Below are 56,382 nucleotides of genomic sequence, written 5' to 3' on the forward strand. Positions count from 1 at the left end.
TGAAAGTGGAAGAAAATGAACAGCAGTTGTTGAAGCTCATTAACTCGATGCCCGACTTTGTTTGTTTTAAAGACAGCGAAGGGCGGTGGCTGCGCGTCAATGATTTCGGTCGGCGGCTTTACCATCTCGAGCATATTGATTATGTCGGAAAAACGGATCGCGAGCTTGGCGAACTCGTACCCTTTTTCAAAGATGCGTTTGAGCAGTGTATCGAATCGGATCGCGAGGCGTGGGAAATCGGGGCGTTGACGCGCCGCGAGGAGTCGCTCGAGACGCCGGATGGGGAACTGAAGACATTTGATGTCATTAAAGTGCCGCTGTTTGAAGAAAACGGTGCGCGAAAAGGATTGTTAACGATCGGGCGCGACATTACCCAACAAAAGCGCACCGAGGAGTTGCTGCTGAAAAAAGAGAAGCTGTCGGTGCTCGGAGAGCTAGCAGCTGGCATTGCTCATGAAATTCGCAATCCGCTTACCTCACTGAAAGGCTTTATGCAAGTGATGCAAGAAACGCGTGAAGTGAATGATGACCACGTGCGCATTATGCTGAGTGAACTTGGCCGCGTCAACCAAATCGTCAGCGAGCTGCTTGTGCTGGCTAAGCCGCAAAGTCCTGATTACCGGCCGTTTTTGTTGGAAGAGGCCATTTCGTATGTTATTAACCTCATCGGTCATGAGGCGACATTAAATAACGTTTCCATTTCCGTTCGTAACAACGCGCCAAAAGCTTGCGTGTATGGCGACCAAAACCAAATTGTTCAAGTGCTTTTAAACGTTATGAAAAACGCTATTGAAGCAATGCCGAATGGAGGAAACTTGCATGTCCATGTTTCTGAAGCTGAAAGTCTGATCCGTTTGGACATTGCTGACACTGGCATCGGTATTTCGAAAGAGCGGTTGCAAAAAATCGGTGAGCCATTTTTTACTTTGAAAGAAAAAGGAATGGGGCTTGGACTGACAACAAGCATGAAAATTGTCCAAGAACATAAAGGGACAATGCAGATTGAAAGTGAAGTTGGAAAAGGAACGGTCGTCCACTTGACGTTTCCGTCCGGGTATGTGTTTGTAGACGCGAATGACTAGCAGAAGATGACATCCTAGAAACAGGCGTTCCCAAATGGTGTGGGAACGCCTGCTTTGCTATTGCTCCACCCACGTCGACAAGGTCTCGATGGGCAACCGGATTGAATGGTGGGCAGGGGCAGCCGCCTTGCCGATCGTGATAAGCAACGTCGGCACATAGCGGTTTGAAATGTGAAACTCCTCTTTGAGCCGTTCGGGGTTAAATCCGCCGATCGGACATGTCGCCCAGCCTTTCGCCGTTGCCGCCAGCATGAGCTGCATTGCGGCGAAGGCGGTGTTTTGAAACGCAGCGTCACGGGCGTATTGCTCGTTGGCATACGCTGTCTCAATTTGCTTAGCGAGCTGCTGCTTTACCTCTTCGGTCATCGTCCCTTCGCGAACGAGTGGGTCATAAACGGCATCTGTATTCTGGTTCGCCTCCAAATCACCAAGCACAACGATCACAGCAGAGGCATCAACGATTTGTTGTTGGCCATAAGCGATCGGTTGCAACCGTCGTTGTGCCTCTTTGCCGTGGATGACGAGAAAGTGCCATGGCTGCAAATTCCAAGCAGACGGTGCTTTCGCGGCAGCCGTGAGAATGGCACGCAGCTCATCTTTGCTGATCGTCGCGTTGGCGTCATATTGACGGACGGATTTTCGTTCCTCAATGACAGCAAACAAGTCTTTCATGATTGGCGTCATACCAACTGTCATGATCATTCCCCCTTTTTGTGAGGTATGCAAGGGTGTCCCGCTGTTTTTCGGCCATCTCGCTGTCGTTACGAGCGGTTTTTCTTTGCTTGCTTCGCCGTATCGATGCTGTCTTTTGCCATTTCTGCTTCCGCCTTCGAGACAGTCGGATTGGCTACTTCTTGGCTTACTTTATTTTGTCTTCCTTTTTTGGACATGCATGTTCCTCCTTTCGTTCAAGTGATTTCCGCCGACTGTACACCCGTAAGATGTTGTTTAATTCACAGCTATGTTTGGTCGGGATTTGATGGCGGGCCCGATCGATGAACACGACGTCAGCATGCGGTACATAACGGCGGAACATGGCGATATAGGGATGGATGTAATAGTCGCGTGCGCCATAAATAAGCAACAAGGGGGCTTGAAGGGAAGACAGCTGCTTCGTGCAACAGTAGACAAGTCCGGCACGGTATGCGGTGTCTAAATCCCGTTTGTTAGCCCGCCGAACGTACTGCTTGAGCAGCTTCCGTTCGTGTCGGCTTGTTGCATGTCCGATGGCGAGTACCGAGGAGATTAAAGATAAGGCACCTAGTTTGGCGGCTGAAATGCCAAGCAAAAACTCGCCGTACAAAAGTGGAGTGCACACTTCAGGAAACCCACCGATTAAAATGACCTGTTCGACGTACTGTGGATAGCGAAGCGCGAAATCAAGTGCGATTGATCCGCCATTCGAATAGCCGCAAATGATGGCACGCTCGATGCCAAGGAAGCGGAGCAATACGGAGACGTCGTCTGCAAGCAGCGGGACGGTAATCGGCACGTCTGATGGGCTGCTTCTCCCATTCCCGCGCATATCGCACAAAATAAGGCGAAAATGGCGGGCAAGCGGCTCCTGTTGGCGAAAAATGACGTGTCCCAGCCCCGGAGGGTGGATAAATAAAAGCGGCGGTCCTTCCCCTTTTTCCTCATAATAAAGGCGGACGCGCTCATTAATGGAAACGTATGGCATATCAATCCCCCTCTCTTGGCACTCTATAGTATGGAAAGAAGGGCGTCGTCCCATCCAAAAAAACGCCATCTTTTTTTCGTTGAGCGGCGGGGTGTTTCCGGTTTATAATTAGTCGCGTAATGAATAACGGGCCATTGCCGCGGAAAGGAGGGAGCTTGATGGAACAGTCGTTTCGTGTAGAAAAAGCGCTCAATAACAATGTGTTAATCGCTTCCCATCCAGCGTATGGCGAAGTCGTCTTGCTTGGTAAAGGGATCGGCTTCGGCAAAAAAAAGGGGGACGAAATTGCTGAGAGCACTGTAGAAAAATGCTTTGTTCTCAAAAATGAACGTGAACAAGAGCAATACAAAAAACTGCTCCCTGAACTGAGCGAAGAGTTTATCGCCCTCATGAATGAGGTGATTCAACATATTAAGCAGCGTGTCGGCGTGCCATTAAACGAGCACATTCACGTTGCACTGACCGATCATATCGCGTTTACACTAAAGCGACTTGAACAAGGATTAGACGTCAAAAATCCGTTTTTGGTCGAGACGAAAAGTTTGTATCCGCTTGAGTACGAAATCGCGGCTGAAGTCGCCGAGCTGATTGGGGATAAGCTCGGGGTCGCACTGCCGGAAGGAGAAGTGGGCTTCATCACCCTCCATATTCATAGCGCTATTTCAAAACAAAGCTTGGCAGAAGCTAATCAATATTCCCAGCTCATCGCTAAGCTTGTCGAGATTGTCGAACAGCAGCTTGGCGTCGACATCGATCGTGAGAGTATCCACTATTTGCGTTTCGTTCGTCATTTGCGCTACGCGATCGATCGGCTGAAAAAAGGAGAAAAAGTCGAAGAACCAAAAAATTTGTCGAAAATCTTGAAAGAGGCTTACCCGCTATGCTATAATCTAGCATGGAAGTTAGTTAAAGTCATGCAGCAAACGCTTCAACTGCCGGCTGACGACGCCGAGGCAGTCTATTTGACGCTGCATTTGCAGCGGCTGGCGGAAAAAAAGAGTGGCACAACAATATAACATTGTCTCGCTTTACGTGTTACTGATTCGATCAGGCATGAGTAAAGAGAGCGAAACAGGACGGCAACGACCGGAATTTTGTATTCAGGTTGTTGTAAGCGTTCTTTTTGTCTCTCTTTATTCATGCCTTTTTTATTGCCACTGGTTGTCCGAAAAATGATCGCCCGTCTATTTTTCAGTACATGAATCTGCCGTTTGCTGCAAAACTTAAGAAAAGGAAGTTGAAGGAGGTCGTAAGGATGAAACAAGCGTTTGGCACGCTGCAAAGGGTCGGGAAAGCGCTTATGCTCCCGGTGGCGATCCTGCCGGCAGCAGGGATTTTGTTAGCCATCGGTAACGCTTTGAAAAACCCAGCGCTCACCGACAAAATTCCGGCGTTAAAAGCCGACTGGGTTGTGTTAATCTCAAACGTTATGGAACAGGCGGGCGGCATTGTTTTCTCTAACTTGTCGCTCTTGTTTGCCGTCGGTGTAGCGATCGGTCTCGCCGGCGGGGAAGGGGTCGCCGGATTAGCGGCGATCATCGGCTACTTAATTATGAACGTCACAATGAGCGTTGTTTTAAATGTGAACGCCGATATGGTTGGTAACGACCCATCATTTGCCAACATTCTCGGCATTCCGACGCTGCAAACGGGCGTCTTCGGCGGGATTATCGTCGGGATTTTGGCCGCTTATATGTACAATAAATACTTTAACATCGAACTGCCGCAATATCTCGGCTTTTTCGCCGGCAAACGATTCGTGCCGATTGTGACAGCGGCTTCTGCCGTCGTGCTTGGCATTATCATGACGTTTATCTGGCCGCCGATTCAGCACGGATTAAATGCGTTCTCGCACAATATGATTGATACAAACAAAACGGTTGCCGCGTTTATTTTCGGTGTTATCGAACGTGCGTTGATCCCGTTTGGACTCCACCATATTTTTTATTCGCCGTTTTGGTTTGAGTTTGGCGAATATGTAAATAAGGCTGGTCAAATTATACGCGGCGACCAAAAAATCTTTTTCGAGCAGCTGAAAGACGGAGTGGAGCTGACGGCTGGCACGTTTATGACCGGGAAGTTTCCATTCATGATGTTTGGCCTTCCGGCTGCAGCCCTCGCTATTTATCATGAAGCGCGCCCGGAAAACAAAAAAATCGTCGCTGGTATCATGGGCTCAGCAGCGCTGACATCGTTTTTAACTGGGATTACTGAACCGATCGAGTTTTCGTTTTTGTTCGTCGCTCCGGCGCTGTTTGCCATCCATTGCGTTTTTGCCGGGCTATCGTTTATGATCATGCACTTGTTGAACATCAAAATCGGGATGACGTTCTCTGGTGGGGTCATCGACTTCCTGCTGTTCGGTGTTCTGCCGAATCGGACGGCGTGGTGGCTCGTCATTCCGATTGGATTAGCGTTTGCAGTCATTTATTACTTCGGGTTCCGTTTTGCCATTCGCAAATGGAACTTGGCGACGCCAGGACGTGAAAAAACGGGCGATGAAACGCCAAAAGCTGAAGCGGCCACTGGTGATTTGCCGTATGAAGTGCTTGCGGCTCTTGGCGGAAAGGAAAACATCGAACATTTGGATGCATGTATTACGCGCTTACGCGTATCGGTCCGTGACATCGGCCAAGTCAATAAAGACCGGCTGAAAGAGCTCGGCGCTGCTGGTGTGCTCGAAGTCGGCAACAACGTGCAAGCGATCTTCGGCCCGAAATCGGATATCTTAAAAGGACAAATTCATGATATTATGCAAGGAAAAGTGCCGACAAAAGTGAAAGAAGAGCCGAAGGAAGAGACGCCAGCTACGACTCAGGCGGAAGCGGTCGCTTCGCCGCTCGCTGGGGAAATCGTCCCGCTTGCTGATGTACCTGACCAAGTATTTTCGCAAAAAATGATGGGCGATGGTTTCGCCGTCATGCCAACGGATGGCACAGTCGTCTCCCCTGTCGATGGGAACATCATCAACGTGTTTCCGACGAAGCACGCCATTGGCATCAAGTCGGCTGGAGGACATGAAATTTTAATTCACTTCGGCATCGATACGGTGAAACTGAATGGTGAAGGATTTGAAGCGCTCGTCAAAGAAGGCGATGAAGTGAAAAAAGGACAGCCGATTTTGCGTGTTGATCTCGATTATGTGAAAAATAACGCACCATCCATCGTTACACCGGTGATTTTCACGAACTTGCAAGCTGGTCAGGCGGTGCACATCAAAAAGCAAGGCGCAGTCTCCCAAGGTGAAGACGGCGTCGTTGAAATCGGCTAAACCGCTTGTTAATCGTTGGTGCGGGGGGACAAGCATTTTCCGTTGCCTCCCCGCCCGTGTATTTGATATGATGACAAAGAAAAAAATAGTGAAGAAGGGGATTGATGAACGATGGAAAAAACGTTTAAAGTCACTTCAGACTCTGGCATCCATGCCCGCCCGGCGACCATTTTAGTGCAAACAGCCAGCAAATTTAACAGCGAAATTCAACTGGAGTACAACGGAAAAACGGTCAACTTGAAATCGATCATGGGCGTTATGTCGTTAGGCATTCCGAAAGGGGCAACGATTAAAATTACGGCAGAAGGGGCCGATGCAGCAGAGGCGATGGCAGCGTTAACGGATACGTTGGCGAAAGAAGGCCTTGCTCAGTAATGGAAAAAACCATCCATGGAATTGCTGCATCGAGCGGTATCGCCATTGCCAAGGCATACCGCTTAGAAACCCCTCATTTGGCGGCTGAAAAACGGCCGATCACTGACGCTGAGGCGGAAGTGGCGCGGCTCGAGGCGGCGGTCGCCAAGGCGAAAGAAGAGCTTGAGATGATTAAACAGCACGCCTTAGAGAAACTCGGTGAAGACAAAGCCGCCATTTTTGCTGCCCATTTGCTTGTGCTTGATGATCCGGAACTGTTAAACCCGATTAAAGAAAAAATTAAAACGGAACAAGTGAATGCCGAGTATGCGCTTGACGAGACCGCATCGTTTTTCATTTCCATGTTTGAAGGCATGGACAATGAATATATGAAAGAGAGAGCTGCTGACATCCGCGATGTAACGAAGCGAGTTCTCGCCCATTTGCTCGGCGTTGCCATCTCCAACCCAAGCCTGATTTCCGAAGAGGTCGTCATCATTGCTGAAGATTTGACACCATCCGATACGGCGCAGCTGAATCGACAGTATGTCAAAGGATTTGCGACCGACATCGGTGGACGGACATCGCACTCGGCCATTATGGCCCGCTCGCTCGAAATTCCGGCTGTCGTCGGCACGAAGACGGTAACAGCGGAAGTGAAAAACGGCGACATTGTCGTCATCGACGGGCTTGATGGACAAGTCGTTGTCAATCCGTCGCCGGAGCTGCTCGCTCATTATGAAGAAAAGCAAGCCCGCTATGAAGCGCAAAAAGCGGAATGGGCAAAACTCGTTCATGAGCCGACAGTGACGGCTGACGGTGTACATGTCGAGCTGGCAGCCAACATTGGCACACCGGACGATGTAAAAGGGGTGCTTGCTAACGGGGCGGAAGGCATCGGTTTGTACCGGACGGAGTTTTTATATATGGGCCGCCCGGAACTGCCGACAGAGGAAGAGCAGTTCGTCGCCTACAAAACGGTGCTTGAGCAAATGAAGGGCAAGCCGGTCGTCGTCCGCACGCTTGACATCGGCGGTGATAAAGAGCTACCATATTTAAACTTGCCGAAAGAAATGAACCCGTTTTTAGGGTTCCGTGCGATCCGTCTTTGCTTGGAAATGCAGGAGATGTTCCGCACTCAGCTGCGTGCCCTGCTGCGGGCGAGCGTGCATGGCAATTTGAAAATTATGTTTCCGATGATTGCCACGCTCGACGAATTCCGTCAGGCGAAAGCGATTTTGCTCGAAGAAAAAGAGGCGCTCCTGCGTCAAGGCACGCCAGTCGCCGATGACATTGAAGTCGGCATGATGGTCGAGATTCCGGCTGCTGCCGTTATGGCGGATCAGTTTGCAAAAGAAGTGGATTTCTTCAGCATTGGCACGAACGACTTAATCCAATATACGATGGCCGCCGACCGAATGAATGAGCGTGTCTCGTATTTGTATCAACCGTACAATCCGGCCATTTTGCGGCTTATCAGCCATGTGATTGATGCTGCCCACCGCGAAGGAAAATGGGTCGGTATGTGCGGGGAAATGGCTGGCGACCCGATTGCAATTCCGATTTTGCTTGCCCTCGGACTTGACGAGTTCAGCATGAGCGCCACCTCGATTTTACCGGCGCGCGCTCAGCTGAAACAGCTGTCAAAAGAAGAGGCAACTCGCATCAAAGAGAAGGTTCTGTCGCTCGGAACAGCCGAGGACGTTGTGGCCTTTGTCAAACAAACATTTTCTCTTGCTTAAATGAAGGCGTGGCAACGTTTGTGTTGCCGCGCTTTTTCGTGTTGCTTTATGCCAACAACGGGGCAGATGTTTCGTAGCCATAGCGTTGCCTGATGGTGAGGGAAAGGCCGATGGCGATGACTTTCGCCATTTGATAAACAATGTGTAAATTCGTATACGGAAGTGCGCTCACATCAGCCGTGTCCTCTATCATGACCCCCATGATGCTGATGTCGCCGATACGCGGCAGCGATTTACCAAGCGCCGTTCCGGGAGCGAGCGCGCCGGGGAGAATGGCGATCGTATGTACAAACGGACGTGGGCCAACAATGCTGTCAATGGCCAATATGTAGGAATCATCTTTGTTTTGCAACTGTTGGTGCACCTGACGGATGTTCGTCGCATCGACTGGCTGCTGCAGTGTACCGATCACTGTCAAATGATCCGGATAAGCATTTTCAAGCAGCGTGCCAACAAACGGACCTAAACTGTCCCCGTTAATGCGGTTGCTGCCGATGCAAACAACGGTCAGATGGCGGACATGCGCCGGTAGCAGAGAAAAGAGCTCATTGCGAATAAGTAAAGGAGCGAGCGGATCGTTGTAGAAAATCGGTTTCATCGATGACGATTCCTTTCTATCTATGTTCTCCTTTTCTTATTCGCGGCCGCTGCCAGTGACTCCTTTCTTTTCATAATTGTAAATTTTTTACAATTTTACTTAAATGGGTGTTCTATTTCATGAACATCGCATGATTGAGGGGGTTTTTCATCTTCTAAATCATTGCAAACCATTGCAAGCGGTGTACGTCCGCAGCAAAGCAAAAACGTAATGGATTGAATCTTTTAGCTTACTGACGATTCCTTTGTTCCTCCATTCTTCTAGGAGCAGTTCGTTTATATGGTTGATGTAATCAGGCATCCATCTGCCTCCAAGGCGAATGACAACTTCATCCATCGATTGCATGAGCCACTTAACGCGGGCCCAGCTTCCAGTACGGTAGGGAAATCCAATGTCAATGACAGAAAACGTATTGCCGTTAGGATGATGGTCGTGAATATCACCTCCGTCGGTCATTTCTTACCATAAATCATTAGCATGGCTAGGATCGAAGTCGAGGATGGGTCCGGTCATCGCTCCGATAAAACGGTTCTTGTATATACCGCTCCTCCTTGCTTTCGTTATGCCCCATCATAATCTGAACGCTAGAAAAAACGCCAAGAAAAGAAAACAGCCGCTGTTAGCGGCTGTGGGCATGTTGTTCAACGTATTTGCTGACCAACGCTTCGATTTGTTGTTCATCCGGCTTTTCGCCGTGAAATGGAAACACAATTTCCTCAATAAATTCACCGTCACGGTAAACATGAAGCGCTCCTTTTTGCAACAGGACACTATATTCAATTTCGAATACATAGCCTTCATGTTCGATTGCCCCCATCGCTGTTCACCTGCCTATTTTTATTGTTCCGCCTGCCGCCTCTTGCTATGTATGAATTAAGAAGCTAATCCTATGGACGGAGGACTATCGTCCTTTTATAATGGAATGTAGTTCAATAAAATGTAGTTCGATGAAACCAGGGGACAGAGGGGAGAAGTAGGGAGTGTTTCGAACATTACGCAGCAAGTTAATTGTTTTGATGGCGCTATTATTGATTCTTTCGTTGGCGGCCACGCAGTTCGTCGGCATGATGCAAATGAGGAAACTCGTTGACGCTGATGTCAAGCAACGAGCACAGTCGGCACTCGACGGGTTGCTCGGCGATATTCGTACGAGCTTTCAAAGCGAGGAGAACAGCTTAGTACAGTTTAGTGAATCGCCGTCAGCTATGCAAATGATTCAAGATGAAAAAGCATGGTTGCAGCTTGAAAAGCAGTTCCGTACGTTTTTGCGCATTCATAAAAATGTGCAGTACATCTATATCGGCACGGAGCAGAAGAAAATGTACATTACGCCGACGGCGGAGTTTCCGGACGGATACGATCCGACAAGCCGCCCGTGGTATAAAGAAGCGATGGAACGCCCGGACCAAGTCGTGTGGACAGAGCCGTACGTCGATGCCATTACAGGTAAACATGTCGTGACATTGGCTAAGGCAGTGAGTGAAAATGGCCGCGTTTCTGCTGTCATCGGTATTGATATGTCGCTCGATACGGTGACGAGAATGGTCAACGCGAGCGATGTCGGTTATCACGGCTACCCGGTGTTGTTTGATTCAAAAGGAATGGCGATCGTCCATCCAGAGCATAAAGGGAAAAATATGGCGAAAAACGCGACTGTTCGCTATATGCTTGAACGTGAAAAAGGAATGTGGCAATACGAGGAAGATGGCGAACAACGGGTCATATATTTCACAACGATTCCAGAGCTTGGATGGAAAGTCGGCGCTGTTTATAAGAAAGCGGACTTATCAGCGATGAGCCGTTCAGTTGGGATGAACATGCTCGTCATTACAGTGATCGCGCTGATTGTAGCATTTGTCGCTGTTTACTTTTTAGCGCGTTCGATTACGAAACCGATTGTCGTCTTGCAAGAGCAGGTCGAAAAGGCGGCGTCTGGTGATTTGACGGTGCAGGCGCGTGTGACAGCAAAAGATGAGATTGGTCGCCTCGCTCGCCATTTCAACGACATGATCGAGCATATGCGCGTGCTGATCGGTGAAGTGAACCGATCGGTAAATGAATTAGCGGCTTCAGCTGACCATTTAAGCGCCGTCTCCGAAGAAACGATGGCAACGAGCGAACAAGTGGCGAAAGCGATCGGTGAGATTGCGAAAGGGACGACCGATCAAGCTGGAAGCCTTGATACGATCAATGAGCAGACGTCAGCGTTGTCACAGCAAATTGAATCGGTCACAAGTGCGACAGTTGGCATGGAATCATTGTCGGATGACACGAAAACGGCCAGTTATGATGGGTTGGAGCATTTAAATATCTTGCAGCTGAAATCGGAGGAAGCGAAACAAGAGCTGTCCGCAGTAGAAAACGTCATTAACGATCTAGTGAAAAAAATGGATGAAATTGATGGGGTTATCCAAACAATTACCGCCATTTCCGGACAGACGAACTTGCTTGCGTTAAACGCCAGCATTGAGGCGGCGCGCGCCGGCGAGCATGGCAAAGGATTTGCCGTTGTCGCTGACGAGGTGCGCAAACTGGCGGAACAATCAGCAAAAGCGACAGAAATGATCCATGCGACCATTGCGGCCATTCAGCAGCAAGCGGCATTGGCGATCGAGGCCGTCGGCCGTTCCAAACAGGCGTACAACAAACAGCGGGAAGCGGTGCATACGACCGGTGATTTGTTCGTAAAAATCACTAGCATGATGGAACAATTGACAGACGCGCTCGCTGCTGTGATGGAAGAAGCAAAGCGGATGAACAGAAGCAAAGATGACGTGGTCGGCGCGATGCAAAACATTGCCGCCATCGCCCAACAGTCAGCGGCAGCGGCAGAAGAAGTGGCTGCTTCGGCCGATGACCAGTTGCAGGCGCTGGCGACGGTGACCGAATCGGCAGGATCGTTAAACGAGATGAGCCAGCAATTGAAGCAGCTCGTGGAAAAATTCAAGCTCTCGTAAGAAAGCGCAGCTTTTGTTCGGCTGCGCTTTTCCATTGGTGCCGACGGGCTGTAGCTGGTAGTTGGACCGCCTCTCAAGCAGCAGGAGGCGGCGTTGCCTGTAGGTCATAGCCATGTTCCCATCAATTTGTTAACAATATATTTTCTATTCATACTATTCATATAATGATAATGAGTGGAATTTTTTTAAGTTTCTGCGTCGATTTTAGTGAATAATAGTGCTAAAATAAACAGTGAAAACGTTTATATAGTTATTTTGTTGTCCATTCGGGAATAATGGTAGCCAATGGGGACGCGGCGTCTTGATAACCGCTGTCCGCTTGACCCGAGGGACACGAAAATTAGTTGGAGGTTTTTTCACGATGGCAAAACAGACGAACTACGCTCAACCGTGGAGCCAGTTTTACGGGCCGAACCTCGGCTATGTCATCGAAATGTATGAGCAGTACCTCGATGACCCAGACAGCGTCGACCCGGAACTAAAACAACTGTTTGAACAGTGGGGAGCGCCGGTCGTCGAGGAACCGGTTTCTCCTGCGGATCCCGAAGCGACGCAGACGCATCAAACGTTCCGGCTGCCTGAGACACCAACTGTATTTAGCAAACTTGTCGCCGCCGTCAAACTGGCGGACAGCATTCGCCATTATGGCCATCTGGCCGCCGATACGAACCCAATCGTTAAAAAGGAGAAAAAGTTGCGCCGTCTCGAACTAGATGAGTATGATTTGACAGAAGAAGATTTAAAGCGCATTCCGGTCGCATTTCTTTGTCCACATGCGCCGGCGCACGTTAAAAACGGTTGGGATGCCATTTTGCACTTGCGTAAAATCTATACAGATAAAATCGCCTTTGAATTCTCGCAAGTACATAATTTAGAGGAAAGGAACTGGCTCATCCAGCAAATCGAGTCTGGAGCGTACTATCCGAGCTTGGCGAACAAAGAGCGGGTCGCTTTGCTGCGTCGCCTGACGGAAGTAGAGGGGTTTGAAAAGTTCATTCATCGGACATATGTCGGGCAAAAGCGGTTTTCGATTGAGGGTCTTGACTCCATGGTACCGCTTCTCGATGAACTTGTCCGTCAAGCGATTGAGCATGAGATTGATGCTGTCAACATCGGCATGGCGCACCGCGGCCGGCTAAACGTGCTCGCCCATGTGCTCGGTAAGCCGTATGAAATGATTTTCGCTGAGTTTCAGCATGCAGAAAGCAAAAACTTTATTCCGTCCGAAGGGGCGGTGGCCATCACCTACGGCTGGACGGGTGACGTGAAATACCATTTGGGAGCGGCGCGCCGTCTGCGCAATAAAAGCGCGCATACGATGCGAATTACGCTCGCCAACAACCCGAGCCATCTTGAAGTTGTGAATCCGGTCGTGCTCGGCTACACGCGCGCTGCACAAGAAGACCGGACGAAGCCAGGCGTGCCGGAGCAAAAGGTAGACGCCTCGTTTGCTATTTTAATTCATGGCGATGCTGCCTTCCCGGGGCAAGGTGTTGTGGCTGAGACGCTCAACTTAAGCCAGTTGCGCGGCTATACGACCGGCGGGGCAATTCATATTATCGCCAACAACATGATCGGCTTTACGACGGAAAGTTACGATTCCCGTTCGACAACGTATGCTTCCGATATGGCGAAAGGGTTTGAGGTGCCGATTGTGCACGTCAACGCCGATGATCCGGAGGCTTGTTTAGCAGCGGCAAGCTTGGCGTTTGCATATCGCCAGCGATTTAAAAAAGATTTTGTTATCGACTTGATCGGTTATCGCCGCTTCGGCCATAACGAGATGGATGAGCCGATGGCGACGAATCCGCTCATGTATAGCATCATTCACCAGCATCCGACCGTGCGGCAGCTGTATGCGCAAAAATTGATTGATAAGGGCATCATCGCTGAGCGGGAAGTCGAAGAAATGGAGCAGGAAGTGGCCGAACGGTTGAAAATTGCCTATGAGCGGGTGCCGAAAAACGAAGAGGAACTCGATTTCATTATGGATCCACCGAAACCGGTCGTCGACCGGCTGCCGGAAGTAAAAACAGGTGTGGCAAAAGACGTGCTTCACCGCATCAATGAGGAGCTACTCGAGTTCCCGGCTGACTTCCATGTCTTTAACAAGCTTGAGCGCATCTTAAAACGACGCAGCAATGTATTTGCGCAAAACGGCAAAATCGACTGGGCGCATGCGGAAACGTTGGCGTTTGCCACGATTTTGCAAGACGGCGTGCCGATCCGCCTCACCGGCCAAGATTCGCAGCGCGGCACGTTTGCCCAACGCCATTTAGTGCTGCACGACGTGAAAACTGGAAAAGAGTATGTTCCGCTTCATCATATCAGCGGTGCAAAAGCTTCGTTTGTCGTTTACAACAGCCCATTGACTGAAGCGGCCGTGCTCGGTTATGAATACGGATACAACGTGTACGCACCGGAAACACTTGTGCTTTGGGAAGCGCAGTTCGGCGATTTTGCGAATATGGCGCAAGTGATGTTTGACCAGTTTATCTCGTCCGGCCGGGCGAAATGGGGACAAAAATCTGGGCTCGTTATGCTCTTGCCGCACGGTTATGAAGGGCAAGGGCCGGAACATTCCAGCGGCCGTATCGAGCGGTTTTTACAGTTGGCGGCAGAAAACAACTGGACGGTCGCCAACTTATCGACGGCGGCGCAGTATTTCCATATTTTGCGCCGGCAAGCGGCGTTGCTGAAAAAAGAAGAAGTGCGCCCGCTCGTCCTAATGACACCGAAAAGCTTGCTCCGTCATCCGCTTGCATCATCCGAAGCTGAAGCGCTTGTTCAAGGTGCATTCTCACCGGTGCTCGAACAGCCAGGATTGGGCGCTGACGCCAGCAAGGTCGAGCGGATCGTGTTTGGTACTGGCAAATTGATGATTGATTTAGCGGAACAAATCGGCAAAATGGATGGGCTTGATTGGCTGCACGTCGTCCGTGTCGAAGAGCTGTATCCGTTTCCAGAAGAAGCCGTGCAAGCTATTATCGCCCGCTATCCGAATGTAAAAGAGCTTGTTTGGGTACAAGAGGAACCGAAAAACATGGGCGCTTGGATGTATATGGAACCGCGCCTGCGAGCCATCGCTCCAGAGGGCGTCGATGTCAGCTATATCGGGCGACGTCGGCGAGCGAGCCCGGCAGAGGGCGATCCGGTCGTCCATCGGAAAGAACAGGAGCGCATTATCCGCTGTGCATTAACGAAACATGAATGATGACTAACGGAATATTTGAGGAGGGCATCAACGTGGCTGAGATCAAAGTCCCAGAACTAGCAGAGTCCATCACCGAAGGTACGATCGCTCAATGGCTGAAAAAGCCGGGCGACTATGTGGAAAAAGGTGAATCGGTTTGTGAGTTAGAAACAGATAAAGTGAACGTCGAAATTATGGCCGAAGAGTCGGGAGTTTTGCAGCAATTGTTGGCGAACGAAGGTGACACGGTCGCTGTCGGCCAAGCGATCGCCATTATCGGCGAGGGGGCGGCTTCGGCACCGACTGCTGCTCCGCAGGCTGCGCAGCCAACTGACGAAACACCAACCGTGCCGGCTGACCGCGCCGAGCAACAAGCACCGCAACCGGTCGCTGTCGCCCAAGCACCGGGCCAACGTCCAGTCGCTTCGCCGGCCGCTCGAAAAATGGCGCGTGAGAAAGGGATTGATTTGACGCAAGTGCCGACCGTTGATCCGCTTGGACGCGTCCGCAAGCAAGACGTGGCTTCATTTGCCGCTCAACCAGCAGCTGGTTCACAAGCAGCGCCGCAACCGGCTCCAACGGCTGCGCCGGTTTCTGCGCCAACACAGGCTTCTGCGCCGTCAGCGGAAAGCGGCAAGCTGGTCATCCGTGAAAAAATGTCGCGCCGCCGGCAAACGATCGCCAAGCGATTGCTTGAAGTTTCGCAATCGACTGCGATGTTGACGACGTTCAATGAAATCGACATGTCAGCCGTTATGGAATTGCGCAAGCGGAAAAAAGACAAGTTTTTAGAAGAGCATGACGTCCGCCTTGGCTTTATGTCGTTTTTCGTCAAAGCGACGGTGGCAGCGCTGAAAAAATATCCATACGTCAACGCGGAAATTCAAGGCGATGAAATTTTGCTGAAAAAATATTACGACATCGGCGTGGCTGTTTCGACCGATGAAGGGCTTGTTGTCCCGGTTGTGCGTGACTGTGACCGGAAAAACTTCGCTGAAATTGAGCGAGACATCGCTGAATTAGCGGCGAAAGCGCGCAGCAACAAACTGTCGCTTGCCGATTTGCAAGGCGGTACGTTTACAATCACCAACGGCGGTGTATTCGGCTCGCTTCTTTCGACTCCGCTCTTGAACGGGCCGCAAGTTGGTATTTTAGGGATGCATTCGATCAAACTGCGTCCGGTAGCTATTGATGAGGAGCGGATTGAAAACCGGCCGATGATGTATGTCGCTCTGTCGTACGATCACCGCATCATTGATGGCAAAGAAGCAGTTGGGTTCTTAAAAACAGTGAAAGACTTGATCGAAAATCCAGAAGATTTATTGCTTGAAAGTTAATGCGGAAAAAGGAGCCTGCAGCATGCAGGCTCCACGTTTTTTATCGTCTAAATGGCACGTTGTACCGAATGAACTTTCCTGTTTTACGGAAAACTACCGTCAAAAAGGAGAGAAGCATATGCCAGAGCGTGGACGAAACGACCACCCGCATGAGTTTCACCAAGATGGTGCCCGCGAAAGCATCATCAATGATGCGACTGCCTATGGTGCCAAGGCAATCGGGGTGCGAAGTGATGCAGACCCTCTGCGGGAGGCCAACCCTGGTCCGTTCCATGTTGACCACCTTGAAGTGGAAGAAGGAATGAAGCGATTTCGGGCGTTAATGGAAGGGAAAAAAGTGATTCGCTAGGCGAATCGCTTTTTTCATGAATCAGTCAAGAAGGAAAATGGCGAACAAACGCGAATACTGTTATTTGTTATGACTATTTTTCCGGGGGGATTATATAATGGAGTTCGGATTGGCGGGAAAAACGGCGCTTGTCGCTGCATCGAGCCAAGGGCTTGGCAAAGCGATTGCCCGAGCGCTTGTGCTGGAAGGAGCAAACGTGATGATTACAAGCCGAAATGAGGAAAAGCTGCAGGAAGTCGCCGAGGAGCTTAACAGTTTACATAAGGGACGCGTTGCTTATACGCGCACCGATGTGACGAAAGCGGATGACATCCGCCAACTGGTCGCCAAAACGGTGGAGACGTTTGGAACGATCGATTTACTTGTTAACAACGCCGGCGGCCCTCCGGCGGGAACGTTCGAAACAATCAGCGACAAAGACTGGCAATATGCGTTCGAGCTCAATTTACTGAGCTATATTCGGTTGATTCGCGAAGCGTTGCCTTATCTAAAGAAAAAAGGCGGTAAAATTGTCAATATCGCCTCGTCGTCCATCAAAGAGCCTATTCCGGGGCTCATCCTGTCCAATACGTTCCGTACTGGGATCATCGGGTTGACGAAAACGCTTGCAACGGAGTTCGCGCCTGATAATATTTTGATCAACACAGTCGCACCTGGACGGATTGCTACGGAACGGGTAGCTTTCTTAGACAAGGTGAACGCTGAAAAGCTCGGCATTACGAAAGAAGAAATGGAAGCGCGCATGAGAAGCGCCATTCCGCTCGGCCGTTACGGAACCCCTGAGGAGTTTGCCAACGTTGTCGTCTTTTTGCTGTCAGATGCAAATACGTACGTCACCGGGCAAGCATTGATCGTAGATGGCGGCATGGTGAAGGCCATTTAGAAGGCTTGTGATTCAAGGTACGACAAGGATTGTTTAAATGGAGAAACTGTTTTGAATCTATCATTCTGCCGTTCTTAAGAATCGTTGAGTAGCAGGAGACGGTTATGTTCGCCAGATGTTTTGGCAAAACGAACAGAAAGGGAGAGACAGCATGAAAACAATCGGATTTATCGGCCTTGGTGTCATGGGGAAAAGCATGGCGCGTCATTTGTTAAAAGCGGGCTACCCGCTTCTTGTCCATACACGTACGAAGGAAAAGGCGCTCGACTTGCTTGAGGAAGGGGCGGTATGGAAGGAAACGGTCGCCGACTTGGCGCGGGAAGCGGACGTTGTCATGACAATGGTTGGCTACCCGCACGATGTCGAGCAAGTGTATTTCGGTGAGGGAGGCATTTTGGAGCAGGCGCGGCCGGGAACGTATGTCATCGATATGACAACTTCGACACCAACGCTAGCGCAAGCCATTTACGAAGCGGCAAAGCAAAAAGGCATTCACGCGTTGGATGCTCCGGTATCTGGTGGTGATATCGGCGCCCGTGAAGGAACGTTGACGATCATGGTCGGCGGCGATGAAGAGGTGTTTTTGGCGTGCAAACCGATTCTTGAGCATCTCGGCACGAACATCATCCTTCAAGGAAAAGCCGGGGCCGGCCAACATACGAAAATGTGTAACCAAATCGCCATTGCCACCAATATGATCGGTGTTTGCGAAGCGATGGCGTATGCGAAAAAGGCAGGGCTCGACCCATTTCGTGTGCTTGAAAGTATCGCCAAAGGAGCGGCAGGCAGTTGGTCATTAAGTAACTTGGCGCCGCGCATGCTCACCGGTGATTTTGCGCCCGGGTTTTACATTAAACATTTCATTAAGGATATGAAAATTGCGCTTGAAGAAGCTGAACGCATGAATTTGCCGCTTCCGGGACTAGCGCTCGCCAAATCGATGTACGAAGAGCTGGCGCAAGCAGGTGAGGAAAACAGCGGCACACAGGCGCTGTACAAGCGCTATGTTGAGAAGTAAGGGGCGGTTTTCGCCCCATTTTTTATGCTAAATATATTTATCAAAAAATATTGAATATTAATTCTTATCGAGGTATAGTAGAAGTAAGAGGAACATACTAACCGGTTGGTATAAAGGGAGGGGAGGGCATGGACTTTTCCTATTCGCCGAAAGTCCAAGAGCTGATTAGAAAATTAAGCGCTTTCATGGAGGAGTATATTTATCCGAACGAAAAAGTGTACGAGGAGCAGCTGAATGCACAAGAGTCGAGATGGTCAGGCGTGCCACCGATCATCGAAGAGCTAAAGGAAAAAGCCAAAAAAGAAGGGCTTTGGAATTTGTTTTTGCCGGACAGCGAGTACGGAGCCGGCTTAACGAACGTCGAGTACGCACCGCTTTGCGAAATTATGGGCCGTTCCCTTATCGCTCCGGAAGTGTTCAACTGCAATGCGCCGGATACAGGCAACATGGAAGTGCTTGTCCGCTACGGTAGCGAGGAGCAAAAACAAAAATGGCTCGTTCCGCTCTTAAACGGGGAAATCCGCTCGTGCTTCTCAATGACCGAGCCGGATGTGGCGTCAAGCGATGCGACGAATATTCGTGCGTCGATCATCCGTGACGGTGACGAATATGTCATTACCGGACGGAAATGGTGGTCGTCCGGCGCCGGTGACCCGCGCTGCAAAGTGGCCATCGTCATGGGCAAAACGAACCCGGACGCCCCAAAACATGAACAGCAGTCGATGATCATCGTTCCACTCGATACACCAGGTGTGAAAATCGAACGGATGTTGCCGGTGTTTGGCTTTGATCATGCGCCGCACGGACATGCGGAGATTACATATGATCACGTGCGGGTGCCGAAAGAAAACATCATTTGGGGGGAAGGAAAAGGGTTCGCTATCGCCCAAGGAAGGCTCGGTCCAGGACGGATTCACCATTGCATGCGCCTCATTGGTGCGGCGGAACGAGCGCTTGAGCTCATGTGCCGGCGTGTGCAGTCGCGGGTAGCGTTCGGCAAGCCGCTCGCTGAGCATGGCGTGATCCGCGATTGGATCGCCCAGTCGCGCATCGAGATTGAGCAGGCGCGCCTGTTGACAATGAAAGCAGCGTACATGATGGATACAGTCGGTAACAAGGTTGCGCGTAAAGAAATTGCCATGATTAAAGTTGTCGCTCCAAATGTCGCCTTAAAAGTGATTGATCGCGCCATTCAAGCGTTCGGTGCCGCCGGGGTGAGCAACGACTTCCCGCTTGCCGCCATGTGGGCGAACTCGCGCACGCTCCGTCTCGCTGATGGGCCAGACGAAGTGCATAAAGAGCAAGTTGCAAAGCTTGAACTGCGTCAATATCAATAGCATGGGGGAGGAAGTGGCGTTCATGCATGTGCTCGACTTATTTAAAATTGGAGGAAAAACGGCCATCGTCACCGGTGGTGGGCGAGGTCTCGGTGAACAAATCGCCATCGGCCTCGCCGAAGCCGGGGCGAACGTCATCGTCTGCTCGCGCAAGGTGGAAGCGTGTGAGCAAGTAAAAGAAAAAATTGAACGGCTCGGCGTCCGCTCACTTGCTTTGCCGTGCGATGTAACGAACCCGGATGACGTAAAAAAGGTCGTCGAAACGACGGAAAAAGAATTTGGCGGCATTGATATTTTGGTCAACAACAGCGGAGCGACATGGGGGGCGCCGGTTGAGGAGATGCCGCTTGAAGCATGGCAAAAGGTAATGAACGTCAACGTCACTGGTACGTTTTTGATGAGCCAAGAGGTCGGCAAAGTGATGATTGCCAAGCAAACCGGAGGCGCCATCATCAATATCGCCTCTGTCGCTGGCCTTGGCGGCACGCATCCGGACATTTTAAATACGATTGGCTACAACACAAGCAAAGGGGCAGTCATTACGTTTACGCGCGATCTAGCTGCCAAATGGGGAAAACACGGTATTCGCGTCAATGCGGTCGCACCTGGCTTTTTCCCAACGAAAATGTCGCGTGTCGTCCTTGAGCGTGTCGGTCAAAAAGTGTTGGAACATACGCCGCTCGGCCGCTTTGGTGGTGAGGATGACTTAAAAGGCGCTGTCTTATTCCTCGCTTCGCCGGCATCCGCGTTTGTCACCGGCGCGCTCCTCGTCGTTGACGGCGGCAGTCATGCGTCTGGCATTTAACGAAAGTAAGGGGGAAAGCAAATGAGCGAAAAACGGGCCTTGTCTCTTTATCCGGAACATGTGTCATTTCATATTGACATTCCGGACAAAACGGTATGCGATGTGCTCCATGAGCGAGCAGCGCAATTTAGCAGCCATCCCGCGCTGACGTTTTACGGCAAAACGATCACGTATGCTGAGCTCGTTGCGGCGGTTAACCGCTTCGCCTCCAGTCTGCAGACGCTCGGAGTGCAAAAAGGCGACCGTGTCGCGATTATGCTGCCGAACTGTCCACAATACGTCATTGCGTACTATGGCATTTTACAGGCTGGCGCCATCGTCACCCAAGTGAATCCGATGCTCGTCGAGCGTGAACTGGCGTATGTGCTGAACGATTCCGGAGCTGAGACGATCATTATTTATGAACCGCTTTATCCGCGCCTCGCCGCAGTAAGAGAGGGGACGGCCATCAAGCGGGCGGTGACCGTTAGCTTCGGAGCGCCGTCCTCCGCTTCATTGGCCGCCGAAGACGTCACATTTGATGAGTTTCTCGCCGAAGGAAGCGGGCAAGTGCGTCCAGTGCCAATCGAACCGGCGCATGACGTCGCTGTACTGCAATACACGGGCGGAACGACAGGACGCTCGAAAGGGGCGATGCTCACCCATCGCAACATTTTCGCCAATGTTTTGCAATGTGCCGAATTTTTCAAAGGCACGTTTGAGATGGGAAAAGAGCGCTATTTAACTGTGATCCCACTCTTCCACGTCTTCGCCATGACTTCGGGAATGAACTTGGCCATTTATCAAGGAGCGGAAAACATTTTATTGCCGCGCTTTGAGCTGAAGGAGGTGCTCGAGACGATCCGAGACAAGCAGCCGACTGTGTTCCCCGGTGTGCCGACGATGTATGTTGCCATTACGAACACACCTGGAGTCGAGCAATACGGCATTAGCAGTATTAAAACGTGCAACAGCGGCAGCGCACCGATGCCGATGGAGCTCATGCGCGATTTTGAGGAAAAAACCGGGGCGGTCGTTCTCGAAGGGTACGGACTGTCCGAAGCATCCCCGGTGACGCACTGCAATCCACCGTTTGCTGCACGCAAGCCGGGGACAGTCGGCATCGGCATGCCACTTACTGAGTACAAAGTCGTCGATGTGGCGACGGGCACGCAAGAATTGCCGCCGGGTGAGGTCGGTGAACTCATCATCCGCGGTCCGCAAGTGATGAAGGGGTATTGGAACATGCCGGAGGAAACAGCGGTGACGCTGCGAGACGGATGGCTGTACACCGGAGATTTGGCTTCGATTGACGAGGAGGGGTACGTGACGATTGTCGATCGGAAAAAAGATATGATCATTGCTGGCGGCTATAACATTTATCCGCGCGAGGTCGAGGAAGTGCTATATGAACATCCGGCCGTGAAAGAGGCGGTGGTGATCGGTGTGCCGGATTCGTATCGCGGCGAAACAGTGAAGGCGGTCATCGTCTTAAAAGACGGGCAACAGGCGAACGAAGACGATATTATTCGTCATTGTAGGAAAAATCTAGCGTCCTATAAAGTGCCGCGCATCGTCGAGTTCCGCACCGAACTGCCGAAAACGAACGTTGGCAAAATTTTGCGTCGTGCTTTGCGCGAAGAGGCGTCTCGCCCGCAATGACGAAGGCGCAGTTGACGGCCAGGTCCCGAGCAGGCTTGGCCGTTTTATGGTAAAATAGCTGGCGGTGACTACATGTAAGGCAAGAGGTGGAAAGACATGAGGGAAAAAATTATCGCTGCCAGCATTGAATTATTTGAACAAAACGGGTTTAGCGAAACGTCGATTCAAGATATTGTCGATGCTCTCGGGGTGACGAAAGGGACGTTTTACTACTATTTCAAAAGCAAAGAAGAGCTGCTCATGGACATTCATCTTCGCTACATTGAAGGGCTGCTTAGCGAACAGGCGCGCATTATGAATGATGAGCAGCGGACGATGCGGGAAAAGTTGTACGCCATCGTTTATATGCTCATTCATAATGTCGAGCGGCAAGGAAGACAGGCGCGCATTTTTTTCCGTGAGATGAAGCATTTAAGCGAGGAACATTTGCAAAAAGTGAAAGAAAAGCGCGATTTGTTCCGCTATCATCTGCAGGCGTTAATTGAAGAAGGAATGAAAACTGGCGAACTGCGCCGCGATTTGTCGCCATCGATTGCTACCCTTACTGTGCTTGGGGCGGCCAATTGGAGCTATCATTGGTTTCGTCCGGACGGCGAGCTGACCGATGCTGAAGTGGCGAAACAAATGGTGACGATTTTGATTGAAGGAATGAGTGCGCCATATACTCGATAGACAAGTGAAACGGCGCACACCCAAACGCGTTCGTAAAGGGGGAGAGGGGAGATTGACCGCCATTATTCCGGTTCGCAAAGGGGAAGAACTGCCAGCCGAAAAGCTGGCTAAGTTTTTACGCACAGTGTTGCCGGATATACCGGACGGCGAGCTCGAGATCAAGCAATTTTCCGCCGGTCGGTCGAATTTAACGTATTTGCTTCGCTGCGGGGAATGGGAGGCGGTGCTGCGCCGCCCGCCGTTTGGCCCCGTGCCGCCGAAAGCGCACGATATGAAGCGGGAGAGCACATGGCTTGCTGAAATTCATCCACTGTTCCCATTGGCCCCGAAGCCATTCTACTTTTGTGAAGATGAATCGGTTATCGGCAGCCCGTTTTTTGTGATGGAGCGACGTCACGGCGTTGTGATTGACAGCGATTTCCCAGATGGCATCGACCCCACGGAAGACGTCTGCCGCGGCATTTCCGAGACGATGGTTGAGACGCTTGTCAACATTCATCAAATTGACTATACGAAAACGCGCCTTGTGCAGATAGTCAAGCCAGAAGGGTTTATGGAGCGGCAAGTGCACGGATGGATTCAACGCTACGAACGAGCGAAAACAGATGATGTTCCAGCGGCTGAGGCGCTTATGAAGTGGCTTGCTTCCCATATCCCGCCACAGCGGGAGGCGACGGTCATCCATTACGATTTTAAGCTGAATAACGCCTTGTTTGCTGAGGATGATGCAACGAAAATGGTTGGCTTGTTCGATTGGGAAATGTCGACTGTTGGCGACCCGCTTGCTGATTTGGCGGTGGCGATGAGTTATTGGGTTGAGGAAGACGACCCACCGCTTGTCAAGCAAGGTTTCGGCCGCGAGCCGGTCACCGTTCGGCCTGGCTTTTATACGCGTGAACAGTTTATTGCTGCGTATGCAGAAAAAAGCGGACGCGATGTTTCCGATATGCACGTTTATTTAACGTTTGCTTATTTTAAATTGGCCGTCATCTGTCAACAAATTTATTACCGCTATCGCCGCGGACAAACAAATGATGAGCGGTTTCGTCATTTCAACCAGTTTGTCGAGGCGCTCATTGAGCATGCGTGGCAGCTGGCGACAAGGCGGTGAGAGAGTATGATCACGAAAGTGCATGTTGTACTGCGCAAAGAAGATATTGACGAAACCGCACTTGCTGACGGTAAAGTGGCCGTTGTGTTTGATGTCTTGCTCGCGACGTCATCGATTACAGCGGCATTGGCTGCCGGCGCCCGCTCGGTCATTCCGGTGTATAGCGCCGCCGAAGCGAGAGAAGTCGGGCGGCGATTGCCTGACGGGAGCTACGAACTTGTCGGCGAAAGCGAAGGGCGGACGATCGTTGGCTTCCACCCGCCAGCGCCGCTGTTTTTGCAAACTGTTTGCCCGGGGAAAACGGTGGTGTTGTCGACGACGAACGGCACGGTGGCGCTTCGTAAGGCGATGCCAGCCCGCGCTGTGTATGCAGCGAGTTTGCTCAATAGCCCAGCAGTCGGCGAATATGTTTGCCGCTCACATCGGGAAGAGACGATTATCGCCATTTGTTCCGGCTCATCCGGCCGATTTTGTCTTGAGGATTTTTATGGCGCCGGCTATTTTGTTCATTGCCTGATTGAGCACGGAATCGCTGCTGCAGAGCTTTCCGACAGCGCCATGGCTGCTTGGCTGTTTTATCGGCAATATAGCGGTGAAAGAAGGGCGAAAGAAGTGCTGTCCTCCTCGCGTGTCGGGCGCTGGATGGCCGCTTACGGTCTCGAAAAGGAGATCGACTACATCAACCAGCATGGAGCTCTTTCTGTCGTTCCGAAACTTGAGTGTGAGTCGTTTGGACCGGAAATGCGTGATATGACGCAAACGAAAGTAGCGGGGGAGGGGAAACAACAATGAAAATGGTACAATTTACGGAATACGGCGGTCCAGATGTGCTTGAGGTGAAAGAGGTAGAACGCCCGTCGCCATCCGGTCGCCACGTGTTGATTGAGGCGGAGGCGATTGGCGTCAATTACGCCGATACAGCGAGACGAGAAGGACGCTACGTTGTACCGACACCGCTTCCATTCGTGCCTGGAACTGAAGTGGCCGGTGTCGTCCGTGAAGTTGGTCCGGACGTGCAGGCGATCCGCCCAGGGCAGCGCGTCGTCGCCTTAGTGGAGTCGGGAGGGTACGCCGAGTTTGTTGCCGTTGATGAGCGGGCGGTCGTGCCGCTGCCGGATGGGATGGATGTCCAACAAGCAGCGGCGCTGCCGGTGCAAGGGTTAAGTGCCTATCATATTTTAAAAACGATGAGCCGTCTGGAGGACGGAGAAACGGTGCTCGTTCACGCGGCAGCCGGCGGCGTCGGCACGCTCGCCGTGCAGCTGGCGAAACGGTTCGGCGCGAAAACCGTTATCGCCACGGCGAGCACCGAAGAAAAGCGGGAGCTTGCTCGGCGTCTTGGTGCTGATGTGACGATCGATTATACGCAAAACGACTGGACCAAGGCTGTGATGGAGGCGACTGATGGCCGCGGCGTTGACGTTGCCTTGGAAATGGTGGGCGGCGGTATTTTCCATCAAACGCTTGATTGCCTCGCCCCGTTCGGTCGCCTTGTTGTTTACGGCATGGCAAGCGGGGAGATGACGCGCCTTAACCCAGCTCGTCTGATGGCGAAAAACTGGTCTGTCGTCGGCTTTTTCTTGCCGCAAATCATGCGGAAGCGGGCGCTGTACGAGCAAAGCTTGCGTGAATTGCTCCATTGGGTGCAAGAAGGAAGCTTAGAGCTGATCATCGGCGGCGTCTATCCGCTTGAGCAGGCGGCTATGGTACACGAGCTGTTGCAAGGGAGGAAAACGAGCGGCAAACTGTTACTTGTGCCGTAAAAAGAGGAATGGAGTTGACCAGAAAGGTCGCCTTTCTTCAAGAGAGACAAGATGCTGTATTGTGGAAGTGTTCAGATCGTATATCGTGATGAAAAAGGGTGTCCCGTTGTCTTTGTGGGACACCCTTTTATATGTGCGTAAACCAATCGGCGGCCACCGCATACGATATCGCGCTGAAAGGAAAACAGCGTTACATTTGTTTTATAGACTGTTTCTCTTTTCGTGAACGTATCGTTCGAGCCGGTCGAGCCCTTCTTTGAGCACATCGAGCGAATAGGCGTATGACAGGCGAACGTAGCCTTCGCCGTATTCAGAAAAGGCGCTTCCGGGAACAAGGGCGACGCCGGCTTTTTCAACGACATCAAGGGCAAAATCGAACGACGGCATACGAAACGCAGCGATCGACGGAAACAAATAAAACGCGCCGTCCGGCTTTTCCACAGGCAGCCCCATGGCCGTGAGGCGATTGTAAGCGTACTCAAGACGTTCAGCGTAGGCAGCGCGCATTGCCTCGGCGTCATTTTTGCCGGCGGTAAGCGCCTCAACCGCTGCTTTTTGGCTGATCGACGACGTGCAGGAGACGCTGTATTGATGCACCTTGACCATCTGTTCGATGACAAAGGACGGAGCGAAAACCAATCCGATGCGCCAGCCGGTCATCGAGTGTGATTTGCTTAGACCGTTGATGACAATAGTCTGCTCTGGCAACCATTCAGCGATTGAGCGGTGGCGCCCGCGATAGACGAGCTCGCTGTAAATTTCGTCAGACACGATCCAAATCGGCCTTCCTTTCATCAGTGCAGCGATGGCTTCCAGCGCTTCACTTGACAGCGTCGTTCCGGTCGGATTGGACGGATACGGAAGGACGAGGCAACGTGTCTTGTCGGTGAGGTAAGGCTTAATCAACTCGGCCGACAGACGAAAGCCGTTTTGTCTTGTATCGATGTACACCGGTTTCGCCCCGCACAAGCGGATGAGCGGCTCATAGCCGGGGTAGACCGGCGCGGGAAGAAGCACCTCCGTCCCTTCTTCTAAAATGGTGCGAAACGTAATGTCGAGCGCCTGGCTGGCGCCAACGGTGGCGATCACTTCATCCGGGCTGTAGCGAAGCCCGTATTTATCAGCGACAAATTGACAAGCAGCTTGGCGCAACTCCAGGAGACCGGCGTTCGCCGTATATGTTGTGAAATCGGCGGCGATCGCTTCTTGGGCTGCCACTTTCACATGATCGGGTGTCGGAAAATCCGGTTGGCCGATCGTCAAGGAAACTAACCCTGGCCGGCCGGAGACAAGGTTGAAAAATTGACGGATGCCAGATAGTTGAATGGCTTGAACGCGTGGCTGAATGAGGTGTTTCACAAGCTGTCCACCTTTCCGTTTTTTCTCTATTGTACCATTGGGCCTGCAAAACGGAAAAACAAAAATGAGCCCCTTTCCGTTCGGATCGTTTTCCGTAGACGGAAATGGGGCTCATCCTGTCATAGATGATTCACACTCCAACGTCGTTCTCTCCTTTTACGCGCCGTATTTTTTCAATAAGTCGTTATATTGGGCGGAAAGCTTGACAAACAACGGTTTGTTGCCAGTAGCAAGCGCCTCGTCGATTTTTTCCATCAGTTTTTTTTTCTGGAACTGGAAGAGTGCTTCTTTCAACACTTGTTCGGCCATTGGACCATAGCTGCTTTTTTCTTCAGGCTGGTTGAACAATATGGCGCCTTCGTTTGGATACTGTTTTTCATACATAGTCAATTCCCTCCCATATGGGAACGAAGGGGTTCCCTTTTTATATTATCGTCCTTTTTGGTGAAAATGTAAAGAAAATTTAGATAAATATTTTTTGTCAATTTTTTCTCTACACGATTTCTTTACCCGTTTTTTGTTGGTGTGTAACAGCTTTTCGGTTATGATAAGAAGAGAAAAAATGGCAAGGTGAGATGGCGATGATTCGCACGTGTGTCGTAACAAAAGAGTTTGAGGTTATGCATGATGTTGATTTAGCGTTCGTCAACAGTCCAGACGTTTCATGGTATTGGGTTGATTTTCATGAACCGACGGACGAGGAGTCGGACTTACTCGCTTCATTTTTCCGTTTCCATCCGCTAGCGATTGAGGACTGTTTGGAATATGTACAGCGTCCGAAACTTGATTTTTATGACCGCTACTTATTTGTTGTCCTTCATGCGATTGCGGGAACAACCCTCGAGGCTGAGGAAGTTGACTTGTTTGTCGGACAAAATTTTATCGTTTCGTTTCATAAGTCGTCGATTCACGCAGTCGATGACGTATGGGAGCGGCTGAAACGCGAGCAGGATGTGCAGCAGGGGCCGTTTCATGTTATGTATCGGCTGATTGATAAACTCGTCGATGATTACTTCCCGCCACTGTACAATATTGAAGATGTGTTAAATGATCTAGAGGAAAATACGAACAATGAGCCGATTCATGACATTATCGAAAAAGTGTTTGATATTCGTGGCGATTTATCGAAATTGCGCCGGACAATTGTGCCGATGCGCGATTTACTGTATCGCATCATCCACTCCGACCGACTGCAGCGCATGAAAGAACGGCAGTTGTATTTCCATGATATTTACGATCATTTATTGAAGCTGTCGGAAATGATCGAGACGAATCGGGAAATTACCTCCGATATCCGGGATAGCTATTTGTCGCTCAACTCCAACCGAATGAACAACATTATGATGACATTTACAGCCATTACGACGATTTTTATGCCGCTCACCTTTATTGCCGGCATTTACGGGATGAATTTTGATTATATGCCGGAACTGCGCTGGAAATATGGGTACTTTGCTGTATTGGCGATCATGGCAGTCATCGGCATAATGATGTTTGCTTGGTTTAAACGCAACGGTTGGTTTCAGCTGTTAAAAGGCGACTCGTCGAAGGAGGAACGGCGTCGGTAACCGTATAAAACAAGCTGGCCCCCTCATATATATAACTATGGCAATGCGACCGTGAAGGAGGGGGAAGGATGGTACGAGGTGTTTGGGGCGTTGATTCGGCGCAAGTCGTCACAGACCAATTGTTTCAATGTGTACGGACGGAGTTTGGTTACCCGAAATTTTGGGGTCGCTATTTGGTGGAAGTGCCGAACGTCTCGGAAGGGCTGACGCGGGACGAGATCACCCGCATCCGCAACTATGGGATCAAAGTACTGCCAATTTATAATGCCTTTCGTGAGGCGGTTGGCTATGCGAACGGCCAAGTGGCGGCGCGCAATGCGGTGTTCCATGCACGGCGGCTCGGCATTCCGAAAAATAAATTGCTGTTTGCCAACATCGAAGATTTTTTTGCTGTCGATGCGGCTTGGATTACGGCTTGGGTGGAAACGCTCTATCCGACTGGGTATCGTCCGGGGCTGTATGCCGATCCGACGCAGGGGGATTTCGCCGCCGCCTATTGCGAGGCGGTTGGGAACAACAATCAAGTGGCGGTACAGGCCGTTATTTGGAGCGCAGCCCCAAGGCCTGGAACGACGAAAGAACAAAAAGCTCCGCGTTACCAGCCGGCCGCCCCGCCTTGTAGCGCGAACGTTTGGGCGTGGCAGTACGGGCGCGACGCAGAAGGCTGTCCGGTTGATACGAATTTGGCGGATCGCCGCCTGCTTGACTTTTTATATTGAACAGCGCCGTTGCAGCAAGGCAACGGCCTTTTTATTATCTTGATCGAGCAGGCGGCCACTTCTGAGTGAAACGAAAGCGGAGACGAACAGTAACCGAATTTGCTTCAGCGAAAGGAAATGTGAGAATCCCTCGCTTCCGCGGCAGGAGGTGAGGAAGGAAGTCAGAATGTTTTTAGGTCGTGTTGACTATATTAATAAATATATAGGAAAAGATGAGTACGGAAATGAAAGCAGTTCGAGGGCTTTTTATCGGGATTACGGAATGGCTAACATAAAGAAAGGAGAGGGAAGTTGGATTCCTATATCGTGTCGTTACTAGACCGGATGAAAGAGCAGTATGAACAATGGGAGTCTTCATCTTCGCTCGACGGGGCGGAGCTGACTCAGTTTTTCGATGCCATCGGCCGAGCGGCGAAGGTGACCGGCCGCGATGATCTTGCTGCTGAAGTAGAACGGATTCTCCGCCGGATGAACAGGCAAAAGGAACGGCAATGGACGGTGGAGGAGGTGCTAGCGGAGATGTTTCCACTCCTGCGCCGCTGCTATGAAGCCGAGGAAACGGATTCTACAATCGCTTCCTTCTTGCAACAACAAGGGGCGGAAGCTGACATTCTTCTCTGCGGAAACGACCCGTTATTTTTTGCTTATATCCGTCGATCATGGCAAACCGTACCTTGGCGCTTCATCACGCTTCCTTCCCTCGAACAAGCAGCCGCATCCATGTTTCGCCTCAACCCGGACTGCATCATCGTCAACATCGGGGAAGACGATTTAGAAACTCCTCCTTTCGTTGCTCTGCTGAAGACCGCCAGTCAGCCTTCCTACATTCCAGTAGTGATCATTAGCAGAGACGGACGAAAAGCTGTACATCTGAAATGTTATGGGCTTGGCGCCGACGATGTCATCGCGCAGCCGGTGGCAGCTAGTGAGCTATACATTCGTGTTCACCGTCTCGTAGAAAAAAAGCGGAAAATTGATAAATTGGTGCTTATTGATGAGTTAACCGGCGTCTATAACCGTAAATATTTACCGCGAGTGTATGTCCGCCTGCGCAGCGATCTTGAGCGTTTCGGGACACCGAGCTGTTTGGCGCTGCTTGATTTGGACCATTTTAAGCAAGTCAACGACCGCTTCGGACACTTAGTGGGGGATGCGGTGTTAAAAAAACTGGCCGCCTTTTTGCTTCAACATACGCGCGGAATGGACACGGTCATTCGTTTCGGGGGTGAAGAGTTTATCGTTTGGCTGGCAAAAACCTCGACATGCGAGGCGCACCGTGTGCTTGGGCGGCTGCAGCGTCAGTTCGCCTCAGAGGAAATCGAAGCAGCTGGCGTACGCCTATCGTGCACGTTTTCCGCCGGTTTTGTCGAGTGCTCCGACCCGAACGAATCGCTTGATCATTGGCTCAAACTGGCCGATAAAGCGCTATATGCAGCCAAAAAGAGCGGCGGCAGCCGGGTTGAGGGAGTTTAGAAGCAAGCCACTTCCGTCAATGGCAGTCCGGCGGAGGAACAGCATCGCCGAGCGGGCAAACAGAGATAGTCTGTTGCCTTTGTCGACGGCGGTGCACTGGTGTGAACGGTCACCGCTGATCTCGTTCGCAAGCTTGCTGCTGAGCAGGGGTGGGAAGTGGACATTGATGAGTTGGGTGACGGGCTTTCCTTCCTCGAATCGCCACTCTATCAAAAAACGGACGGCACTTCATTGTCATTTTAGACTGGAAAATGTGAGGTGTGACACTATCTCCGCCGCATAAAGTGTTGGTATTGCCGCTGCACCAAGACGAACAGGCAATCGCCCATGCTACCGGCAAGGGGGATGAGTATGTGATAAAGCCACTGAAATGGTGCGAGCTTGGTTGCTAAAAGAGCTAGATGAATAATAAGGCGCGTTTTTGCTACTGAGATGGCGGCTGCTAGGCAAGGAGTGTTTCTTCAATGATAGTGGGCTTCCCTTGTTTCTTATTTTGAACGGAAAATCTCCACTTCCAACCAAAGCGAAACAATAGCTGCTCGGAGTGGGGATCCTTGATTTTATTGTAAGTAAGTGGAGGAAGGACAGAAGCAAGGCGCTGGGAACATTCCAGCGCCTTGTTTAGTAACGGTCACCGAGCCGCTTAAACACAGGCTTTGCCAATCGTCTCGGTTTTCGTTCCGTCGATTCTTTGATTCCGGTATAGGCGATGAGAATGGCTTTTGCCTCCGATAAAGGCATCCGGGCGGAAGGATTTCGGTATGAGTCGCTGAGCGCGCCGAGGTGCGGAAGGGCGGCGAAATCTTGTTTTGTCGGAGGAATGTGGAAATAGTAGTCGCCGACGGCCACGAGCACATCGGATTGCTGCTGACTATATTTCGGATTGCGGGAAAAATGGAGGCCGACTTTTTTCGCCTTGCCTTCTTCAAGCAGTTTTTCGATGGCTTTTTTCTTGAGAAGATACAAAAACGAAGGGTTTAATGCCGTTTTCGCATGGCGGTTAACTGTAAAAATGGCTTTGGCGATATTGTCGACCGTCAACTGCAACGGTTTCATCGACATGTCTCCTTTTTCTTTCTATTATAGCATAGTTGTGATCTGCTTGACCTATTTCTAGCGATGAATGAGCGAAAAGACTGTTAGCTCCGGCGGGGCGAAAAAGCGAAGCGGCACCCTTGTTGTGCCGAGTCCCCGGTTGACATATAGCACAAGCCCGCCGACGTGGTAAAATCCTTCATAATACCGCTCGGACAGCGGCGGCGTAATGAGCGGGCCGATAAATGGAAGTTGAATTTGTCCGCCATGGCTATGGCCAGACAGTTGAACATGAATCGGATAGCGGCATGTCTCAAGAGCGCCATCCGGTTCGTGAACGAGGGCGATTGTATATGTTGACGCCGGAATGCCGGACGTCATTTTCGCCCAATCGGGTTGGCCGAGCATCATATCATCGCCACCGGCCACAGCGATCCTCTCTTGTCCACGGCGAACGAGCGCATGCTCGTTGACAAGGACGCGAAACCCAGCTCGTTCCATCAGCCGGCGATAAATGTCCGTCCCGTAGCCACCGTGGTCGTGGTTGCCATAAACGCTAAATTTCCCAAGTGGAGCACGGATGGAGGCCAACGCATCTGCCACCTCTTCGGTGTGCGGGTATCGGTTCGCCTCATGAAGCAAATCGCCGGTGAAGACAACGATATCGGGTTGCAGCTTGTTTATTTGATTAATGATGCGGTAAAAGCGTTCCAAGCTGTCATAATGACCGAGATGGAGGTCACTGAATTGCAACAGTTTCACGCCGTCAAACGCCTTCGGGATGAGCGGGTGTGACAGTGTATGGTGAGTCACCGTCAAGTGCGACGGTTCAACCCAACGGGCGTAGCCGTAGGCGAGCGATGTTGCCAACGCTGCGGCGAAGCCGGTGCGTGTCAGCTTTTTTAAAAACGTGCGTCGGTTCATTTTGGTTGTTTCAATACGGTGCATCGTTTCGCCGTCCTTTCACAAGTAGCTTTATTATAACGAAAACGAAAAGGGAAGAACAATAGGAGAAAAATAATGTTGTTAAATCAAGAAGGTCATCATTCTTAGAAAGTGAAAGTAGAGAAGAAGCCATTGTGTTTTGATTTTCAAAAAAATCAGTCATTTCTATTGAAAAGAGGGGGAAATTGCCCTATGCTAGAAAAAGAAAGAAAACCAAGCATAAGAAAAAATGAATGAACCATCAGTCATAGGGGGAGAAGTGAATGAACGGAAAAGTGATTATTATTACCGGTGGATCGAGCGGAATGGGGAAATATATGGCGAAGCGGTTTGTTGCCGAAGGGGCAAACGTCGTTATTACCGGACGACGGGCGGAGGCGCTTGAAGAGGCCAAACAGGAAATGGTCGTACCAGGCGGGGGACAGGTGCTCACTGTTCCGATGGATGTGCGCAACCCGGAGCAAGTCGCAGACATGGTCAAACGGGCTGACGCGGAGTTTGGCCGCATCGATGCTCTAGTCAACAACGCGGCTGGCAATTTTATTTGCCCGGCGGAAAAGCTATCGATCAACGGTTGGAACAGCGTCATTAATATCGTATTGAACGGTACGTTTTACTGTAGCCGGGAAGTCGGCAACTATTGGATTCAACGTGGCTTAAAAGGGAATATCGTTAACATCATTGCCACATACGCCTGGCATGCCGGTGCGGGGGTCATCCATTCAGCAAGCGCCAAGGCCGGGGTGCTGGCGATGACGCGTACATTGGCGGTTGAGTGGGGGAAAAAATATGGCTTCCGCGTCAACGCTATCGCTCCAGGACCGATTGAGCGGACAGGTGGGGCGGAGCGTCTTTGGGAATCAGAAGAGGCGGAGCGGATGACGATCGACAGCGTGCCGCTCGGGCGGCTCGGAACACCAGAAGAGATTGCAGCGGTTGCGGCGTTTTTACTTTCAGATGAAGCCGCTTACATCAACGGTGCCTGCATCACGGTTGACGGCGGTCAATGGCTGAATCGGCGACCGTTTTAACGAACGTGCTAGTGAAAAAATCACTGTCCTTTCTTTATTCAGCGATCCTCAATCGCTACGAAGGACAAGGTTCATAAGGTTTCTCCATTTAGCAAATGTCTTTCTTGGCTGTGTTGTTATGAAATCACCGACTTTCTAAGTGGATTTTGCCTTACATTTGTGGAACAACGGCTGCTGTCCAAACGGATTTCCTATGATTAGGAGATCCGTTTTTTCGTTCCGGAAAAGGTTGGTCAATATGGTATAATAAAGTCAAAGATGGTCGACGAGAATGAGGTGAGCATGATGGATGCATTAGACGTGATGGCCAACTTGTCGCAAGCAATCCCGTACTATCAGCCGATTTTTAGCGCCGATGAGCATGGGGTCATCGGGTATGAAGTGCTCGGGCGATTTCAAACGGAAGCGGGGCCAGTCAGCCTCGGGCCGTTTTTTCATGACGACACGATCCCGGAAGAGTTTCGCATTGAAGTGGATGATGTCATTACAAAAAAGGCGCTTGATTATTTTTTGTCGCTGCCCGACCAGACGCTGCTCATCTTTTTAAACCGTGACGCCAATTTGTTAATGCTTGACCGCGGCGAATCGTTTTTGCAATTGCTTCTTGCTTATGAAGCGAAAGGGTTGGCGCTTAGCCGTATCGTATTGGAAATTAACGAGCAACATTTTAAAGGCGACTTGGATCAGTTCAGCCATTTATTGACGTATATCCGCACGTACGGCATTAAGGTGGCGGTCGATAATATCGCCGAACATAGCATTCATCTCGAGCGGATCGGCGTTTTGTCGCCTGATATTTTAAAAATTGATTTGCATGAATTGCGGAAAACGTCTGTCCACCAAGCTTATCAAGAAATCGTTCATTCCATTTCATTGTTGGCGCGCAAAATCGGAGCGACGCTTCTGTATGAAGATATTGAAACATCATTTCAGCTCCAGTACGCTTGGCGGCATGGCGGCCGCTATTACCAAGGGTATTATTTGGCCAAGCCGGCGCCAGAGGTGGTGCCGCGTGATCTGTTGAAAGAGCTTCTCCGCCAAGAATGCCATCGGTTTATCCAACAAGAAAAGAAAAAGCTTGAGACACTGTATCAAATTTCTGAGCAGTTTCAGCAACGGGTTGCCGCGTTGCTTGGCAAATATAAAAAAGTGAGCAGCTTTAATGAGCTCATTTCACTATTGGCTGACGAACTGAATGACGTTTGCTTCCGCATTTACGTTTGTGATGAGGACGGTTTTCAGCAATCAGGCAATATGTTTAAGCGCGGTAGCCGCTGGGAGTTGCAGCAACAATATTACATGAAAAATTGGAGTTGGCGTCCGTATTTTTTGGAAAACATTATTCGCATGCGTTCGCGCCGCAGAGGGATTCTATCGGATTTATATACAGACATTGAAACCGGGGAGACGATTCGGACGTACTCGTACCCGATTGATGAGCATCATTATTTGTTTATCGATTTGTCGTACAGTTATTTATTTGAGCATGACGCCCATTATTGATGGTATAAAATCATCTTATTGCGGCAAAGTAAACATGAGGTGAAACTTATGGCACAGCTGACTTTTGTGTTATCTGCCCTCTCTGTATTGATTGCGATCATCGGGTTCGTCTATACGGTTCGCCTCGGCCGCCAACAGCGTTGGCAAGGGGAGCTTGATGGACCGATTCCGAAAACGGTACAGGAACATGCCTATTTACGTAACCCGGTGTTGCTTGCTTACGTGCTTGCTGTCCTGCTCGCTATTTTTGCCATCGGTTATTTGGCGTTGCGCTATTATTGAAAAAAGGCCATTCATACGGATGGCCTTTTTGCTTGTCCGCGAATGACGCTTTTTTCCACGACTTTTTTCCTTTGCCACTGAATATATATGAAAGCGGAAGAGGCAAAGGAGGAATGAAGATGGCGAAGCGGCTGCCGTTGCGGCTGTCGGGCGAGGAGGCGTCATTGTTGCTTGAGGTGCTGTTCAGCCAGCAATATGCACTCGAACTTGTCCGCTCTGAGCTAGCGGATATTGAAAACGGGGATAAGGAAGCCGATGAACAACGATATCGGCAGCTTTTACGTTTATACGACCGCCTTTTAACGGAGGAAGAGTAAAATGTCGTTCTATGCTATCGCTTGGCAAGAAGCGATAGTCTTTTTTATGATATGATAAAATCGGAGAGGAGAAGACGTAAAAAGAGAAAGGCGGAACATTGGCATGACATGGTTAGAAAATACACAGTTGGCCAACATGACAGTTAAACCATTTCTCATCCCTGCTGATAAAGTTGCGCACGTTCAGCCTGAAAACTATTTGGATCATGCGCTGCTCGTCTTGACAAAAACCGGCTATTCAGCAATTCCAGTTCTTGATACATCGTATAAACTGCACGGGCTAATTGGCATGACGATGATTATGGACGCGCTGTTAGGATTGGAGCGCATCGAGTTTGAACGGCTCGAGACGATGAAGGTCGAGGAAGTGATGAATCGAAACATTCCGCGCCTGCAGCTTGACGACAGCTTGCTGAAGGCTCTCGGACTGATTGTCAACCATCCGTTTGTCTGCGTCGAAAATGAAAACGGTTATTTTGAAGGGATTTTTACTCGCCGTGAAATATTGAAGCAATTCAATAAACAGCTGCGGAGGCTTAATGGCGGCCGGAAACCAGGCCGAAAAGAAGCTGAACAATGAGCAGAAAAGTAATCGTGTGTAAGATTAAGCGCAGCTGGTTTTGTTTCAGTTTTTGTGCGACTCGAACCGATACTTGAGCGCCGATCAACGATCCCATCGCCAAGAACGGAGCGATATGCCAGTTCATAAGGCCGCTGTATAGATAAGACGCCATTGCGCCAAAGCAGCTGATGAACGTTTGGAATCTTGTCAGCGCCATGGCCGATAAGTAATCCATGCCGGCGCGTAAGTAAGCATACATGAGCATGGTGGCTTGGCCGGGGCCAAACATGCCATCATAGACGCTAATGCCATACAAAATCGGATAGAAAATTTTTGGGAGAGCAGGGGCTGTTGCCGCTGATTTGGGCTTTTTTTTGAAAAGTTGCAGGCATAGTGCAAACAACAGCAACATGACCGCGATGATAGTCATTGTTCGTTCGGACAACAGCGAGGCGATGGCCCCTCCTGTGGCTCCCCCGCCGAGGCTGATCGGGATGATCAGAAGCAGTTGTTTCCCACGAATGTTTTGCTGGCGAAACAAGACGAAGAAGCTGGAAAACGAGCTGATGGTATTGGAAAACTTTGCGGAGGAAATGGCCTGATGGATCGGAACACCGAGCGTGAGCAGAACGGGCATGCTGATAAGGCCACCGCCGCCAGCTAATGTACCAACGAATGAAGTAGCAAACCCAATGAGGACAAACAGGATCCAGTCCATGTAGAGATTCTCCTTTCGATAAGGGTTCTACAACTATTTTATTTTTGTTATAACGATAAGAAAATGTGAAAAAAATAGACATAAATGATAAGAAAAACTTATCAAAGGGATGATCGTTTTGAATATTTCAGAGTATGAAATCCTCACTGTTTTGGCGGAAGAATTAAATATGAGAAAAGCCGCTGTCCGGCTGTATGTTACCCAGTCTGCACTATCCCAACGGCTACAGACGATCGAGGCCAGCTGGAATGTGAAAATATTTATCCGGTCTCAGCGCGGATTGCTGCTAACACCAGAGGGGGAAAAGATTGTTCAGCTTGCCAAAGAAATTGTGCAGAAAACGAACAAAGTAAAAGAAGAAATGAAACAACTGGTCGGGCAAATCAGCGGGACATTAACGATAGCGGTGGCTTCCATCGTTGCTCAACATTGGCTGCCTGCCGTGTTAAAAAGGTTTATGAAGTTATACCCCAATGTAAACGTTTCGTTGATGACGGGATGGACAAGTGAAGTCCTAAGTCATATGTATGAAAATCGATGTCAACTTGGGATTGTTCGTGGAAAGCCAAATTGGAGCGGGATGGCGACACGTTTATTTACCGATCAGCTATATTTAGTAGACCAAGAAATTCAATCTTTGGAGCAATTGCGCCATACTGATCGGCCATTTATTCAATTTAAAAGCGATTCAACTTATTCGTTGCATATTCAACAATGGTGGCATGAGCAATTTCAAGCCTTGCCGCCACGAACGGTGATGGTCGATCAAATTGAAACATGCAAACAGCTTGCTTATCATGGCGTTGGTTATGCGATTTTACCGGAAATTGCTTTAGGTGATCGAGAACAACATCTTGTTCACATGATACCGTTAAAAACGAAGCATGGTGAGCCCATGACCAGAGATACATGGCTGATCAGTTCGGAAGTGGCATGGCAACTTCCACAAGTACAAGCCTTCGAGAAGACATTACGGCATTTTGCTCGATGAATTGGTGCTTGTCACAAGGCTCTCTGGTTTGCTAAAGTAAAAAAAGAACACAGGAATAAGGAGGATATTGGCTATGAAGATGATGGACGCCAATGAAATCATTTCGTTTATTCAAAACAGCAAAAAATCAACGCCTGTTAAAGTGTACATAAAAGGGGATCTCGAGGGTATCGATTTCGGCTCAAGCGCGAAAACGTTTATCACTGGCAACGCCGGTGTCGTGTTTGGCGAATGGCAAGACATTCAAGCCGCCATCGAAGCGAATCAAGACAAAATTGAGGACTATGTCGTCGAAAATGATCGTCGCAATTCGGCCATCCCGCTGCTGGATTTAAAAGGAGTGAAAGCGCGCATTGAGCCGGGCGCCATTATTCGTGATCACGTCGAGATCGGCGACAATGCTGTCATTATGATGGGAGCGGTCATTAACATCGGCGCCGTCATCGGCGAAGGGACGATGATCGATATGAACGCCGTGCTCGGCGGTCGGGCAACGGTAGGGAAAAACTGCCATATCGGCGCTGGTGCGGTGTTGGCTGGGGTAATTGAACCGCCATCAGCGAAGCCAGTCGTGATCGAAGATGATGTTCTTATCGGAGCCAATGCTGTCATTTTAGAAGGTGTCACCGTTGGCAAAGGGGCGGTCGTCGCTGCTGGCGCGATTGTCGTTGAAGACGTGCCGCCATATACGGTCGTGGCCGGCGTACCGGCGCGCGTTATTAAACAAATCGATGAACAAACAAGAGCGAAAACGGAAATTAAACAAGAGCTTCGCCAATTATAATCACATCAAAAAGCTGTCCGCTCACAGGACAGCTTTTTTCCGATGGAGGAGAGAGGATGGAAACGATCAGCCCATTTGTCGCCATTCGTCGCGACTTGCATAAAATTCCCGAGCTCGGGTTTCAGGAGTTTAAAACACAGCAATATTTGCTTAATTATATTCAATCTCTGCCGCAAGAGCGGCTTGATGTCCGGACATGGAAAACAGGTATTTTTGTGAAAGTCAGCGGAACAGCACCGCGAAAAACGATCGGCTACCGTGCTGATATCGACGGCTTGCCGATCAGCGAAGAAACTGGTCTGCCGTACCGCTCCGAGCATGCAGGGCAAATGCATGCGTGCGGTCATGATGTCCATATGAGCATTGCCCTTGGCGTGTTGACCCATTTTGCCCACAATCCAATCAGAGACGATTTGCTGTTTATTTTTCAGCCGGCCGAAGAAGGGCCAGGTGGGGCGAAGCCGATGTTAGAAAGCGATATAATGCGCGAGTGGAAGCCGGATATGATTGTTGCTTTGCATATTGCCCCGGAATATCCAGTCGGCACAATTGCAACGAAAGAAGGCCTGTTGTTTGCCAATACGTCGGAGCTGTTTATTGACTTAAAAGGGAAAGGCGGCCATGCGGCGTTTCCGCATCTAGCCAACGATATGGTCGTTGCCGCCTGTGCGCTCGTCACCCAGCTGCAATCGATCGTCGCTCGCAACGTTGATCCGCTTGACAGCGCCGTCATTACGATCGGAAAGATTACCAGTGGGACAGTGCAAAACGTCATCGCCGAACATGCTCGGCTCGAAGGGACGATCCGGACGCTGTCGATCGATGCCATGCAGGCAGTGAAGCGGCGGATTGAAGCGCTCGTCCGTGGGGTGGAAGTGGCCTATGAATGTGAGGCGGTGATTGATTACGGTGCCATGTACCACGAAGTGTACAATAACCCGGCACTGACAACGGAATTTATCCAATTTGCTGAGACACATACTGATATGAATGTTATTCGCTGCAAAGAGGCGATGACCGGTGAGGATTTTGGCTATATGCTGGCAGAAATTCCTGGTTTTATGTTTTGGCTTGGCGTTGATTCCCCGTACGGGCTGCACCATGCGAAGCTAGTCCCGAATGAAGCGGCAATCGATCGGGCCATCGCCTTTTTAATCAGCTATTTTTCGTGGAAAGGAAATATGGAGTGAAGTATAGTTCCACCTCGATTAAGACACATTATGTGTGTGAGGAGGTGGAGTGTGATGGCGAAAATCGGTGTCGAGCAATCGCTGACTGACGTGCAGCAGGTGTTGAAGGAAAGAGGATATGACGTTGTTCCGCTGCGCAGTGAACAAGATGCTAGAGGTTGCGATTGCTGTGTCATTACTGGCTTGGATACAAACGTCACCGGCATTCAAAACACAATCACATCCGGTCCGGTCATTGAAGCGAGCGGACTTACTGCGGAAGAAATTTGCCAAAAAATCGAACAAAAGCTTCGGTAACGATTGTCGGGCTGTGTGCGCCAGCAGCCCGTTTTTTATGGGGACGATAGCATGGACAAGCCGACTCGGAAGGTTTGCGTGAACTAATAAAGACGTAGCCGTTGCATCCCCTAAACGATGAAAGAAATGGTTTACGGTGTTGCAATGAATGATGTCAGTGATTGGTATGACATCACTATTTTTAGCAATGGAGGGCTTACATATGGCAGAGCGCTTAGTCGGAAAACAAGCTCCACGTTTTGAAATGGAGGCTGTCCTGCCGAATGGAGAGTTTGGCCGTGTCAGCCTTGAGGAAAACATGAAAAATGGCAAATGGACGGTGCTGTTCTTCTATCCACTCGACTTTACATTCGTTTGCCCGACGGAAATTACAGCGATATCTGACCGCTATCATGAATTTGAAGACTTAAATGCAGTCGTGATCGGTGTATCGACTGACTCTGTTTACTCGCATAAAGCATGGATGAACGTACCGCGAAACCAAAACGGCATCGGTCAAATTAAATACCCGCTCGCTGCTGATCGGACGCAGCAAGTTTCGCGTGATTACGGCGTGCTCATTGAAGAAGAGGGGTCGCACTGCGCGGTTTGTTCATCATCGATCCGGACGGTGAGTTGAAATATGCCGTCATTCACCATAACAATATCGGCCGCGATGTCGATGAAGTATTGCGCGTGCTGCAAGCGTTGCAAACCGGCGGCCTCTGCCCTGCAAACTGGAAGCCAGGACAACCGACGTTGACGCTGCAAGGAGAGTCGCATTGAGCATGGAAAAGGTCTAACGGGGAGTTAGGCCTTTCTTTTTCCATATGGAGGGATGAGGTGTGAAACTGCGTGAACCAATGCCGGAACTGACCGGAGCAACGGCAACGTTAAATGGAGACGTATCAAGAGATGAATTGATCGGTGAAAAACCAACGCTAATCCATTTTTGGTCGGTCAGCTGTCATTTGTGCAAGGAAGTGATGCCGCAAGTGAACGAATTCCGTGACCGATATAAAGAGAAACTCCATATGGTATCCGTCCATATGCCGCGCTCGGAATACGATTTAGACATTGAACTCGTGAAAAAAATAGCTGAAAAGTACGGCATTACTCAGCCGATTTTCGTCGACAACGAGCATAAAATCGCCGACGCGTTTGAAAACCGATACGTTCCGTCGTATTACGTGTTCGACGTTGAAGGAAAGCTCCGCCATTTCCAAGCAGGCAGCGGCGGCATGAACATGCTCGAAAAACACGTCAACCGCGTGCTCGAAGAAGCAGAAAAGAGAGAGTAGGCGTAATGGTTGTCCGAAAAGGAGCGAAGAATCGTTTTCGTTCCTTTTCTTTTTTTGCTAAAATGAGGGGAAGAAGCGATGATTGACCATTGTTGGAGGAGTCAATGATGAAAAAGAAACAGTTTGCTGTAATCGGTCTTGGGCGATTTGGGGGGAGCATTTGCCGCACGTTGAGCGAACAAGGGATGGAAGTGCTCGCGATTGATATTGATGAAGATCGGGTGAATGAATTTGCGTCGATTGCCGCGCACGCTGTGGTTGGCGACACGACTGACGAAAACGTGCTAAAAAGCTTAGGTATCCGCAACTTTGACCACGTCATTGTTGCGATCGGCGACAACATTCAGGCAAGCATTTTGACGACGCTCATTTTAAAGGAGCTCGGCGTCAATCATATTACCGTCAAGGCGACGAACGATTACCACGAGAAAGTGCTGAAAAAAATCGGCGCTGATCAAATCGTGCATCCGGAGCGGGATATGGGTGAGCGGATCGCTCATAATCTCCTTTCGAACAACGTCTTGGATTATTTGGAGCTGTCCGACAAACATAGCATCGTCGAGATTGTAGCGAGCGAGAGACTCGACGGTCATTCGCTGCTCGAGCTTGACATTCGTGCCCGCTATGGCATTAACATTGTCGCCATTAAGCGAGGGGCGAGTGTCATCGTCTCACCGCTTGCCTCGGAAATCATCCGTAAAGGCGATGTATTGGTCGTTATCGGCGCTGACAGCGACATTGACCGGTTTGAAGAAAAGGTCGTTGGCTAGCGGTGTGATATGAAATGTCTGCGTTCAGATTCGTTCCTAGCCTCCCTGTTTTGGAAATTTGTGTTCTATATTAAAAGGTTGGTGAACAACGATCGTTTCCTGTTGTGCAGCGGTTTTAGGAGGGGAGTGAAATCAAGGTTTCTTTGGTGGGGAAGCGACATGTTTGCGCCGCGTCCCCGTTAGGTGATCACTCCTCTAGAGGCTGGTCATGTTATATAGAAAAGGGTGTCCTTGCGAAAAGGACACCCTTTTTGGTTAAATCTCCATGATGATCGGCAAAATCATCGGCCGCCGCTTCGTTCGTTCATATAAGAACGGAGCGAGCGTTTCCGTAATTTCATTTTTAATTTCCGACCATTGATTCGTTTTTCGCTCGAGCACTTTTTCGAGATGTTTGGTGATGAGCGCCTGTGCCTCGCTGATCAAATCACCTGACTCGCGCATGTAGACGAAGCCGCGGGAGATAATATCAGGACCGGCCGCGATTTTAAATTCTTTCATATTGATGCTGACAACAACGATCACGAGCCCTTCCTCCGACAAAATGCGACGGTCGCGCAAGACAATGTTGCCGATATCGCCGACGCCGCTGCCGTCGATGTAGACAGAGCCGGACGGAATTTTGCCGACGATGCGTGCTTCGCTGTCGCTGATGCCGAGCACTTCACCGTTATCCATAATAAAGCAGTTTTCCTCTGGCACACCGCAGTCGATGGCAAGCTTGGCGTGCATTTTTTGCATGCGGTATTCGCCGTGAATTGGCATAAAATATTTCGGTTTCATCAACCGGATCATTAGTTTTTGTTCTTCCTGCCCGCCGTGTCCCGACGTGTGAATATCGTTGAGCGGACCGTGGATCACTTCGGCGCCGGCCCGGTATAGCATGTTGATCGTTCGGTTGACGCTCACCGTGTTGCCCGGAATCGGCGACGAAGAAAAGACAACCGTGTCGCCCGGGATGATTTGAATTTGCCGGTGCGTACCGTTGGCGATGCGTGATAGGGCCGCCATTGGTTCGCCTTGACTGCCGGTGCATAAAATGGTCACCTGGTTTGCTGGGAGTCGATTGATTTCGTTTGCATCGACGAACGTGCCTTTCGGACATTTAATGTAGCCGAGATCTTGGCCGATTTCAATGGCTGCTTCCATGCTGCGGCCAAAGACGGCAATTTTCCGATTGTTGGCGACTGCAGCTTCCGTCACTTGCTGAAGTCGGTGGATGTTAGAGGCAAACGTCGCGAAAATAATTCGTCCGTCCACTTTACGGAAAATGTCGTGAATGCTTTCACCGACCCGCCGTTCTGACATCGTGAAATGCGGAATTTCGCTGTTTGTGCTGTCCGAAAGCAGACAAAGGACGCCTTCTTTCCCGATTTCCGCCATTTTCGTCAAATTGGCTGGCTCGCCAACCGGCGTAAAGTCAAATTTAAAATCTCCGGTATGGACGATTTGGCCGACCGGTGTTTTGACGACGATGCCGTAGCTGTCTGGAATGCTGTGCGTCGTGCGGAAAAAGGTGACTGCTGTTTTTTGGAAACGAATGACATCGTCCTCACGAATTTCAATGAGTTTAGCTTGACGAAGCAATCCGTGTTCTTCGAGTTTATTGCGAATGAGCCCAAGCGCCAGTTTCCCACCGTAAATAGGGATATTCACTTGCCGAAGCAAATACGGAATGCCGCCAATATGGTCTTCATGCCCGTGGGTAATGAACAAACCTTTCACTTTTTCTGCATGTTTCACTAAATACGAATAATCCGGGATGACGTAGTCGATGCCGAGCAGTTCGTCTTCCGGAAATTTAATGCCCGCGTCAATGACAATGATTTCATCTTGAAATTGTACGCCGTATGTATTTTTCCCGATTTCACCCAGTCCGCCGAGGGCAAAAACGCCAACTTGTTGGTCTGTCAATAGTTTCATGATGAAATCTCCAATACTTGAAAGTTAGGGCTTTGCTTTTCGTACTCCAAATGCGCTCCCTCTAACGGCTGAATATACTCGATATTGATCGAACGATCCTGCAGTTTTCGGCGTACGTCCCGCTCTGATTCTGCTTCAATGTAGAGCGTTTTTGTTTTTTCTCTAACGGGCACTTCGTCCGCATTTTCTTGATAAAACACTTTGAAAATCATCGTGAAATCTCTCCTTATCGTACAATGATTGCTTTTTTATTATATAGGAATTAACCCTCGTTTTCATGTTTTTTATTGCCAAAAGCAAAAAACAGATGGCAGATGTGCCGATGATATGTACCATCTTTGACGAGTTTTGGCTATTTCATTCGCCAAAGTGGGAAAAGAAGCCCTTCGTAAAGAAGGGCTATCATTGCAACGGTTAGGCGATCAATTTTTTTCGGAGCAAATCTTTCCATTGTTGAAGCAGCTTTTTTTTCAGCTTTTTCAACATTTTTCATCACTCCTTACTTTTTATTGTACTCATTTTGCAGCGAAAGTAAATGTTCTATTATATAGGATATGTAGGCGAAGGCTTGTTTTTCATGGGGAAAATTGGAACGAATCGTCGCGTTTCGATTGACATTCAGATCGTTTTTCAGTACGGTAGACAGTGAATACATTTTCGGCAAGGGGAAGAGAATGTGGGTAGAAAAATTGTGTTTTTCGACATCGACGGCACGTTGCTTGACGAGAAAAAACAGTTGCCACCGTCAACTATTGAAGCGATCCGTCAACTGAAACAGGCGGGCGTCTATGTGGCCATCGCTACCGGACGGGCGCCGTTTATGTTTGAACATATACGCCATCGGCTTGGCATTGATTCATTCGTCAGCTTTAACGGGCAATACGTTGTCTTTGAGGGAAGCGTGCTGCATAAACAACCGCTCCGCCGTGAGAAAGTGAGGATGCTGACGGAAGAGGCCCATCAAAACGGTCACCCGCTCGTCTTTATGGACGCAGAGGAAATGAGAGCGAGCGTCGACGACCATCCGCATATTCATGTCAGCATGGAGAGCCTGAAATTCGCCCATCCGCCCGTCGATCCTTTGTATTACGAAAACAAAGACATTTATCAAGCGCTGTTATTTTGCCGCGCTGGAGAAGAAGCGCCATATGTGCGCAACTATCCGGAGTTCCGTTTTGTCCGCTGGCACGATGTGTCAACTGACGTGCTGCCGGCGGGTGGATCTAAGGCGGAAGGCATCCGTCTCATGATCGAGAAGCTTGGGATCGACAAAGAGGATGTGTATGCGTTTGGTGACGGATTAAATGACATCGAAATGCTGTCATTTGTCGGAACCGGGGTGGCGATGGGCAACGCCCATGAAGAAGTAAAACGGGTTGCCGATTTTGTCACGAAACCGGTCGATGAAGAAGGGATATGGCACGGACTGAAACAATTGCAATTACTTCCATAAAAAAAGCGGTCTCCGCTCATCCAGCGGAACCGCTTTTTGCTTGTGAAAATGCCTAGAAGGTAGGAGAAAACAGCTGTTTTCCGTCGCGCAGCAGTTCTTAAACACGGTGAGGAAAAAGAGTTGTCAATTTGAGAAACCGATCTCTTGATTCATAAACCATAGGTTTTCCAGAGCCGAGTCATTTTTAACGCCCGATTGGGACCGCTCCGTCCGGAGCTTTAAAGGGGTCGGATGGATTAATATGGTCGTAAAACATAATGCCGTTTAAATGATCAATTTCATGTTGGAAGACGATAGCTGGCAATCCTTTCAGGCGTAATGTGACTTCTTCGCCGTCAATTGTCGTGCCGGTGACGGTAATGCGGGCATAGCGCGGCACATACCCTGGCACATCGCGGTCAACTGACAGGCAGCCTTCCCCGGTTGTCAAATAACATTGCTGTACGGAATGGCTGACGATTTTTGGGTTGAACAACGCATAGCTGTAGAGCGTTCCGTTTTCGTCAGTGACATGGACGGCGATCATCCGTTTTGATACATTAATTTGCGGAGCAGCCAGTCCAATGCCGGGGCGCAGACCGTACTTCGCCGCCATCTCCGGATCTTGGCTCATTTTGAGATAATCAAGCAAGCTTTGCAAAATGCGCTTATCCTCCTCCGAAGCTGGTAACGGAACTGGCTCGGCGACTTTCCGCAACGTCGGATGCCCTTCTTTAATGATGTCTTTCATCGTAATCATCCACTTTTTCACTCCCTGTCTTTGGCATCGCTGTTTACATTTTAGTCTAACAAAATGCTCAGCTGCCGTAAATGAAAATGTGATAATCTGTCTAATATATTATTGGGGTATAAAGTTTAAATTAGAAAACGCTCTCAACAATAAGAAAGGTGGTCATATGATTTATATTTTTTCAAAATATAACACAGGACTAATACAGGGTGTTGACTATGTGATATAACAGATTCTTTTGAAGTGACTTTTTTTCCTAAATATAACCAGTTTAGTGATGGCGAATCAAAGACATTGACGGCTTTGAAAATAAAGTGTAAACTAAAGCATGTGAATGGGCATTGTACTAATTTGAAAACCAAAAACAATAATACAGATTTTTGAAGCCGCATTCGTTTGCAACTGCGCCAAGCGGTGGCCATTTTTTATTTCTTCTTCATTTTGGGTACATTAATAGTATATGGGTGAATGTAGCCTGATTTCCAAATTTTTGACGAAAGGCAGAGGTGAACAAAATGGGTGTGAAGACCTCCCAGTTTCCGTTTGCGGAGCAGCTCGAGAAAGTGGCCGAGCAGTTTCCGACGTTCCAAATTTTGAATGAAGAAGGCGAAATCGTTAATAAAGAGGCGATGCCGGATTTAAGCGATGAACAACTAAAAGAGCTAATGCGCCGGATGGTATATACGCGCATTCTTGACCAACGCTCCATTTCCTTAAACCGCCAAGGCCGTCTCGGCTTTTACGCGCCGACTGCCGGGCAAGAGGCGAGCCAAATTGCCAGCCATTTCGCGCTTGAAAAAGAGGATTTCATTTTGCCGGGATACCGTGACGTCCCACAACTCGTTTGGCACGGGCTGCCGCTTTATCAAGCATTCTTGTTCTCACGCGGCCATTTCCATGGAAACCAAATTCCAGAAGACGTCAATGCCTTGCCGCCGCAAATCATCATCGGTGCACAATACATTCAAGCAGCCGGTGTGGCGCTCGGCTTGAAAATGCGTGGAAAAAAAGCAGTAGCCATTACATACACGGGCGACGGCGGTACATCGCAAGGTGACTTCTATGAGGGGATCAACTTTGCTGGGGCGTTTAAAGCACCGGCCATCTTTGTTGTGCAAAACAACCGATTTGCTATCTCGACACCGGTCGAAAAGCAAACAGTCGCCAAAACGTTAGCACAAAAGGCAGTTGCTGCCGGTATTCCGGGCATCCAAGTCGACGGCATGGATGCGCTTGCGGTTTATGCAGCGGTGAAGGCAGCTCGCGAGCGTGCCATTAACGGTGAAGGGCCGACGCTCATCGAAACGCTTTGCTTCCGTTACGGTCCGCACACGATGTCCGGTGACGATCCGACTCGCTATCGTTCGAAAGAGCTTGAAAACGAATGGGCGAAAAAAGATCCGCTTGTGCGTTTCCGCAAGTTCTTAGAAGCGAAAGGTTTATGGAGCGAGGAAGAAGAAAACCGCGTCATCGAGCAAGCGAAAGAGGACATCAAAGAGGCGATTAAAAAAGCCGATGAAACGCCGAAACAAAAAGTAACCGACTTAATCAGCATCATGTACGAAGAGTTGCCGGCGAACTTAAAGGAACAGTATGAAATTTACAAAGAGAAGGAGTCGAAGTAAGCCATGGCGCAAATGACAATGGTTCAAGCGATCACCGATGCGCTGCGCATCGAGTTAAAAAATGATCCGAACGTGCTGATTTTTGGGGAAGACGTTGGGGTCAACGGCGGCGTATTCCGGGCGACCGAAGGGCTGCAAGCTGAGTTCGGCGAGGAGCGCGTATTTGACACGCCGCTGGCCGAATCAGGAATCGGCGGCTTGGCAGTCGGCTTGGCGCTGCAAGGGTTTCGTCCGGTGCCGGAAATTCAGTTTTTTGGCTTCGTTTATGAAGTAATGGATTCGATTTCCGGACAAATGGCGCGCATTCGCTATCGTACGGGCGGCCGTTACCATATGCCGATTACGGTTCGCTCACCGTTTGGCGGTGGCGTTCATACACCGGAATTGCACTCGGACAGCTTAGAAGGGCTTGTCGCCCAACAGCCAGGTTTAAAAGTGGTCATTCCGTCGACGCCGTATGATGCGAAAGGGTTGCTCATTTCGGCGATCCGCGACAACGACCCGGTCATTTTCCTTGAACATTTGAAACTGTATCGTTCGTTCCGCCAAGAAGTACCAGAAGGGGAGTACACGATTCCGATCGGCAAAGCGGACATTAAGCGTGAAGGAAAAGACATCACCATCATCGCTTACGGCGCCATGGTGCATGAATCGTTAAAAGCGGCGGCAGAATTAGAGAAGGAAGGCATCTCTGCTGAAGTCGTCGACTTGCGCACCGTGCAGCCGCTCGACATCGAAACGATCATTGGTTCGGTGGAAAAAACAGGCCGCGCCATTGTCGTTCAAGAGGCACAGCGGCAGGCTGGCATCGCTGCCAATGTCGTTGCCGAAATTAACGAACGGGCCATCTTAAGCCTTGAGGCGCCGGTGCTCCGCGTTGCCGCGCCGGATACGGTCTATCCGTTCGCCCAAGCGGAATCGGTTTGGCTGCCGAACTTTAAAGATGTGATTGAAACGGCGAAAAAAGTAATGAACTTCTGATAATGGACAAGTCCCGGGGGAGCAGATCGCATTCCCCCGCCTATTTTCGGCAATCGATAGGAGGTCGACATACAGTGGCATTTGAATTTAAGCTGCCGGACATTGGCGAAGGCATTCATGAAGGCGAGATCGTGAAATGGTTTGTGAAACCAGGCGATGAAGTGAACGAAGATGATGTGTTGTGTGAAGTACAAAACGACAAGGCAGTCGTAGAAATCCCGTCGCCGGTCAAAGGAAAAGTGCTTGAGATTCTTGTCCCGGAAGGAACCGTTGCGACGGTCGGGCAAACGCTTATCACGCTCGACGCACCGGGATATGAAAACATGACGTTTAAAGGACAAGAGCACGAAGAAGAGGCGAAAAAAGAGGAAAAAACGGAAACGGTGTCGAAAGAAGAAAGCGTTGGGGCCACCGCCCCGGCAGCCGCAGCAGAGGCTGCAGCAGAAGCCGATCCAAATCGTCGCGTCATCGCGATGCCGTCTGTGCGCAAATATGCGCGTGAAAAAGGTGTGGACATTCGTCTCGTCCAAGGAACGGGGAAAAATGGCCGCATCTTGAAAGAAGATATCGATGCTTTCCTTGCTGGCGGTGCGAAAGCTGCAGCCCAACCGGCGCCGGCAGCAGAAGCTGAAGAAAAAGCAGCGCCGCAGGCAGCGGCGACACCGGTTGTGCCAGAAGGCGAATTCCCGGAAACGCGCGAGAAAATGAGCGGCATTCGCCGAGCGATCGCCAAAGCGATGGTGAATTCGAAACATACAGCTCCGCACGTGACGCTCATGGACGAAGTCGACGTGACGAAACTAGTTGCCCACCGGAAAAAGTTCAAAGCGATCGCAGCAGAAAAAGGTATCAAGCTGACGTTCTTGCCGTATGTCGTCAAAGCGCTCGTTTCGGCGTTGCGTGAATATCCGACGCTGAATACGTCAATCGATGATCAAACAGAAGAAATCATCCATAAGCACTATTACAACATCGGCATCGCTGCTGACACAGATCGTGGTTTGCTCGTGCCGGTCATTAAGCATGCCGACCGGAAGCCGATTTTCGCGTTGGCGCAAGAAATTAACGAGCTCGCCGTAAAAGCTCGCGACGGCAAGCTAGCGCCAAATGAAATGAAAGGTGCATCGTGCACGATTACAAACATCGGTTCGGCTGGTGGGCAATGGTTCACTCCGGTCATCAATCATCCGGAAGTAGCGATTCTTGGCATCGGTCGCATCGCGGAAAAACCGATTGTCCGCGACGGCGAAATCGTCGCCGCTCCAGTCTTAGCGCTCTCGTTGAGCTTCGATCATCGAATGATCGATGGAGCAACGGCACAAAAAGCACTCAACCATGTGAAACGGCTGTTAAGTGACCCAGAACTATTATTAATGGAGGCGTAAAACGATGGTAGTTGGCGATTTTGCAATTGAAACGGAAACGCTCGTCGTCGGCGCCGGCCCTGGCGGCTATGTAGCCGCCATCCGCGCTGCACAGCTCGGCCAAAAAGTGACGATTGTCGAAAAAGCAAATTTAGGCGGTGTCTGCTTAAACGTTGGTTGTATTCCGTCGAAAGCGCTCATCTCAGCCGGTCATCGCTATGAGCAGGCGAAACATTCCGAAGAGATGGGGATTAAGGCGGAAAACGTCACTGTTGATTTCTCGAAAGTACAGGAATGGAAGGCAAGCGTCGTCAAAAAGTTGACGGGCGGTGTTGAAGGGCTCTTAAAAGGAAACAAAGTGGAGATCGTCAAAGGGGAAGCCTATTTCGTCGATGCGAATACGGTGCGTGTCGTCAACGGCGACAGTGCGCAGACGTACACGTTTAAAAACGCCATTATCGCTACTGGCTCTCGCCCGATTGAACTGCCGAACTTCAAGTTTTCGAACCGTATTCTTGATTCGACCGGCGCGCTCAACCTCGGGGAAATCCCGAAATCGCTCGTTGTCATCGGCGGCGGCTACATCGGCATCGAACTTGGTACAGCGTACGCCAACTTCGGAGCGAAAGTGACGATTTTAGAAGGAGCCGGCGAAATTTTGTCCGGTTTTGAAAAACAAATGGCGGCCATCATTAAACGTCGCTTAAAGAAAAAAGGCGTCGACATTGTGACGAATGCGTTGGCGAAAGGAGCCGAAGAGCGTGAAGATGGCGTCACCGTCACGTATGAAGCCAATGGCGAAACGAAAACCGTTGACGCTGACTACGTGCTTGTGACGGTCGGCCGTCGGCCGAACACCGATGAACTCGGCCTTGAACAAGTCGGTATTAAAATGACGGACCGCGGCTTGATTGAAGTGGATCAACAATGCCGCACAAGCGTCCCGAACATTTTTGCCATCGGTGACATCGTCCCAGGGCCAGCGCTTGCCCATAAGGCGTCGTATGAAGGGAAAGTGGCGGCCGAAGCCATCGCTGGTCATCCATCAGTCGTTGATTATGTCGCCATTCCAGCGGTTGTCTTCTCTGATCCGGAATGCGCTTCGGTTGGCTATTTTGAGCAACAGGCGAAAGACGAAGGCATTGATGTCATCACAGCGAAGTTCCCATTTGCTGCTAACGGCCGCGCCTTAGCGTTGAACGACACAGATGGCTTCCTGAAGCTGGTCGTTCGCAAAGAAGACGGTGTTGTCATCGGGGCGCAAATCATCGGCCCGAACGCATCCGATATGATCGCCGAGCTAGGATTGGCCATTGAAGCCGGCATGACGGCAGAAGATATCGCCTTGACGATCCATGCTCACCCAACGCTTGGCGAAATCGCGATGGAAGGAGCCGAAGTAGCGCTCGGCACACCAATTCATATCATTACGAAGTAACGACATCGCGACCGGATTGAAGTGTTGACTTCATCCGGTCGCTTTTTATTGGGCCAGCTGTTTCAGGGCAAAGGCTGGCAGGAGAGAAGCCGTTTTTGCTTGTTCATATGCCAACCAAAGCGGATCGATCGGACACGACGATCCTCTATACCGATTTCTTGTCCAAATTCTCATACTATTTTCCGCTGTTGTTTCATATCGTTATGGTAAAGAAAAGCGGGAGATGGGTTTGAAATGAAAGCGTATGTGGCTTTTTTATTGCAGATGATGATTTGGAGCAGTTTCTCATTAATCGAGTGGTTGTCAGGGCGAGATCGGCCGTTTTTTCGCGGACTGATGTTGTGCGTCTTTATGTACATAGCGTTTTTGCTGGCGCGTCAACTCGGCTTAGCGACGCGTAAAGCAGCGCTGACGACGATCGTGACGGCGGCTGTTTATTTTACCGGCCAGCATTTCATTTGGCAAGCCGTCCATTGACTTCCCCTGCTCATCTGTCATTGGAGTCGCCGATTTCCGGTGTTTTCCCTTCACGAAGCAAGTTTGGTCGTCGCTGCCCCGGCTTCTGGGCAATAAAAAACAGCGGTGGAACGCCCGCTGTTTACGCACCATTAAATGTCATCGTCCGGCCGCTAAACAAATGCAGTTCGCCGCCAAGCGTTTTCGCTATCCATTTGCTGAATTCGTTCGCTTTTCCTTTATCTCCGTGTGTCGCCCCAGGCGGCAGCGCCACATCAATGAACGTTTCTTCTCCGTCTGTTCGCACAGAAATGGCCATTCCTTTATACAAACGGTTATCCCCTTGTAAGTATAGAACTGAGTCATGTTCGTGCACCGTATACGGGAAAGCGGCCTGTTCGTACGCCCAGCCAAGCTGTTCTCCCGTTTTGCCTAGCGCCGTCCGATAGCGTTCGAGCAGCTGTTTCACTTCCTCGGTTGTAACCGCTTTCCCCGCCGGCAGCTTTAAGTATGCGTTCAATTCTACTCTCCCCTTTCGCCATCCTTTTGTCTCTTTACGTTCATTGTACCATGTTTTTCCGGTTGTTGGCGAAAAAGTTTGTTGATGCAAAAGGCTATTATTATTTTAAATGTGACATACAAATTAAGGCTTGACATTCGAAATGTGATATATTATTATAAAGTCAACAACGAATTTATCATCATAAAGGGGTTTTGGGGATGGGCACGATCGTATGTCAAGCATGTGAAGCGACAATTGCGTATTTTGAAGACGAAAAAGTGACAACGCTTTACGGAAAATGTGATTGTTGCGATCATGACGACGAAGTAGAGGAACGGGAGTAGAACGGTCAAACAAACGGGGGAAGGAATGGATAGGCGCACATGTGAAAGGGGCACATGTGCGCCATTTATTTTGCACAAAAAAAGCACAAGCTAGTAGTTACCTAGCTTGTGCGGTCAGCGAATCGGTTTATATTCTTTAATCACACGCAACGATTGCAGTGTATCATCTTCTGGACCTTGGACAGGGAGGCCAGCGGCCAAATTCGTTTCGATATACTTCAAGTTTTCCTCAGTAATGATCTCGCCAGGGATAAAGATCGGGATGCCCGGCGGGTACACCATCACAAACTCAGCGATAATTCGGCCTACCGACTCGTGAAACGGCACAACTTCCGTTTCGGCGTAAAACGCATCACGCGGCGTCAAGGCAAGCGCCGGGATATCTGGAAGCAGCACTTTCGGTTTTATTCCTTCTTCAGCTTGGTGGCTGAATTGCTCTGATAAGCGGCGGAGCGCCTCGATGAGCAGGCTGGCTTCGCGCTCGCTATCACCCGGAGTGATGATGCACAAAATGTTATATAAATCGGAAAGCTCTACTTCGATGTTGTACGTTTCTCGGAGCCATTGCTCGACGTCATGACCAGTCAATCCGAGCTCTTTGACGGAAATGATCAGCTTCGTTGGATCGTAGTCGTATGTCGCTTCTGTCCCTAAAATTTCTTTGCCAACACAATATAAATACGGAATCTGATTGATTTGCTCCCGCGTCCAGTCGGCAAGGCGGATCGCTTGGTCAATGAGTTCCCGACCTTTCGTCGCCAGCTGTTTGCGGGCAACATCGAGTGATGCGAGCAGCAAATACGATGTCGACGTCGTTGTGAGCATGCTCAAAACAGCTTGCACATGTTTGGCGGAAACGAGCCCTTCGCGCACGTTCAAGATCGAGCTTTGGGTTAGTGATCCACCGAGTTTATGAACGCTGGTCGCCGCCATATCAGCACCGGCTTGCATCGCCGAGAGCGGCAAATCTTCGTGGAAGTGGATGTGCACTCCGTGCGCTTCGTCGACGAGCACTGGGACGTTGTATGAATGAGCAATCTCCACGATTTTTTTCAAATCGCCGGCAATCCCAAAGTATGTCGGGTTGATGACAAGCACCCCTTTGGCATCCGGGTGCTGTTCAAGCGCTTTTTCGACCGCTTGGGGAGTGATACCGTGAGAAATGCCAAGCTCCTTATCGATTTCCGGGTGGATGAAAATCGGTGTGGCCCCGGAAAACACGATCGCCGACATGACGGATTTATGGACATTGCGCGGCACAATAATTTTATCGCCCGGTCCAGCGACCGACATAATCATCGTCATAATCGCGCCACTTGTCCCCTGCACTGAGAAAAATGTATAATCGGCGCCGAACGCTTCAGCAGCGAGCTCTTGCGCCCGCTTAATCATCCCTTTCGGATGGTGCAAGTCATCGAGCGGGCTGATGTTGATTAAATCGATCGCCAAGGCGTTTTCTCCGATGAAGGCGCGAAATTCCGGATCCATACCTGCTCCCTTTTTATGACCGGGAATGTGAAATTGGATTGGATCTTTTTTTACGTGTTCCAACAGCCCGGTAAACAATGGTGTCTCGAGTTGCGACAATGGTTTTTCACACCTCTTTACCTTAAAATAAAACAAGTGCATTATAGCATTTATTTTTTCGTTTGCAAAGAAGAAATGAATGCTATGTGAAAAAGGAAAACAGCGGTGAAAACAAGAAATAAAAGAAGGACAAAACCAAAAGGAGGCATAAGGGGATGGAATGGAAAACGAGAGTGACAGAATTGCTCGGCATTACATACCCGATCATTCAAGGAGGACTTGCCTATTTAGCGTACGCCGATTTAGCCGCTGCTGTCTCGAATGCGGGCGGCCTCGGGCAAATTACAGCGATGTCGCTAGAAAGCCCGGAGCGGTTGCGCGAGGAAATTCGCAAAGTGAAGGAAAAAACCGATCGGCCGTTTGGCGTCAATTTTGCCATCGGTCAGCACGGCCGCGCGTTTTCTCATATGCTTGAAGCCGCGCTTGACGAGGGAGTACCGGTTGTCTCGGTCACCGGCGGCAATCCGGCACCGTTTTTTGAGCAACTGAAGGGAACGGACGTAAAAACATTAGTGCTTGTCGCAGCAGTCCGCCAAGCGGTCAAAGCGGAAGAATTGGGCGCCGATGCGGTAATGGTCGTCGGCCAAGAAGGAGGCGGGCATCTCGGCAAATATGACACCGGCACGTTCGTCCTCATTCCGAAAGTCGTCGAATCGGTATCGATTCCGGTTATCGCCTCTGGCGGTATCGCCGATGGGCGCGGGCTGATGGCGGCGCTGGCTCTTGGGGCAGAAGGCATTGAAATGGGGACGCGGTTTATTGCGACGAAAGAATGTGTCCATGCCCATCCGGTGTATAAAGAAATGATCGTTAACGCCACAGAGCATGACACGGTCGTCATTAAACGGTCGCTTGGGGCGCCGGGGCGGGCGATCGCCAATCAATGGACGGAGAAAATATTGGAAATTGAGCGCCAAGGCGGCACGTACGAAGATTTGAAAGAATATATTAGCGGAGAGGCAAATCGCCGCTTCATTTATGAAGGAAAGGTGGAGGAAGGGTTCGCTTGGGCTGGACAGGCGATCGGGCTCATTCGCGACATTCCGTCCGTTGCTGAGCTGTTTGCCCGCATGATTGGTGAGGCGGAACAAATTCGGCGCCGCTGGGCAAACTAATGGAGGAGGTGAAACAATGGGCTATTCGTACCCATTTTCCTACGATTGGTCAACACAGGAAATCATTGATGTCATTAAGTTTTTTACGGCTATTGAAACGGTGTATGAACGGGGGATGAAGCGCGAAGAGCTAATGGACGTCTACCGCCGGTTCAAAGAGATCGTCCCATCCAAAAGCGAAGAAAACCGGCTGTATGCCGAGTTTGAAAAAGCGAGCGGCTATTCGTCGTATGCGGTCATGAAGCA

59 protein-coding genes and 1 pseudogene (2 of these 60 running past the window's edge) are annotated in these 56,382 nt (G+C 50.1%); 43 read left to right on the forward strand and 17 right to left on the reverse strand.

Features of this window, described 5'->3' with window-relative positions:
- On the forward strand, positions 1 to 1,082 hold the 3' portion of the coding sequence (locus tag IC804_RS14890) for an ATP-binding protein (RefSeq protein ID WP_081157282.1). It extends 196 nt beyond the left edge of the window; 1,082 of the gene's 1,278 nt are visible here — the last part of the coding sequence; its start codon lies off the left edge, out of view; its stop codon occupies positions 1,080 to 1,082.
- A gap of 57 nt (positions 1,083 to 1,139) precedes the next feature.
- On the opposite strand, the gene IC804_RS14895 is transcribed toward IC804_RS14890, so the two are convergent.
- The 3 genes from IC804_RS14895 to IC804_RS14900 all read right to left on the reverse strand — a co-directional run bounded on the left by IC804_RS14895 (position 1,140) and on the right by IC804_RS14900 (position 2,763).
- Complete coding sequence (locus tag IC804_RS14895) at positions 1,140 to 1,778, reverse strand: nitroreductase family protein (protein ID WP_008878801.1); 639 nt, start codon at positions 1,776 to 1,778, stop codon at positions 1,140 to 1,142.
- Between the two features lie 65 nt (positions 1,779 to 1,843).
- Positions 1,844 to 1,972, reverse strand: a complete 129-nt coding sequence (locus tag IC804_RS18920; RefSeq protein ID WP_008878800.1) for a hypothetical protein — start codon at positions 1,970 to 1,972, stop codon at positions 1,844 to 1,846.
- Complete coding sequence (locus tag IC804_RS14900) at positions 1,942 to 2,763, reverse strand: alpha/beta fold hydrolase (RefSeq protein ID WP_008878799.1); 822 nt, start codon at positions 2,761 to 2,763, stop codon at positions 1,942 to 1,944. The genes IC804_RS18920 and IC804_RS14900 overlap by 31 nt, the downstream gene beginning before the upstream one ends.
- A 158-nt stretch (positions 2,764 to 2,921) precedes the next feature.
- On the opposite strand from IC804_RS14900, the gene glcT reads away from it, so the two are divergent.
- From glcT to ptsP, 4 genes are all read left to right on the forward strand, one after another.
- Positions 2,922 to 3,779, forward strand: coding sequence for a glucose PTS transporter transcription antiterminator GlcT (glcT, locus tag IC804_RS14905; RefSeq protein WP_008878798.1), 858 nt, complete (start codon positions 2,922 to 2,924; stop codon positions 3,777 to 3,779).
- A gap of 239 nt (positions 3,780 to 4,018) precedes the next feature.
- The gene (ptsG, locus tag IC804_RS14910) at positions 4,019 to 6,034 is read left to right on the forward strand and encodes a glucose-specific PTS transporter subunit IIBC (RefSeq protein ID WP_081157281.1); all 2,016 of its coding nucleotides are present in this window, start codon (positions 4,019 to 4,021) and stop codon (positions 6,032 to 6,034) included.
- A 111-nt stretch (positions 6,035 to 6,145) separates the two neighbouring features.
- Entirely contained in the window at positions 6,146 to 6,409 is a 264-nt protein-coding gene (locus tag IC804_RS14915) for a phosphocarrier protein HPr (protein WP_008878796.1), read from the forward strand.
- On the forward strand, positions 6,409 to 8,130 hold the full coding sequence (gene ptsP, locus IC804_RS14920; RefSeq protein WP_008878795.1) for a phosphoenolpyruvate--protein phosphotransferase: 1,722 nt from the start codon (positions 6,409 to 6,411) through the stop codon (positions 8,128 to 8,130). The genes IC804_RS14915 and ptsP overlap by 1 nt, the downstream gene beginning before the upstream one ends.
- Before the next feature lie 46 nt (positions 8,131 to 8,176).
- Here the strand turns inward: ptsP and yyaC are convergent, their stop codons facing one another.
- The 3 genes from yyaC to IC804_RS14935 all read right to left on the reverse strand — a co-directional run bounded on the left by yyaC (position 8,177) and on the right by IC804_RS14935 (position 9,545).
- A complete protein-coding gene (gene yyaC / locus IC804_RS14925; RefSeq protein ID WP_008878794.1) occupies positions 8,177 to 8,728 on the reverse strand; it encodes a spore protease YyaC in 552 nt (183 codons plus the stop codon).
- Between the two features lie 159 nt (positions 8,729 to 8,887).
- Entirely contained in the window at positions 8,888 to 9,184 is a 297-nt protein-coding gene (locus IC804_RS14930) for a hypothetical protein (RefSeq protein ID WP_008878793.1), read from the reverse strand.
- 163 nt (positions 9,185 to 9,347) lie between these two features.
- A complete protein-coding gene (locus IC804_RS14935) occupies positions 9,348 to 9,545 on the reverse strand; it encodes a YbxH family protein (protein WP_008878792.1) in 198 nt (65 codons plus the stop codon).
- Positions 9,546 to 9,708: 163 nt separating this feature from the next.
- Here IC804_RS14935 and IC804_RS14940 point away from each other — a divergent pair, with 163 nt between their 5' ends.
- The 13 genes from IC804_RS14940 (at position 9,709) to IC804_RS15000 (ending at position 25,794) form a co-directional block, all read left to right on the forward strand.
- Positions 9,709 to 11,685 (forward strand): methyl-accepting chemotaxis protein, encoded by a 1,977-nt coding sequence (locus tag IC804_RS14940; protein ID WP_008878791.1) that lies wholly within the window; start codon positions 9,709 to 9,711, stop codon positions 11,683 to 11,685.
- A 361-nt stretch (positions 11,686 to 12,046) separates the two neighbouring features.
- Positions 12,047 to 14,899, forward strand: coding sequence for a 2-oxoglutarate dehydrogenase E1 component (locus IC804_RS14945; protein ID WP_081157280.1), 2,853 nt, complete (start codon positions 12,047 to 12,049; stop codon positions 14,897 to 14,899).
- Positions 14,900 to 14,931: 32 nt separating this feature from the next.
- Entirely contained in the window at positions 14,932 to 16,215 is a 1,284-nt protein-coding gene (gene odhB, locus IC804_RS14950) for a 2-oxoglutarate dehydrogenase complex dihydrolipoyllysine-residue succinyltransferase (protein WP_029760382.1), read from the forward strand.
- A gap of 118 nt (positions 16,216 to 16,333) precedes the next feature.
- Complete coding sequence (locus IC804_RS14955) at positions 16,334 to 16,564, forward strand: hypothetical protein (protein WP_172825302.1); 231 nt, start codon at positions 16,334 to 16,336, stop codon at positions 16,562 to 16,564.
- A gap of 97 nt (positions 16,565 to 16,661) precedes the next feature.
- Positions 16,662 to 17,447: an SDR family oxidoreductase gene (locus IC804_RS14960; protein ID WP_011887063.1), complete on the forward strand. Its 786-nt coding sequence runs from the start codon at positions 16,662 to 16,664 to the stop codon at positions 17,445 to 17,447.
- A 151-nt stretch (positions 17,448 to 17,598) separates the two neighbouring features.
- Positions 17,599 to 18,465: an NAD(P)-dependent oxidoreductase gene (locus tag IC804_RS14965; RefSeq protein WP_008878785.1), complete on the forward strand. Its 867-nt coding sequence runs from the start codon at positions 17,599 to 17,601 to the stop codon at positions 18,463 to 18,465.
- A 128-nt stretch (positions 18,466 to 18,593) separates the two neighbouring features.
- Entirely contained in the window at positions 18,594 to 19,802 is a 1,209-nt protein-coding gene (locus IC804_RS14970) for an acyl-CoA dehydrogenase (RefSeq protein ID WP_008878784.1), read from the forward strand.
- Between the two features lie 22 nt (positions 19,803 to 19,824).
- Complete coding sequence (locus IC804_RS14975) at positions 19,825 to 20,607, forward strand: SDR family oxidoreductase (RefSeq protein WP_008878783.1); 783 nt, start codon at positions 19,825 to 19,827, stop codon at positions 20,605 to 20,607.
- 21 nt (positions 20,608 to 20,628) lie between these two features.
- Entirely contained in the window at positions 20,629 to 22,248 is a 1,620-nt protein-coding gene (locus IC804_RS14980) for a long-chain-fatty-acid--CoA ligase (RefSeq protein ID WP_081157278.1), read from the forward strand.
- A 96-nt stretch (positions 22,249 to 22,344) separates the two neighbouring features.
- The gene (locus IC804_RS14985) at positions 22,345 to 22,920 is read left to right on the forward strand and encodes a TetR/AcrR family transcriptional regulator (RefSeq protein WP_008878781.1); all 576 of its coding nucleotides are present in this window, start codon (positions 22,345 to 22,347) and stop codon (positions 22,918 to 22,920) included.
- A 52-nt stretch (positions 22,921 to 22,972) separates the two neighbouring features.
- The gene (locus IC804_RS14990; RefSeq protein WP_008878780.1) at positions 22,973 to 24,031 is read left to right on the forward strand and encodes a phosphotransferase family protein; all 1,059 of its coding nucleotides are present in this window, start codon (positions 22,973 to 22,975) and stop codon (positions 24,029 to 24,031) included.
- A gap of 9 nt (positions 24,032 to 24,040) precedes the next feature.
- On the forward strand, positions 24,041 to 24,823 hold the full coding sequence (locus IC804_RS14995) for a 2-phosphosulfolactate phosphatase (protein ID WP_171355324.1): 783 nt from the start codon (positions 24,041 to 24,043) through the stop codon (positions 24,821 to 24,823).
- Positions 24,820 to 25,794 (forward strand): quinone oxidoreductase family protein, encoded by a 975-nt coding sequence (locus IC804_RS15000; protein WP_008878778.1) that lies wholly within the window; start codon positions 24,820 to 24,822, stop codon positions 25,792 to 25,794. Before IC804_RS14995 ends, IC804_RS15000 begins: the two co-directional genes overlap by 4 nt.
- Before the next feature lie 201 nt (positions 25,795 to 25,995).
- Here the strand turns inward: IC804_RS15000 and IC804_RS15005 are convergent, their stop codons facing one another.
- Positions 25,996 to 27,153, reverse strand: coding sequence for an aminotransferase A (locus IC804_RS15005; RefSeq protein ID WP_029760386.1), 1,158 nt, complete (start codon positions 27,151 to 27,153; stop codon positions 25,996 to 25,998).
- A gap of 156 nt (positions 27,154 to 27,309) precedes the next feature.
- Complete coding sequence (locus tag IC804_RS15010) at positions 27,310 to 27,537, reverse strand: IDEAL domain-containing protein (RefSeq protein WP_081157277.1); 228 nt, start codon at positions 27,535 to 27,537, stop codon at positions 27,310 to 27,312.
- A 191-nt stretch (positions 27,538 to 27,728) separates the two neighbouring features.
- Between IC804_RS15010 and corA the strand changes: the two genes are divergently transcribed.
- The 4 genes from corA (at position 27,729) to IC804_RS18925 (ending at position 31,305) form a co-directional block, all read left to right on the forward strand.
- Entirely contained in the window at positions 27,729 to 28,721 is a 993-nt protein-coding gene (gene corA, locus IC804_RS15015) for a magnesium/cobalt transporter CorA (protein WP_011887069.1), read from the forward strand.
- A 68-nt stretch (positions 28,722 to 28,789) separates the two neighbouring features.
- Positions 28,790 to 29,440, forward strand: a complete 651-nt coding sequence (locus IC804_RS15020; RefSeq protein ID WP_008878774.1) for a glycoside hydrolase domain-containing protein — start codon at positions 28,790 to 28,792, stop codon at positions 29,438 to 29,440.
- Positions 29,441 to 29,731: 291 nt separating this feature from the next.
- Entirely contained in the window at positions 29,732 to 30,913 is a 1,182-nt protein-coding gene (locus tag IC804_RS15025; protein ID WP_008878772.1) for a GGDEF domain-containing response regulator, read from the forward strand.
- A 260-nt stretch (positions 30,914 to 31,173) separates the two neighbouring features.
- Positions 31,174 to 31,305 (forward strand): hypothetical protein, encoded by a 132-nt coding sequence (locus IC804_RS18925; protein WP_255350167.1) that lies wholly within the window; start codon positions 31,174 to 31,176, stop codon positions 31,303 to 31,305.
- Between the two features lie 229 nt (positions 31,306 to 31,534).
- On the opposite strand, the gene IC804_RS15030 is transcribed toward IC804_RS18925, so the two are convergent.
- Together IC804_RS15030 and IC804_RS15035 are read right to left on the reverse strand one after the other, a co-directional pair.
- Positions 31,535 to 31,969 (reverse strand): YkyB family protein, encoded by a 435-nt coding sequence (locus IC804_RS15030; protein ID WP_008878771.1) that lies wholly within the window; start codon positions 31,967 to 31,969, stop codon positions 31,535 to 31,537.
- A 57-nt stretch (positions 31,970 to 32,026) separates the two neighbouring features.
- Positions 32,027 to 32,896: a metallophosphoesterase gene (locus IC804_RS15035; protein ID WP_008878770.1), complete on the reverse strand. Its 870-nt coding sequence runs from the start codon at positions 32,894 to 32,896 to the stop codon at positions 32,027 to 32,029.
- Between the two features lie 260 nt (positions 32,897 to 33,156).
- On the opposite strand from IC804_RS15035, the gene fadH reads away from it, so the two are divergent.
- The 5 genes from fadH (at position 33,157) to cbpB (ending at position 36,606) form a co-directional block, all read left to right on the forward strand.
- The gene (fadH, locus tag IC804_RS15040; RefSeq protein ID WP_008878769.1) at positions 33,157 to 33,924 is read left to right on the forward strand and encodes a 2,4-dienoyl-CoA reductase; all 768 of its coding nucleotides are present in this window, start codon (positions 33,157 to 33,159) and stop codon (positions 33,922 to 33,924) included.
- 285 nt (positions 33,925 to 34,209) lie between these two features.
- Positions 34,210 to 35,427: an EAL domain-containing protein gene (locus tag IC804_RS15045; RefSeq protein WP_029760387.1), complete on the forward strand. Its 1,218-nt coding sequence runs from the start codon at positions 34,210 to 34,212 to the stop codon at positions 35,425 to 35,427.
- A gap of 48 nt (positions 35,428 to 35,475) precedes the next feature.
- Positions 35,476 to 35,709, forward strand: a complete 234-nt coding sequence (locus IC804_RS15050; protein ID WP_008878766.1) for a hypothetical protein — start codon at positions 35,476 to 35,478, stop codon at positions 35,707 to 35,709.
- 119 nt (positions 35,710 to 35,828) lie between these two features.
- On the forward strand, positions 35,829 to 36,026 hold the full coding sequence (abbA, locus tag IC804_RS15055) for an antirepressor AbbA (RefSeq protein ID WP_008878765.1): 198 nt from the start codon (positions 35,829 to 35,831) through the stop codon (positions 36,024 to 36,026).
- A 103-nt stretch (positions 36,027 to 36,129) separates the two neighbouring features.
- Entirely contained in the window at positions 36,130 to 36,606 is a 477-nt protein-coding gene (cbpB, locus tag IC804_RS15060) for a cyclic-di-AMP-binding protein CbpB (RefSeq protein WP_008878764.1), read from the forward strand.
- On the opposite strand, the gene IC804_RS15065 is transcribed toward cbpB, so the two are convergent.
- Positions 36,563 to 37,306 (reverse strand): sulfite exporter TauE/SafE family protein, encoded by a 744-nt coding sequence (locus IC804_RS15065; protein ID WP_011887074.1) that lies wholly within the window; start codon positions 37,304 to 37,306, stop codon positions 36,563 to 36,565. The genes cbpB and IC804_RS15065 overlap by 44 nt on opposite strands.
- Positions 37,307 to 37,424: 118 nt before the next feature.
- Here IC804_RS15065 and IC804_RS15070 point away from each other — a divergent pair, with 118 nt between their 5' ends.
- The 7 genes and pseudogenes from IC804_RS15070 (at position 37,425) to IC804_RS15100 (ending at position 42,618) form a co-directional block, all read left to right on the forward strand.
- Positions 37,425 to 38,297: a transcriptional regulator CcpC gene (locus IC804_RS15070; RefSeq protein WP_008878762.1), complete on the forward strand. Its 873-nt coding sequence runs from the start codon at positions 37,425 to 37,427 to the stop codon at positions 38,295 to 38,297.
- Between the two features lie 73 nt (positions 38,298 to 38,370).
- Positions 38,371 to 39,081, forward strand: coding sequence for a 2,3,4,5-tetrahydropyridine-2,6-dicarboxylate N-acetyltransferase (gene dapD, locus IC804_RS15075; protein ID WP_008878761.1), 711 nt, complete (start codon positions 38,371 to 38,373; stop codon positions 39,079 to 39,081).
- Between the two features lie 56 nt (positions 39,082 to 39,137).
- Positions 39,138 to 40,271, forward strand: a complete 1,134-nt coding sequence (locus IC804_RS15080) for an N-acetyldiaminopimelate deacetylase (RefSeq protein WP_008878760.1) — start codon at positions 39,138 to 39,140, stop codon at positions 40,269 to 40,271.
- 54 nt (positions 40,272 to 40,325) lie between these two features.
- Positions 40,326 to 40,568: a YkuS family protein gene (locus IC804_RS15085; protein WP_008878759.1), complete on the forward strand. Its 243-nt coding sequence runs from the start codon at positions 40,326 to 40,328 to the stop codon at positions 40,566 to 40,568.
- 202 nt (positions 40,569 to 40,770) lie between these two features.
- A pseudogene (locus IC804_RS15090) lies at positions 40,771 to 41,333 on the forward strand (peroxiredoxin).
- A gap of 59 nt (positions 41,334 to 41,392) precedes the next feature.
- Positions 41,393 to 41,848, forward strand: a complete 456-nt coding sequence (locus IC804_RS15095) for a TlpA family protein disulfide reductase (protein ID WP_008878757.1) — start codon at positions 41,393 to 41,395, stop codon at positions 41,846 to 41,848.
- A gap of 107 nt (positions 41,849 to 41,955) precedes the next feature.
- Positions 41,956 to 42,618: a potassium channel family protein gene (locus tag IC804_RS15100; protein WP_029760390.1), complete on the forward strand. Its 663-nt coding sequence runs from the start codon at positions 41,956 to 41,958 to the stop codon at positions 42,616 to 42,618.
- 255 nt (positions 42,619 to 42,873) lie between these two features.
- On the opposite strand, the gene rnjA is transcribed toward IC804_RS15100, so the two are convergent.
- From rnjA to IC804_RS15115, 3 genes are all read right to left on the reverse strand, one after another.
- On the reverse strand, positions 42,874 to 44,541 hold the full coding sequence (gene rnjA / locus IC804_RS15105) for a ribonuclease J1 (RefSeq protein ID WP_011887078.1): 1,668 nt from the start codon (positions 44,539 to 44,541) through the stop codon (positions 42,874 to 42,876).
- On the reverse strand, positions 44,538 to 44,753 hold the full coding sequence (locus IC804_RS15110) for a DNA-dependent RNA polymerase subunit epsilon (RefSeq protein WP_008878754.1): 216 nt from the start codon (positions 44,751 to 44,753) through the stop codon (positions 44,538 to 44,540). The genes rnjA and IC804_RS15110 overlap by 4 nt, the downstream gene beginning before the upstream one ends.
- Before the next feature lie 140 nt (positions 44,754 to 44,893).
- Positions 44,894 to 45,034, reverse strand: coding sequence for a hypothetical protein (locus tag IC804_RS15115; RefSeq protein ID WP_165478173.1), 141 nt, complete (start codon positions 45,032 to 45,034; stop codon positions 44,894 to 44,896).
- Positions 45,035 to 45,217: 183 nt separating this feature from the next.
- On the opposite strand from IC804_RS15115, the gene IC804_RS15120 reads away from it, so the two are divergent.
- The gene (locus tag IC804_RS15120) at positions 45,218 to 45,994 is read left to right on the forward strand and encodes a Cof-type HAD-IIB family hydrolase (protein WP_008878753.1); all 777 of its coding nucleotides are present in this window, start codon (positions 45,218 to 45,220) and stop codon (positions 45,992 to 45,994) included.
- A gap of 184 nt (positions 45,995 to 46,178) precedes the next feature.
- Here IC804_RS15120 and def read toward each other — a convergent pair whose 3' ends face one another.
- Positions 46,179 to 46,733 (reverse strand): peptide deformylase, encoded by a 555-nt coding sequence (gene def, locus IC804_RS15125; protein WP_008878752.1) that lies wholly within the window; start codon positions 46,731 to 46,733, stop codon positions 46,179 to 46,181.
- A gap of 506 nt (positions 46,734 to 47,239) precedes the next feature.
- Between def and pdhA the strand changes: the two genes are divergently transcribed.
- From pdhA to IC804_RS15150, 5 genes are all read left to right on the forward strand, one after another.
- Positions 47,240 to 48,349 (forward strand): pyruvate dehydrogenase (acetyl-transferring) E1 component subunit alpha, encoded by a 1,110-nt coding sequence (pdhA, locus tag IC804_RS15130; protein ID WP_008878751.1) that lies wholly within the window; start codon positions 47,240 to 47,242, stop codon positions 48,347 to 48,349.
- A gap of 3 nt (positions 48,350 to 48,352) precedes the next feature.
- Positions 48,353 to 49,330, forward strand: coding sequence for a pyruvate dehydrogenase complex E1 component subunit beta (pdhB, locus tag IC804_RS15135; RefSeq protein WP_008878750.1), 978 nt, complete (start codon positions 48,353 to 48,355; stop codon positions 49,328 to 49,330).
- Positions 49,331 to 49,404: 74 nt separating this feature from the next.
- Complete coding sequence (locus IC804_RS15140; RefSeq protein ID WP_008878749.1) at positions 49,405 to 50,715, forward strand: dihydrolipoamide acetyltransferase family protein; 1,311 nt, start codon at positions 49,405 to 49,407, stop codon at positions 50,713 to 50,715.
- A gap of 4 nt (positions 50,716 to 50,719) precedes the next feature.
- Positions 50,720 to 52,132, forward strand: a complete 1,413-nt coding sequence (gene lpdA, locus IC804_RS15145; protein ID WP_008878748.1) for a dihydrolipoyl dehydrogenase — start codon at positions 50,720 to 50,722, stop codon at positions 52,130 to 52,132.
- Positions 52,133 to 52,366: 234 nt separating this feature from the next.
- A complete protein-coding gene (locus IC804_RS15150) occupies positions 52,367 to 52,609 on the forward strand; it encodes a hypothetical protein (protein ID WP_008878747.1) in 243 nt (80 codons plus the stop codon).
- A gap of 121 nt (positions 52,610 to 52,730) precedes the next feature.
- On the opposite strand, the gene IC804_RS15155 is transcribed toward IC804_RS15150, so the two are convergent.
- A complete protein-coding gene (locus tag IC804_RS15155; protein WP_008878746.1) occupies positions 52,731 to 53,108 on the reverse strand; it encodes a DUF1885 family protein in 378 nt (125 codons plus the stop codon).
- A 200-nt stretch (positions 53,109 to 53,308) separates the two neighbouring features.
- Between IC804_RS15155 and IC804_RS15160 the strand changes: the two genes are divergently transcribed.
- Positions 53,309 to 53,434: a GapA-binding peptide SR1P gene (locus tag IC804_RS15160; protein ID WP_008878745.1), complete on the forward strand. Its 126-nt coding sequence runs from the start codon at positions 53,309 to 53,311 to the stop codon at positions 53,432 to 53,434.
- Positions 53,435 to 53,548: 114 nt separating this feature from the next.
- Here IC804_RS15160 and IC804_RS15165 read toward each other — a convergent pair whose 3' ends face one another.
- Complete coding sequence (locus tag IC804_RS15165) at positions 53,549 to 55,021, reverse strand: aminotransferase class I/II-fold pyridoxal phosphate-dependent enzyme (protein WP_008878744.1); 1,473 nt, start codon at positions 55,019 to 55,021, stop codon at positions 53,549 to 53,551.
- A gap of 155 nt (positions 55,022 to 55,176) precedes the next feature.
- Between IC804_RS15165 and IC804_RS15170 the strand changes: the two genes are divergently transcribed.
- Positions 55,177 to 56,136 (forward strand): NAD(P)H-dependent flavin oxidoreductase, encoded by a 960-nt coding sequence (locus IC804_RS15170; RefSeq protein WP_060475714.1) that lies wholly within the window; start codon positions 55,177 to 55,179, stop codon positions 56,134 to 56,136.
- 16 nt (positions 56,137 to 56,152) lie between these two features.
- Positions 56,153 to 56,382 carry the 5' portion of a UPF0223 family protein gene (locus tag IC804_RS15175; protein ID WP_011887084.1) on the forward strand. The gene runs 79 nt beyond the window's last position, so 230 of the gene's 309 nt are visible here — the first part of the coding sequence; the start codon lies at positions 56,153 to 56,155; its stop codon lies off the right edge, out of view.

It is taken from the genome of Geobacillus sp. 47C-IIb (genome assembly GCF_014679705.1).
Lineage (GTDB): Bacteria > Bacillota > Bacilli > Bacillales > Anoxybacillaceae > Geobacillus > Geobacillus thermodenitrificans.

Coding starts and splice junctions, on each gene's coding strand:
- IC804_RS14895 (WP_008878801.1), bottom strand. CDS start 1,778: ATGACAGTTGGTATGACGCCAATCATGAAAGACTTGTTTGCTGTCATT.
- IC804_RS18920 (WP_008878800.1), bottom strand. CDS start 1,972: ATGTCCAAAAAAGGAAGACAAAATAAAGTAAGCCAAGAAGTAGCCAAT.
- IC804_RS14900 (WP_008878799.1), bottom strand. CDS start 2,763: ATGCCATACGTTTCCATTAATGAGCGCGTCCGCCTTTATTATGAGGAA.
- glcT (WP_008878798.1), top strand. CDS start 2,922: ATGGAACAGTCGTTTCGTGTAGAAAAAGCGCTCAATAACAATGTGTTA.
- ptsG (WP_081157281.1), top strand. CDS start 4,019: ATGAAACAAGCGTTTGGCACGCTGCAAAGGGTCGGGAAAGCGCTTATG.
- IC804_RS14915 (WP_008878796.1), top strand. CDS start 6,146: ATGGAAAAAACGTTTAAAGTCACTTCAGACTCTGGCATCCATGCCCGC.
- ptsP (WP_008878795.1), top strand. CDS start 6,409: ATGGAAAAAACCATCCATGGAATTGCTGCATCGAGCGGTATCGCCATT.
- yyaC (WP_008878794.1), bottom strand. CDS start 8,728: ATGAAACCGATTTTCTACAACGATCCGCTCGCTCCTTTACTTATTCGC.
- IC804_RS14930 (WP_008878793.1), bottom strand. CDS start 9,184: ATGACCGACGGAGGTGATATTCACGACCATCATCCTAACGGCAATACG.
- IC804_RS14935 (WP_008878792.1), bottom strand. CDS start 9,545: ATGGGGGCAATCGAACATGAAGGCTATGTATTCGAAATTGAATATAGT.
- IC804_RS14945 (WP_081157280.1), top strand. CDS start 12,047: ATGGCAAAACAGACGAACTACGCTCAACCGTGGAGCCAGTTTTACGGG.
- IC804_RS14955 (WP_172825302.1), top strand. CDS start 16,334: ATGCCAGAGCGTGGACGAAACGACCACCCGCATGAGTTTCACCAAGAT.
- IC804_RS14960 (WP_011887063.1), top strand. CDS start 16,662: ATGGAGTTCGGATTGGCGGGAAAAACGGCGCTTGTCGCTGCATCGAGC.
- IC804_RS14965 (WP_008878785.1), top strand. CDS start 17,599: ATGAAAACAATCGGATTTATCGGCCTTGGTGTCATGGGGAAAAGCATG.
- IC804_RS14970 (WP_008878784.1), top strand. CDS start 18,594: ATGGACTTTTCCTATTCGCCGAAAGTCCAAGAGCTGATTAGAAAATTA.
- IC804_RS14975 (WP_008878783.1), top strand. CDS start 19,825: ATGCATGTGCTCGACTTATTTAAAATTGGAGGAAAAACGGCCATCGTC.
- IC804_RS14980 (WP_081157278.1), top strand. CDS start 20,629: ATGAGCGAAAAACGGGCCTTGTCTCTTTATCCGGAACATGTGTCATTT.
- IC804_RS14985 (WP_008878781.1), top strand. CDS start 22,345: ATGAGGGAAAAAATTATCGCTGCCAGCATTGAATTATTTGAACAAAAC.
- IC804_RS15000 (WP_008878778.1), top strand. CDS start 24,820: ATGAAAATGGTACAATTTACGGAATACGGCGGTCCAGATGTGCTTGAG.
- IC804_RS15010 (WP_081157277.1), bottom strand. CDS start 27,537: ATGTATGAAAAACAGTATCCAAACGAAGGCGCCATATTGTTCAACCAG.
- corA (WP_011887069.1), top strand. CDS start 27,729: ATGGCGATGATTCGCACGTGTGTCGTAACAAAAGAGTTTGAGGTTATG.
- IC804_RS15020 (WP_008878774.1), top strand. CDS start 28,790: ATGGTACGAGGTGTTTGGGGCGTTGATTCGGCGCAAGTCGTCACAGAC.
- IC804_RS15030 (WP_008878771.1), bottom strand. CDS start 31,969: ATGAAACCGTTGCAGTTGACGGTCGACAATATCGCCAAAGCCATTTTT.
- IC804_RS15035 (WP_008878770.1), bottom strand. CDS start 32,896: ATGCACCGTATTGAAACAACCAAAATGAACCGACGCACGTTTTTAAAA.
- fadH (WP_008878769.1), top strand. CDS start 33,157: ATGAACGGAAAAGTGATTATTATTACCGGTGGATCGAGCGGAATGGGG.
- IC804_RS15045 (WP_029760387.1), top strand. CDS start 34,210: ATGGATGCATTAGACGTGATGGCCAACTTGTCGCAAGCAATCCCGTAC.
- IC804_RS15050 (WP_008878766.1), top strand. CDS start 35,476: ATGGCACAGCTGACTTTTGTGTTATCTGCCCTCTCTGTATTGATTGCG.
- abbA (WP_008878765.1), top strand. CDS start 35,829: ATGGCGAAGCGGCTGCCGTTGCGGCTGTCGGGCGAGGAGGCGTCATTG.
- cbpB (WP_008878764.1), top strand. CDS start 36,130: ATGACATGGTTAGAAAATACACAGTTGGCCAACATGACAGTTAAACCA.
- IC804_RS15065 (WP_011887074.1), bottom strand. CDS start 37,306: ATGGACTGGATCCTGTTTGTCCTCATTGGGTTTGCTACTTCATTCGTT.
- dapD (WP_008878761.1), top strand. CDS start 38,371: ATGAAGATGATGGACGCCAATGAAATCATTTCGTTTATTCAAAACAGC.
- IC804_RS15080 (WP_008878760.1), top strand. CDS start 39,138: ATGGAAACGATCAGCCCATTTGTCGCCATTCGTCGCGACTTGCATAAA.
- IC804_RS15085 (WP_008878759.1), top strand. CDS start 40,326: ATGGCGAAAATCGGTGTCGAGCAATCGCTGACTGACGTGCAGCAGGTG.
- IC804_RS15100 (WP_029760390.1), top strand. CDS start 41,956: ATGAAAAAGAAACAGTTTGCTGTAATCGGTCTTGGGCGATTTGGGGGG.
- rnjA (WP_011887078.1), bottom strand. CDS start 44,541: ATGAAACTATTGACAGACCAACAAGTTGGCGTTTTTGCCCTCGGCGGA.
- IC804_RS15110 (WP_008878754.1), bottom strand. CDS start 44,753: ATGATTTTCAAAGTGTTTTATCAAGAAAATGCGGACGAAGTGCCCGTT.
- IC804_RS15115 (WP_165478173.1), bottom strand. CDS start 45,034: ATGAAAAATGTTGAAAAAGCTGAAAAAAAAGCTGCTTCAACAATGGAA.
- def (WP_008878752.1), bottom strand. CDS start 46,733: ATGATTACGATGAAAGACATCATTAAAGAAGGGCATCCGACGTTGCGG.
- pdhA (WP_008878751.1), top strand. CDS start 47,240: ATGGGTGTGAAGACCTCCCAGTTTCCGTTTGCGGAGCAGCTCGAGAAA.
- pdhB (WP_008878750.1), top strand. CDS start 48,353: ATGGCGCAAATGACAATGGTTCAAGCGATCACCGATGCGCTGCGCATC.
- lpdA (WP_008878748.1), top strand. CDS start 50,720: ATGGTAGTTGGCGATTTTGCAATTGAAACGGAAACGCTCGTCGTCGGC.
- IC804_RS15150 (WP_008878747.1), top strand. CDS start 52,367: ATGAAAGCGTATGTGGCTTTTTTATTGCAGATGATGATTTGGAGCAGT.
- IC804_RS15160 (WP_008878745.1), top strand. CDS start 53,309: ATGGGCACGATCGTATGTCAAGCATGTGAAGCGACAATTGCGTATTTT.
- IC804_RS15170 (WP_060475714.1), top strand. CDS start 55,177: ATGGAATGGAAAACGAGAGTGACAGAATTGCTCGGCATTACATACCCG.